This is a genomic window from Pantoea sp. X-Soil-MYKO-1785 (assembly GCF_059730675.1).
Window position 1 is genome coordinate 2,684,400 of sequence record NZ_AP036000.1, and the last position, 57,671, is coordinate 2,742,070.

53 protein-coding genes, 1 pseudogene and 1 other annotated feature (2 of these 55 cut by a window edge) are annotated in these 57,671 nt (G+C 54.8%); of the genes and pseudogenes, 26 read left to right on the plus strand and 28 right to left on the minus strand.

The annotated features are described in order from the left end of the window. The 4 genes from katG to AC6I8D_RS12945 form a co-directional block, all read right to left on the minus strand. Positions 1-180: the 5' portion of a catalase/peroxidase HPI gene (katG, locus tag AC6I8D_RS12930; RefSeq protein WP_312056080.1), read on the minus strand. Its footprint begins 2,031 nt before the window's first position; only the first 180 of its 2,211 coding nucleotides appear in the window; its start codon is at positions 178-180; the stop codon falls past the left edge of the window. Between the two features lie 202 nt (positions 181-382). Continuing rightward, complete coding sequence (locus tag AC6I8D_RS12935) at positions 383-3,445, minus strand: efflux RND transporter permease subunit (protein WP_497820305.1); 3,063 nt, start codon at positions 3,443-3,445, stop codon at positions 383-385. Next, entirely contained in the window at positions 3,442-4,539 is a 1,098-nt protein-coding gene (locus AC6I8D_RS12940) for an efflux RND transporter periplasmic adaptor subunit (protein ID WP_497820306.1), read from the minus strand. The genes AC6I8D_RS12935 and AC6I8D_RS12940 overlap by 4 nt, the downstream gene beginning before the upstream one ends. A 472-nt stretch (positions 4,540-5,011) precedes the next feature. After that, a complete protein-coding gene (locus AC6I8D_RS12945; RefSeq protein ID WP_031375219.1) occupies positions 5,012-6,034 on the minus strand; it encodes an LLM class flavin-dependent oxidoreductase in 1,023 nt (340 codons plus the stop codon). Positions 6,035-6,244: 210 nt separating this feature from the next. Here AC6I8D_RS12945 and AC6I8D_RS12950 point away from each other — a divergent pair, with 210 nt between their 5' ends. Further along, positions 6,245-7,216 carry a fatty acid desaturase gene (locus AC6I8D_RS12950; protein ID WP_312056077.1) on the plus strand — a complete coding sequence of 324 codons (972 nt, stop codon included), beginning with the start codon at positions 6,245-6,247 and terminating at the stop codon, positions 7,214-7,216. After that, the gene (locus AC6I8D_RS12955) at positions 7,209-7,982 is read left to right on the plus strand and encodes a phosphate/phosphite/phosphonate ABC transporter substrate-binding protein (RefSeq protein WP_497820307.1); all 774 of its coding nucleotides are present in this window, start codon (positions 7,209-7,211) and stop codon (positions 7,980-7,982) included. The genes AC6I8D_RS12950 and AC6I8D_RS12955 overlap by 8 nt, the downstream gene beginning before the upstream one ends. A 34-nt stretch (positions 7,983-8,016) precedes the next feature. Here AC6I8D_RS12955 and fusA read toward each other — a convergent pair whose 3' ends face one another. Then, on the minus strand, positions 8,017-10,113 hold the full coding sequence (fusA, locus tag AC6I8D_RS12960; RefSeq protein WP_497820308.1) for an elongation factor G: 2,097 nt from the start codon (positions 10,111-10,113) through the stop codon (positions 8,017-8,019). A gap of 138 nt (positions 10,114-10,251) precedes the next feature. Between fusA and AC6I8D_RS12965 the strand changes: the two genes are divergently transcribed. Further along, the gene (locus AC6I8D_RS12965) at positions 10,252-10,605 is read left to right on the plus strand and encodes an ArsR/SmtB family transcription factor (protein WP_497820309.1); all 354 of its coding nucleotides are present in this window, start codon (positions 10,252-10,254) and stop codon (positions 10,603-10,605) included. A gap of 25 nt (positions 10,606-10,630) precedes the next feature. Then, a complete protein-coding gene (locus tag AC6I8D_RS12970; RefSeq protein ID WP_312760211.1) occupies positions 10,631-11,545 on the plus strand; it encodes a ketopantoate reductase family protein in 915 nt (304 codons plus the stop codon). Positions 11,546-11,581: 36 nt separating this feature from the next. On the opposite strand, the gene AC6I8D_RS12975 is transcribed toward AC6I8D_RS12970, so the two are convergent. Continuing rightward, positions 11,582-12,454 (minus strand): YdcF family protein, encoded by an 873-nt coding sequence (locus tag AC6I8D_RS12975; RefSeq protein WP_497820310.1) that lies wholly within the window; start codon positions 12,452-12,454, stop codon positions 11,582-11,584. Here AC6I8D_RS12975 and AC6I8D_RS12980 point away from each other — a divergent pair. After that, positions 12,454-13,515, plus strand: coding sequence for a LacI family DNA-binding transcriptional regulator (locus AC6I8D_RS12980; RefSeq protein WP_497820311.1), 1,062 nt, complete (start codon positions 12,454-12,456; stop codon positions 13,513-13,515). The two genes, AC6I8D_RS12975 and AC6I8D_RS12980, sit on opposite strands and share 1 nt — an antisense overlap. Positions 13,516-13,635: 120 nt before the next feature. Here AC6I8D_RS12980 and tmaR read toward each other — a convergent pair whose 3' ends face one another. Together tmaR and AC6I8D_RS12990 are read right to left on the minus strand one after the other, a co-directional pair. Further along, positions 13,636-13,962 (minus strand): PTS system regulator TmaR, encoded by a 327-nt coding sequence (gene tmaR / locus AC6I8D_RS12985; protein ID WP_004571340.1) that lies wholly within the window; start codon positions 13,960-13,962, stop codon positions 13,636-13,638. Positions 13,963-14,122: 160 nt separating this feature from the next. Continuing rightward, complete coding sequence (locus AC6I8D_RS12990; protein WP_312056070.1) at positions 14,123-15,181, minus strand: FUSC family protein; 1,059 nt, start codon at positions 15,179-15,181, stop codon at positions 14,123-14,125. Positions 15,182-15,390: 209 nt separating this feature from the next. Between AC6I8D_RS12990 and AC6I8D_RS12995 the strand changes: the two genes are divergently transcribed. Genes AC6I8D_RS12995 through AC6I8D_RS13005 form a run of 3 tightly spaced genes read left to right on the plus strand, consistent with a single transcriptional unit; the run spans position 15,391 to position 19,117 of the window. Next, positions 15,391-16,137: a gluconate 2-dehydrogenase subunit 3 family protein gene (locus tag AC6I8D_RS12995; RefSeq protein ID WP_312056069.1), complete on the plus strand. Its 747-nt coding sequence runs from the start codon at positions 15,391-15,393 to the stop codon at positions 16,135-16,137. Continuing rightward, positions 16,137-17,903 carry a GMC family oxidoreductase gene (locus AC6I8D_RS13000; protein WP_312760318.1) on the plus strand — a complete coding sequence of 589 codons (1,767 nt, stop codon included), beginning with the start codon at positions 16,137-16,139 and terminating at the stop codon, positions 17,901-17,903. Before AC6I8D_RS12995 ends, AC6I8D_RS13000 begins: the two co-directional genes overlap by 1 nt. Beyond that, on the plus strand, positions 17,900-19,117 hold the full coding sequence (locus AC6I8D_RS13005; RefSeq protein ID WP_312056068.1) for a cytochrome c: 1,218 nt from the start codon (positions 17,900-17,902) through the stop codon (positions 19,115-19,117). The genes AC6I8D_RS13000 and AC6I8D_RS13005 overlap by 4 nt, the downstream gene beginning before the upstream one ends. Positions 19,118-19,171: 54 nt before the next feature. Here AC6I8D_RS13005 and dacD read toward each other — a convergent pair whose 3' ends face one another. The 3 genes and pseudogenes from dacD to AC6I8D_RS13020 all read right to left on the minus strand — a co-directional run bounded on the left by dacD (position 19,172) and on the right by AC6I8D_RS13020 (position 22,477). Continuing rightward, entirely contained in the window at positions 19,172-20,335 is a 1,164-nt protein-coding gene (gene dacD / locus AC6I8D_RS13010; RefSeq protein WP_497820312.1) for a serine-type D-Ala-D-Ala carboxypeptidase DacD, read from the minus strand. Positions 20,336-21,109: 774 nt separating this feature from the next. Beyond that, positions 21,110-21,346 (minus strand): hypothetical protein, encoded by a 237-nt coding sequence (locus tag AC6I8D_RS13015; RefSeq protein ID WP_497820313.1) that lies wholly within the window; start codon positions 21,344-21,346, stop codon positions 21,110-21,112. A 298-nt stretch (positions 21,347-21,644) separates the two neighbouring features. Further along, a pseudogene (locus tag AC6I8D_RS13020) lies at positions 21,645-22,477 on the minus strand (integrase arm-type DNA-binding domain-containing protein). Between the two features lie 181 nt (positions 22,478-22,658). Here AC6I8D_RS13020 and sbcB point away from each other — a divergent pair. Next, positions 22,659-24,086, plus strand: a complete 1,428-nt coding sequence (gene sbcB, locus AC6I8D_RS13025) for an exodeoxyribonuclease I (protein WP_497820314.1) — start codon at positions 22,659-22,661, stop codon at positions 24,084-24,086. Positions 24,087-24,164: 78 nt separating this feature from the next. Here sbcB and AC6I8D_RS13030 read toward each other — a convergent pair whose 3' ends face one another. The 5 genes from AC6I8D_RS13030 to ltnD form a co-directional block, all read right to left on the minus strand. Then, positions 24,165-25,523: a GntP family transporter gene (locus AC6I8D_RS13030; protein ID WP_497820315.1), complete on the minus strand. Its 1,359-nt coding sequence runs from the start codon at positions 25,521-25,523 to the stop codon at positions 24,165-24,167. Between the two features lie 128 nt (positions 25,524-25,651). Continuing rightward, on the minus strand, positions 25,652-26,437 hold the full coding sequence (locus AC6I8D_RS13035) for an HPr family phosphocarrier protein (protein WP_497820316.1): 786 nt from the start codon (positions 26,435-26,437) through the stop codon (positions 25,652-25,654). Next, positions 26,437-27,081 (minus strand): 3-oxo-tetronate 4-phosphate decarboxylase, encoded by a 645-nt coding sequence (otnC, locus tag AC6I8D_RS13040; RefSeq protein WP_069729547.1) that lies wholly within the window; start codon positions 27,079-27,081, stop codon positions 26,437-26,439. The genes AC6I8D_RS13035 and otnC overlap by 1 nt, the downstream gene beginning before the upstream one ends. Further along, positions 27,074-28,339 carry a 3-oxo-tetronate kinase gene (gene otnK / locus AC6I8D_RS13045; RefSeq protein WP_497820317.1) on the minus strand — a complete coding sequence of 422 codons (1,266 nt, stop codon included), beginning with the start codon at positions 28,337-28,339 and terminating at the stop codon, positions 27,074-27,076. The genes otnC and otnK overlap by 8 nt, the downstream gene beginning before the upstream one ends. Then, positions 28,339-29,244, minus strand: a complete 906-nt coding sequence (ltnD, locus tag AC6I8D_RS13050) for an L-threonate dehydrogenase (protein WP_497820318.1) — start codon at positions 29,242-29,244, stop codon at positions 28,339-28,341. Before ltnD ends, otnK begins: the two co-directional genes overlap by 1 nt. A 268-nt stretch (positions 29,245-29,512) precedes the next feature. Here ltnD and ygbI point away from each other — a divergent pair, with 268 nt between their 5' ends. Then, on the plus strand, positions 29,513-30,274 hold the full coding sequence (gene ygbI / locus AC6I8D_RS13055; protein ID WP_312056059.1) for a DNA-binding transcriptional repressor YgbI: 762 nt from the start codon (positions 29,513-29,515) through the stop codon (positions 30,272-30,274). Positions 30,275-30,328: 54 nt separating this feature from the next. On the opposite strand, the gene AC6I8D_RS13060 is transcribed toward ygbI, so the two are convergent. Together AC6I8D_RS13060 and AC6I8D_RS13065 are read right to left on the minus strand one after the other, a co-directional pair. Next, a complete protein-coding gene (locus AC6I8D_RS13060; RefSeq protein WP_312056058.1) occupies positions 30,329-31,687 on the minus strand; it encodes an APC family permease in 1,359 nt (452 codons plus the stop codon). 380 nt (positions 31,688-32,067) lie between these two features. Continuing rightward, positions 32,068-33,483 carry a glutamine synthetase family protein gene (locus tag AC6I8D_RS13065; protein ID WP_497820319.1) on the minus strand — a complete coding sequence of 472 codons (1,416 nt, stop codon included), beginning with the start codon at positions 33,481-33,483 and terminating at the stop codon, positions 32,068-32,070. Positions 33,484-33,687: 204 nt separating this feature from the next. Here AC6I8D_RS13065 and puuD point away from each other — a divergent pair, with 204 nt between their 5' ends. The 3 genes from puuD to AC6I8D_RS13080 are packed head-to-tail and all read left to right on the plus strand — an operon-like array spanning position 33,688 to position 36,302. After that, a complete protein-coding gene (gene puuD, locus AC6I8D_RS13070; RefSeq protein ID WP_497820320.1) occupies positions 33,688-34,455 on the plus strand; it encodes a gamma-glutamyl-gamma-aminobutyrate hydrolase in 768 nt (255 codons plus the stop codon). Beyond that, positions 34,448-35,005, plus strand: coding sequence for an HTH-type transcriptional regulator PuuR (puuR, locus tag AC6I8D_RS13075; protein ID WP_031375362.1), 558 nt, complete (start codon positions 34,448-34,450; stop codon positions 35,003-35,005). The genes puuD and puuR overlap by 8 nt, the downstream gene beginning before the upstream one ends. A 19-nt stretch (positions 35,006-35,024) precedes the next feature. Beyond that, entirely contained in the window at positions 35,025-36,302 is a 1,278-nt protein-coding gene (locus tag AC6I8D_RS13080; protein WP_312760236.1) for an NAD(P)/FAD-dependent oxidoreductase, read from the plus strand. 182 nt (positions 36,303-36,484) lie between these two features. Here AC6I8D_RS13080 and AC6I8D_RS13085 read toward each other — a convergent pair whose 3' ends face one another. Then, positions 36,485-37,312 carry an SDR family oxidoreductase gene (locus tag AC6I8D_RS13085; protein WP_312056054.1) on the minus strand — a complete coding sequence of 276 codons (828 nt, stop codon included), beginning with the start codon at positions 37,310-37,312 and terminating at the stop codon, positions 36,485-36,487. Between the two features lie 180 nt (positions 37,313-37,492). Here AC6I8D_RS13085 and hisL point away from each other — a divergent pair, with 180 nt between their 5' ends. The 13 genes from hisL (at position 37,493) to AC6I8D_RS13150 (ending at position 47,919) form a co-directional block, all read left to right on the plus strand. Beyond that, positions 37,493-37,540: a his operon leader peptide gene (gene hisL, locus AC6I8D_RS13090; protein WP_100396937.1), complete on the plus strand. Its 48-nt coding sequence runs from the start codon at positions 37,493-37,495 to the stop codon at positions 37,538-37,540. Next, positions 37,516-37,636: a sequence feature (His leader region), on the plus strand. It overlaps the preceding gene by 25 nt. A gap of 196 nt (positions 37,637-37,832) precedes the next feature. Continuing rightward, positions 37,833-38,732: an ATP phosphoribosyltransferase gene (hisG, locus tag AC6I8D_RS13095; protein ID WP_031375359.1), complete on the plus strand. Its 900-nt coding sequence runs from the start codon at positions 37,833-37,835 to the stop codon at positions 38,730-38,732. A gap of 3 nt (positions 38,733-38,735) precedes the next feature. Continuing rightward, positions 38,736-40,040, plus strand: coding sequence for a histidinol dehydrogenase (hisD, locus tag AC6I8D_RS13100; RefSeq protein ID WP_497820321.1), 1,305 nt, complete (start codon positions 38,736-38,738; stop codon positions 40,038-40,040). Beyond that, entirely contained in the window at positions 40,037-41,113 is a 1,077-nt protein-coding gene (gene hisC, locus AC6I8D_RS13105; protein ID WP_497820322.1) for a histidinol-phosphate transaminase, read from the plus strand. The genes hisD and hisC overlap by 4 nt, the downstream gene beginning before the upstream one ends. Then, positions 41,110-42,177 (plus strand): bifunctional histidinol-phosphatase/imidazoleglycerol-phosphate dehydratase HisB, encoded by a 1,068-nt coding sequence (gene hisB, locus AC6I8D_RS13110; RefSeq protein WP_312056051.1) that lies wholly within the window; start codon positions 41,110-41,112, stop codon positions 42,175-42,177. The genes hisC and hisB overlap by 4 nt, the downstream gene beginning before the upstream one ends. Beyond that, positions 42,177-42,767: an imidazole glycerol phosphate synthase subunit HisH gene (hisH, locus tag AC6I8D_RS13115; protein WP_497820323.1), complete on the plus strand. Its 591-nt coding sequence runs from the start codon at positions 42,177-42,179 to the stop codon at positions 42,765-42,767. Before hisB ends, hisH begins: the two co-directional genes overlap by 1 nt. Continuing rightward, on the plus strand, positions 42,767-43,504 hold the full coding sequence (gene hisA, locus AC6I8D_RS13120; RefSeq protein WP_312056050.1) for a 1-(5-phosphoribosyl)-5-[(5-phosphoribosylamino)methylideneamino]imidazole-4-carboxamide isomerase: 738 nt from the start codon (positions 42,767-42,769) through the stop codon (positions 43,502-43,504). The genes hisH and hisA overlap by 1 nt, the downstream gene beginning before the upstream one ends. Beyond that, entirely contained in the window at positions 43,486-44,262 is a 777-nt protein-coding gene (hisF, locus tag AC6I8D_RS13125; RefSeq protein WP_312056049.1) for an imidazole glycerol phosphate synthase subunit HisF, read from the plus strand. Before hisA ends, hisF begins: the two co-directional genes overlap by 19 nt. Next, positions 44,256-44,867: a bifunctional phosphoribosyl-AMP cyclohydrolase/phosphoribosyl-ATP diphosphatase HisIE gene (gene hisIE, locus AC6I8D_RS13130; protein ID WP_312056048.1), complete on the plus strand. Its 612-nt coding sequence runs from the start codon at positions 44,256-44,258 to the stop codon at positions 44,865-44,867. The genes hisF and hisIE overlap by 7 nt, the downstream gene beginning before the upstream one ends. Before the next feature lie 77 nt (positions 44,868-44,944). Continuing rightward, complete coding sequence (locus AC6I8D_RS13135; RefSeq protein ID WP_497820324.1) at positions 44,945-45,187, plus strand: helix-turn-helix domain-containing protein; 243 nt, start codon at positions 44,945-44,947, stop codon at positions 45,185-45,187. Next, entirely contained in the window at positions 45,174-45,650 is a 477-nt protein-coding gene (locus AC6I8D_RS13140; protein ID WP_312056046.1) for a YbaK/prolyl-tRNA synthetase associated domain-containing protein, read from the plus strand. The genes AC6I8D_RS13135 and AC6I8D_RS13140 overlap by 14 nt, the downstream gene beginning before the upstream one ends. A gap of 71 nt (positions 45,651-45,721) precedes the next feature. Beyond that, positions 45,722-46,513: an ABC transporter substrate-binding protein gene (locus AC6I8D_RS13145; protein ID WP_497820682.1), complete on the plus strand. Its 792-nt coding sequence runs from the start codon at positions 45,722-45,724 to the stop codon at positions 46,511-46,513. A 107-nt stretch (positions 46,514-46,620) separates the two neighbouring features. Further along, entirely contained in the window at positions 46,621-47,919 is a 1,299-nt protein-coding gene (locus tag AC6I8D_RS13150; protein WP_497820325.1) for a succinylglutamate desuccinylase/aspartoacylase family protein, read from the plus strand. A gap of 97 nt (positions 47,920-48,016) precedes the next feature. Here the strand turns inward: AC6I8D_RS13150 and AC6I8D_RS13155 are convergent, their stop codons facing one another. From AC6I8D_RS13155 to AC6I8D_RS13195, 9 genes are all read right to left on the minus strand, one after another. Continuing rightward, entirely contained in the window at positions 48,017-51,832 is a 3,816-nt protein-coding gene (locus tag AC6I8D_RS13155) for a glycosyltransferase (RefSeq protein WP_312055505.1), read from the minus strand. Positions 51,833-52,392: 560 nt separating this feature from the next. Beyond that, positions 52,393-53,139, minus strand: a complete 747-nt coding sequence (locus AC6I8D_RS13160) for an ABC transporter ATP-binding protein (protein ID WP_312055504.1) — start codon at positions 53,137-53,139, stop codon at positions 52,393-52,395. 11 nt (positions 53,140-53,150) lie between these two features. Beyond that, positions 53,151-53,951 (minus strand): ABC transporter permease, encoded by an 801-nt coding sequence (locus AC6I8D_RS13165; RefSeq protein ID WP_312055503.1) that lies wholly within the window; start codon positions 53,949-53,951, stop codon positions 53,151-53,153. A 133-nt stretch (positions 53,952-54,084) separates the two neighbouring features. Continuing rightward, positions 54,085-54,408, minus strand: coding sequence for a hypothetical protein (locus tag AC6I8D_RS13170; protein WP_497820326.1), 324 nt, complete (start codon positions 54,406-54,408; stop codon positions 54,085-54,087). Then, the gene (locus tag AC6I8D_RS13175; RefSeq protein ID WP_312055501.1) at positions 54,395-55,117 is read right to left on the minus strand and encodes a glycosyltransferase family 2 protein; all 723 of its coding nucleotides are present in this window, start codon (positions 55,115-55,117) and stop codon (positions 54,395-54,397) included. The genes AC6I8D_RS13170 and AC6I8D_RS13175 overlap by 14 nt, the downstream gene beginning before the upstream one ends. Further along, a complete protein-coding gene (locus AC6I8D_RS13180) occupies positions 55,114-55,743 on the minus strand; it encodes an HAD family hydrolase (protein ID WP_312055500.1) in 630 nt (209 codons plus the stop codon). Before AC6I8D_RS13180 ends, AC6I8D_RS13175 begins: the two co-directional genes overlap by 4 nt. Continuing rightward, on the minus strand, positions 55,740-56,375 hold the full coding sequence (locus AC6I8D_RS13185) for a PI-PLC domain-containing protein (protein ID WP_312055499.1): 636 nt from the start codon (positions 56,373-56,375) through the stop codon (positions 55,740-55,742). Before AC6I8D_RS13185 ends, AC6I8D_RS13180 begins: the two co-directional genes overlap by 4 nt. Beyond that, positions 56,362-57,132 carry a glycosyltransferase family 2 protein gene (locus AC6I8D_RS13190; RefSeq protein WP_312055498.1) on the minus strand — a complete coding sequence of 257 codons (771 nt, stop codon included), beginning with the start codon at positions 57,130-57,132 and terminating at the stop codon, positions 56,362-56,364. The genes AC6I8D_RS13185 and AC6I8D_RS13190 overlap by 14 nt, the downstream gene beginning before the upstream one ends. Before the next feature lie 82 nt (positions 57,133-57,214). Beyond that, a protein-coding gene (locus AC6I8D_RS13195) for a hypothetical protein (protein ID WP_497820327.1) crosses the window boundary here: on the minus strand, positions 57,215-57,671 show its final stretch. The gene runs 746 nt beyond the window's last position; the window shows 457 of its 1,203 coding nt (coding positions 747-1,203); its start codon lies off the right edge, out of view; the stop codon is at positions 57,215-57,217.

Sequence of the window (57,671 nt, forward strand, 5' to 3'; positions counted from 1 at the left end):
GTGCTGGTTCAGCAGGTCGACACGCAGCTGGTTAGGCCACCAGTCACGGTTGGACGTGCCGCCGCCTGATGTCTGATTGGCCTTGCCTGCGTGGAAAGGGCATTTACCCGCCGCCGCTTCGCGATCGGCTTCGACAATAGGCTTTGCATCTTTTGCATCTTCATCAACAGAATTGCTCATGGTCACACCTCTTTTATGTATTCTCAGCGCTACTCTATAGTGGCTTTTGAAAAAGGCACACCTGTCTCATCCTATACCTTTGATAGCCTGCTCCTTTGAATATGCTTAGCTGAAAAGGTTTTAACGATGAAAAGAACCGCGCCTGCAAACAGGCACGGCGTAGCGCAGGATCGTCAGAGGGGCAGTTTTCACTGCCCGCCGGTTACTCCGCCGCTGGACGGATGCGGAACCAGATGGCATACATCGCTGGCAGGAAGACCAGAGTGATAATGGTACCGCCCAGCGTACCGCCAATCAGGGTGTAGGCCAGCGTGCCCCAGAACACCGAATGCGTCAGCGGGATAAACGCCAGAATGGCCGCCATCGCGGTGAGCAGCACCGGCCGGGCGCGCTGCACGGTCGCTTCAACCACCGCATCAAACGGTGCCAGCCCCTGCTGTTCATTATGGTGAATCTGACCAATCAGGATCAGGGTGTTACGCATCAAAATGCCCGACAGCGCAATCAGCCCGACCAGCGCATTGATACCGAACGGCTGATTAAACAGCAGCAGCGTCGGCACCACGCCGACCAGTCCAAGCGGAGCGGTTAAAAATACCATTACCATTGCCGCCAGGGATCGTACCTGCAAAATAATAATCAGCAGCGTGATGGCGATCATGATTGGGAACAGCGGCGCCATCGCCTGCGTCGCTTTACCCGACTCCTCTATCGATCCTGCCAGTTCAATCCGATAGCCATCAGGCAGCGATGCGATGATCGGCTGCAGGCTTTTACCGAGGGCAGTCGAGACGTCCGGCGGCTGCAGATGTTCAGCAATATCACCGCGTACGGTGATCACCGGCGTGCGGTCGCGTCGGCGCAGCAGCGGATCTTCCATTTGCACCCCGACCTCGCCAATCTGCGACAGCGGAATACGCTGGCCCGCCGCGCCCACCAGGGTAAAATCGCCGATCCGCGCCGGATCGAGCCGGACGGTGCCCGCCGCGCGTCCGACTACCTGCACCGAGCGGATATCTTCCCGCACCGCAGTGATCGGCACGCCTGACAGCAGAAACTGCAGCTGGCGGGCCACGGCGCTGGAAGTCAGCCCCACCGCCTGCAGCCGATCCTGATTCAGGGTGAAGTGCAGGGTCGGCACCTGCGGACCCCAGTCGGTATTAACCGTTCTCATCATCGGACTGGCCTGTAGCACCGCTTCCACCTGGTCTGCGATCGCCCGCAGCCGCGCAGGATCGGGCCCCATCACCCGCCAGGCCACCGGATAAGGTGAATAAGGGCCAAACACCAGCTGGGTTACCCGCACCCGCGCCTCGGGAGCGAGACCGCTGGCCGCGGCCGCCCGCAGCCGTAACTTCAGCGCGTCACGCGCCTGCTGGCTGTCGGTCAGCACCACCAGCTTGGCAAACGAGGGATCGGGCAATTCCGGTGCCATCGCCAGATAAAAACGCGGCGGCCCCTGACCGATATAGGCGGTGACGATTTTCGCCTCCTGCTGCTTTTCCAGCCAGGTTTCAATTTTTGCGGTTGCCGCCGCGGTCTGCTCAATCGAACTGCCGTAGGGCAGCTGGACTTCGACCAGCACTTCCGGGCGATCGGAGGTCGGGAAAAACTGCTTTTTCACCAGTCCCATGCCGAGCACCGCCACCACAAACACCGCAATTACCGTGCCCGCCACCGCCCATTTCGCGGCAATCACCCGCTGCAGCAGGTGGCGAAAGCGAGTGTAGTGCCGGGTGTTGTAGATCGCCGCATGACCGCCCTCAACGGTTTTGATGGTGGGCAGCAGCTTCACGCCGAGATAAGGCGTGAAAACCACGGCCACCACCCACGAGGCGATCAGCGCAATGCCGACAATCCAGAACATGTTGCTGGTGTACTCACCGGCGGTCGACTGGGCGAATCCGTTGGGCATAAAGCCCACCGCAGTGACCAGCGTACCGGCCAGCATCGGCGCTGCGGTGTGGCTCCAGGCGTAGGCTGAGGCTTTAATCCGGTCGTAGCCCTCTTCCATTTTGACCACCATCATTTCGATGGCGATAATCGCATCATCCACCAGCAGACCAAGCGCCAGTATCAGCGAGCCCAGCGTGATCCGGTCAAAGTTTTTCCCCGAGGCCTCCATCACCACAAACACCACCGCCAGGGTTAACGGCACGGCAGCGGCTACCACCACCCCGACGCGCCAGCCCATGCTGACGAAACAGACCACCATCACCACCAGCAGCGCCACGAAAAACTTCACCATAAACTCATCGACTGCGGAGCGGATATTCACCGACTGATCAGTCACCTGGGTCAGCGACATGCCGAGCGGCATCGCCTGGTTAATTTTAACGGTTTCCGCCGCCAGCGCCTTGCCGAGATCCAGCCCGTTCCAGCCGTCACGCATCACGATACCAAGCAACAGGGCCGGTTCGCCCTGGTTGCGCACCAGAAAGGTGGCGGGATCGTCATAACCGCGCGTGACCGACGCCACATCGGCCAGCTTCAGGCTTCTGCCCTGCACCACTATCGGTGTGTCTCGGATCTTTTCCAGCTTATCGAAAGCCCCCTCCAGCCGGATAAACACCTGTGGCCCGGCGGTCTCAATGGAGCCGGCTGGCGTCAGGGCGTTCTGGTCATTCAGGGCGGCGAAAATGTCCTGCGGTGAGATGCCAAGCGTCGCCAGTCGATCGTGGGAGAACGAGACGTAAATGCGCTCGGCCTGTTCGCCAATAATATTGACCTTTTTCACCCCGGGCAGATGCAGCAGGCGCTGACGCAGCGCTTCGGCATCACGCACCAGCAAACGCTGCGGCTCGCCTCTGGCCTTCAGGGCCAGCAGCGCAAACGTCACATCGGAGAACTCGTCATTGATCATCGGTCCGATCACCCCGGCAGGCAGGTTTCTGCTCTCATCGCCGAGTTTTTTACGCGCCTGGTAGAACTGTTCCTGCACCTGCGACGGTGGCGTTTTGTCCTGCAGCGACAGCAGGGTATAGGCCATGCCGGGGCGGGTATAGGTTTCGCTGCGGTCATACCATTTCAGCTCCTGCAGCCGTTTCTCCAGCGGTTCCGCCACCTGATCCTGCATTTCCTGCGCGGTTGCGCCCGGCCAGGCAGAGATAATCGTCATCTGTTTGACGGTAAACGGCGGGTCCTCTGCCCGACCCAGTTCAAAAAACGACAGCACCCCGGCGACGGTAATCAGGATGATCAGAAACAGCGTGATGGCACGCTCGCGTACCGCCAGCGCCGACAGGTTAAACCGTCCCTGGCTCATGGCTGGCTCCCGGCTGCGTCAGCCTGGCTGAGGCGCACGCGTTCGCCCTCATGGAGCAGATGCGCGCCCAGCGCCACAATCGGCTCTCCTGCCTTCAGTTCACCGCTGACGGTGGCCGACTCATCGCTGAGGCTGACCACCTCTACCGGCCGCCAGGCGACGGTGGCGGGCGGCCCGGCAATCTGCCAGACGCCGGGGCCTTTGCCGCCGTCGTACAGCGCGGCCAGCGGCACCTGCAGCAGCGGACGGGCCGATTGATTCGGGATCGTCAGATTCACCGTCGCACCGAGCGGCGCGGCGGCCAGCGCCCCCTCCAGCACATAGCGGGCTTCAAAGGTGCGGGTCAGCGGGTCGGCCGCATCCGCCAGCAGCCGCAACCGGGCCGGCACCGCTGCGCTGCTGCTGCCATACAGCGTCGCCATCGCCTTACTGCCCAGTGGCGGACGCAGCGTTTCAGGTAGCTGGACCTGTGCCTCACGCTGACCGGCCCGCGCCAACCGGATCACCGGTTCACCCGCGCTGACCACCTGACCCGGTTCGGCAAGGGTAGCCATCACCACGCCATCGGCATCTGCCAGCAGTAGCGCATAGCCGCTGGCGTTACGCGCCACGTCCGCCTGCGCTTCAGCCGCCCGCAGTTCGGCCTTTGCCGTTTCTGCTGCCGCGCGGATTTGATCGTAAGCCGAGGCGGAAACCGCTCCGCTGGCCAGCAGGCTGCGGTAACGCGCCTGGTCGGCCGCGGTCTGCCTGACGCGAGACTGCGCCGCCGCAACGGCCTGCTGCCGGGCCTGGACCTGCAACCGCAGATCGACCGGATCGAGCCGCATCAGCGGCTGCCCGCGTTTGACGCTTTGACCGCTATCCACCAGACGTTCAACAATTTTGCCCGCTACCCGGAACCCGGGATCGCTCTGGACCCGGGCCACCACTACCCCGCTGAAGGCGCGTGTGGCGTCAGTCGCGCTGATCACCTTCGCCACCCTGACCTGTGGCGGCTGGTTGCGCGGATCGTCATCGTTAGCGGTGTCATGACAGGCAGCCAGTGCCAGCGGCAATAGGCAAACAGCAAAAGTGGCAGGGGTAAACCTGAACATAGGTGACCTTAATCAGTGAACGGGAGTTCGCGCCATTCTCTTATCAAGTGACCAATATTGTCAATGGTCACAAACGGCGACCGATGACTGCCTGCGTGACTTGCATGCTGCTCATTGCAGGTCATCATTGAGCGGCGACAGGTCTATGTCAGCGGAGGCGGATCAGCAAAGGAATCGTTAACAGGCAGAGTGGTGACCAATGGCATTTTAGGTCACGAGACGAGAGTATGTAGATGCCAGGCGTCAACAAGGTGCGTCGCCTCGCTGGAGGCAAGCGGGCATGACCGGTGACGTCAACGGACGGCTGAAGAAAATTATGCCATACAGGCAGGAGCAGCCGAAAATCTGCACCGGATGCGCCTGGGCGCTCCCGCTGACGTCAGCGGAGAGTGAAGAGGTATACGATGGTGGTGGGAAGTATGCTGAAGACTGAATTCAGCGCCTTATCACTAAGGCGCTGTGTCGGGAACGGTTAACGCCAGCCGAGTTCCGGCGCGACATACTTCAGTATCGCCTCAATCACATGTGCGTTATACGCCACGCCAAGCTGGTTTGGCACGGTCAGCAGCAGCGTATCCGCTTCAGCAATCGCTTCGTCCTGCGCCAGTTGCTTAATTAACTGCTCCGGTTCGGCGGCGTAGCTGCGACCAAAGATGGCGCGGGTTTTTTCGTCGAGGAAACCCACCGAATCCTGGTCGCTACCGCTGCGGCCGAAGTAGGCGCGGTCCATGTCATTGACCAGCGCAAAAATGCTGCGGCTGACCGAAACCCGTGGCTCACGCTGATGGCCGGCGGCTTTCCACGCTTCACGGTAGGCGCGGATCTGCTTCGCCTGCTGAATATGGAACGGTTCGCCGGTTTCATCATCTTTCAGGGTCGAACTTTGCAGGTTCATGCCCATTTTTGCTGCCCACTCTGCGGTGGCGTTAGAGCCGGAGCCCCACCAGATGCGGTCACGCAGCCCTTCAGACAGCGGTTCGAGGCGCAGCAGGCCCGGCGGATTCGGGAACATCGGCTGTGGATTCGGTTTGGCAAAGCCTTCACCGCGCAGCACTTCCAGAAACTCTTCGGTGTGACGACGACCCATATCGGCGTCGGTCTCGCCCGCTTTTGGCTCAAAGCCAAAATAACGCCAGCCATCCACCACCTGCTCAGGCGAGCCACGGCTCAGGCCGAGCTGCAAACGACCGTTGGAAATCAAATCGGCGGAACCGGCATCTTCCACCATGTAGAGCGGATTTTCATAGCGCATGTCGATGACGCCGGTGCCAATTTCGATATTTTTGGTACGGGCACCGACCGCCGCCAGCAGCGGGAACGGCGAACTCAGCTGGCGGGCAAAATGGTGCACGCGGAAGTAAGCGCCGTCTGCGCCCAGCTCTTCGGCTGCAACCGCCAGGTCAATCGACTGCAGTAACACATCCTGTGCAGAACGGGTGGCTGACTGTGAAGAGGGCGTCCAGTGACCGAAGGATAAAAAGCCAATCTTTTTCATCTGTTACTTCTCCTGGCGGGCAAAGGTGGCCCGCTCATGCTAAGGCGGTTTTCGATAGGCAAAGGTTACGCCGTCGTCGTCGCCACTGATAGTCAATATCTTTCAGCGCCATATTCAGGATTTTCGACATAGCTAAGAAAAATAACGTCTTTGTCTTTGCGCAGCGTTTATTTCACTGTGGCTCTCTGTTCCTTTTCTGCCAGGTCGACCATGCAAAAAAGCCGTGCCGGTTACCTTCATCCGCAGCAGCGCGCCCTGCTGCAACAGCTCTCACGCAGCTGGTTATGGCGCACTGAACTGCCCACCTGGCTGCTGATCGTCGCGGTCTATGGCGGCTGGTTCGGCACGCTGCTCGGCTGGCAGATCCTCGGACGGCTGCCCGCTACCCTGCTGCTGACGGGCTTTACCGCCTGGTATATGTCGCTGCAGCATGAGCTGATCCACGGCCATCCAACACGCTGGCCGCGGGTTAATCAGCTGTTTGGCACCCTGCCGCTGGCGGTGTGGTTTCCGTTTGGCCTCTACCGTGATTCTCATCTGGCCCATCACCGCAACCACACCCTGACCGAACCGGATGACGATCCGGAAAGTTACTACCTGTCCGCCGCACGCTGGGCGCAGCTGTCGCCGTGGCAGCAGCAGCTGATCCACCTGCGGAATACCTTTTTTGGCCGCCTGCTGCTGGCTCCGCTGCTGGATATCTGCGGCACTTTCCGGGCGATGTGGCAGGCGTTTCGTCACGGTGAGCGGGCCGCTATCGGCATGTGGCTGCTGCACTGGAGCCTGCTGGCGCTGCTGTTTTACGCCATGGCGCAGTGCGGCTTCTCCCCGCTGTGGTATCTGCTGGCGGTCAGCTATCCGGCGCTGGCGCTGACCAAAGTGCGCTCCTTTTATGAACATCGCGCGGCTGACGATCCGCTGGCGCGTTCGGTCAATAATGAGGCGGCGCTGCCCTGGCGGATCCTGTTTCTGAATCTGAACTACCATTCAGTGCATCACGATCTGCCCGGCGTGCCCTGGTACGGCCTGCGTCGCCTCTATCTGCGCGACCGCGAGCACTATTACCAGCGCAACCACGGTTTTCGCGTCGCGGGCTACCGGGTCTGGCTGCGTCAGTTCTGGGCACGGCCGGTCGGGGTCAATGCCCATCCTGGGCGTTCTGAAGAGGCTCGCCATGACTGACCTGCTGGCATTACCGATGTACGACATTGCTCGCCCCGCCACTGAGGCGCTCAGCCAGGCGATAGTAACGTTACTGGCGCAGCACGGCACGGCGGCGCAGCCAGTCTGGCCCGTCGATCTGCTTGCCCACTGGCAGGATGATCGGCTGCTGCTAAGCCAGACCTGCGGCTATCCGCTGGTGACGCGACTGCCTGCGGTGCAGCTGGTCGGTGCGTTTCACTACAGCGCGCCAGGCTGCAGCGGACCCGATTATCGTAGCTGGCTGGTGGCGCGGGATAAGGACGCGACGCTGAGCGATTTTCACGCGCGGCGGGCGGTGGCCAACAGCCTCGATTCACACTCCGGCTATAATGCGCTGCGCCTGGTGGCGGCCCTGTCGGGCGTGGTGTTTTCACGACTGGTGCTGAGCGGCGGGCACCGTCAGTCACTGGCGGCGGTGCGTCAGCATCAGGCGGATATTGCCGCCATTGATTGTGTCAGCTGGGCCCTGATCGCCCGGTACGCGCCAGAGGAACTACAGGGATTGCATATTATCGGCGAAACACCGCCTGCGCCGGGGCTGCCACTCATAACCTCGGCCTCAACCTGCGCGCAGCAGCGCCAGACGCTGCAGTCGGTGCTGGGGGAACTGGTGACGAGTCCGGCGTGGCGTGAAGTCTGTGCGGCCAGCCTGATTAGTGGATTCAGCCCGCTGCGGCGCCAGGATTATCAGACGATAATCCGCTTTGAACAGCAGGCAGCAGCGCATGGGGTAACCCGGCTTTAAGCTGAAGGAAAAGCGGCTTCCCTGCCGCATCGCCCTATTTACGGGCAGCAATGATCTCATCGGCCACGTTACGCGGTGCCTGCGCGTAGTGGCTGAACTCCATGCTGTAGGTGGCGCGCCCCTGAGTCAGCGAACGCAGGCTGGTGGAGTAGCCGAACATCTCTGACAGCGGCACTTCGGCACGAATAATCCGGCCGCCAAAATGTTCATCCATGCCCTGCACCGCGCCGCGACGTGACGACAGATCGCCCATGATGCCGCCGGCATACTCTTCCGGCGTCTCCACTTCCACCTTCATTACCGGCTCCAGAATCGCCGGATCGGCCAGCTTTGCCGCGGCACGGAAACCGAGAATCGCTGCCATGCGAAACGCCATCTCCGAGGAATCGACCTCATGATAAGAGCCAAACGTCAGGGTCGCTTTGATATCGACAATCGGATAGCCCGCCAGCACGCCGCTGTTCAGCGCTTCGCGGACGCCTTTCTCCACTGACGGGATATATTCGCGCGGCACCACCCCGCCTTTGGTGGCATCTTCAAAGACAAACCCGCTGCCCGCCTCACCTGGTTGCAGGCTCAGCACCACATGGCCGTACTGCCCTTTGCCGCCCGACTGGCGCACAAACTTGCCTTCAACATCCTGCACCGCCTTGCGCAGCGTCTCACGGTAGGTGACCTGCGGCCGCCCGATATTGGCCTCTACGCCAAATTCACGTTTCAGGCGATCGACGATAATCTCCAGATGCAGTTCGCCCATGCCGGAGATAATTGACTGGCCCGACTCCTCGTCGGTGTGCAGCCGGAACGACGGATCTTCTGCCGCCAGCCGCTGTAACGCCAGCCCCATCTTCTCCTGGTCCGCTTTGGTCTTCGGTTCGATCGACAGCGAAATCACCGGTTCAGGAAACTCCATCCGCTCCAGAGTAATAATGGCGTGCGGATCGCACAGTGTTTCGCCGGTCGTCGCCTCTTTCAGCCCGACACAGGCGGCAATATCCCCGGCGCGGATTTCGTCGATTTCATGGCGGGCGTTGGCGTGCATCTGGACGATACGACCAATGCGCTCCTTTTTGCCTTTGACCGCGTTAAAGACGCTGTCGCCCTTGCGTAACACCCCCGAGTAGACCCGCACAAAAGTCAGCTGCCCGACAAAAGGATCGCTCATCAGCTTAAACGCCAGCGCCGAGAACGGTTCGTCATCATCAGCGTGCCGTTCGGCGTGGTTTCCGGCCTCATCCACGCCGCTGATCGCCGGCACATCGGCCGGTGACGGCATCAGTTCGATCACCGCATCCAGCATCCGCTGTACCCCTTTATTTTTAAACGCGCTGCCACACAGCATCGGCTGGATCTGGTTGACCAGCGTACGCTGGCGTAAACCGGCAATCACCTGCTGTTCGCTGAGATCGCCCTGCTCCAGCCAGGCTTCGGTCAGGGTTTCGTTGGCTTCTGCCGCCGCCGCGACCATTTTTTCGCGCCAGCTCTGCGCTTCGGCCAGCTGATCAGACGGAATTTCACCATAGCTGAAGGTCATCCCCTGGCTCTCTTCATCCCAGTAGATAGCCTGCATGCGGATCAGATCGATCACCCCGACGAAATGCTCTTCGCGGCCGATTGGAATGACAATCGGCACCGGATTGGCTTTCAGCCGTGACTGCATCATGGTGACGACGCGGAAAAAATCAGCGCCCTGACGATCCATTTTGTTGACGAACGCCAGCCGCGGCACATGATATTTATTCGCCTGCCGCCACACCGTCTCCGACTGCGGCTGTACGCCGCCCACCGCGTCATACACCATTACCGCGCCATCCAGCACCCGCATTGAGCGCTCGACCTCAATGGTGAAATCAACGTGGCCTGGGGTGTCGATAATATTGATGCGGTGCGGCTCAAAGCGCTTATCCATGCCCGGCCAGAAGCAGCTGACCGCGGCAGAGGTGATGGTTATGCCGCGCTCCTGCTCCTGCGCCATCCAGTCGGTTGTTGCAGCGCCATCGTGCACTTCCCCCAGCTTGTGACTCATTCCGGTATAAAACAGAATGCGCTCGGTAGTGGTGGTTTTACCGGCATCGATGTGCGCGGAGATGCCGATGTTGCGGTAACGTTCGATCGGAAGGGATCGGGGCATGATGTATCCTTAGTCAGTTTGACGGAAATGGGTGCACAGTTTTTCGGCACCCGTGTCAGCAAGCTTAGACCAATGGTACGACTCTATACGAACAGATTGAGCTATAATTAACCGGCTCATTCCCCTGACAGGAACGTTATGCTGAGTAATCACCCTGATACTGAACAGTTACGATTAGAAAATGTGTTATTTGCGCTGGGCAATCCGCTGCGGCTGGCTATTGTTGATGCGCTGGCGCGTGAAGGTGAACAGCCTTGCGGCCTGTTGCGTGGTGAGGTGGCGAAATCGACCATGACCCACCACTGGCGAGTCCTGCGTGACAGTGGTGTGATCTGGCAGCGGCCGCTGGGGCGGGAAAATCTGATTTCGCTACGCCGTGAAGATCTTGAACATCGCTTTCCTGGCTTACTCACCAGCGTGCTGACGGCTATCAGTCAGGACACCTTACCGCACGGATCGGCTGACAAGCCCGGCGATGACGTTTTAAGGTAACGGTTTTCACTTAAAGGGAAATTCTATGCGCATTCTGATAGCAGGTGCCGGCGCGACCGGTGGATATTTTGGCGCACGGCTGGCCCAGGCCGGCCAGGACGTGACCTTTCTGGTGCGCGAACGGCGTTACCGCCAGTTGCAGCAGCAGGGACTGGTGTTGCAGACCCCCAATGGCACCGAAACGCTGCAGCCGCAGCTGGTGCAGGCGGCTTCCCTGCACGGCCACTATGACCTGATTATCCTGACGGTAAAAAGCTTTGCCCTTGAGCAGGTGATGGAAGATATTGCGCCCGCCGTCGGCCCACAGACGCTGATTATGCCGATCCTTAACGGCATGCGGCACATTGAGACGCTGCAACAGCGCTTTGGCCGCGACGCGGTAATCGGTGGCCTGTGTAAAATCAACGCCACGCTGGGCGACAACGGCGAAGTGATCCAGATGACGCCACTGCATCAGCTCTATTATGGCGCGCTCGACGGTAATAACGATGCGCGCCTGCAGCGGGTCGATGCCGCGCTGCGCGACAGTCAGGTTGATACCCGCTTCAGCGACAACATCATGGATGAACTGTGGGAGAAATGGCTGCTGCTCAGCACGCTCGGCGCGGTGTGTTGTCTGGCTCGCGGCGACACCCAGCAGGTGCTGCGATCCCGTGGCGGTGAAGCGCTGTTACAGGGGATTTTTAGCGAGATCCTGACGGTCATCAGCGCGGCGGGTTACCAACCGCGCCCGGCGGTAACCGCTAAAATTTTCGAGCTGCTGAACAATCCAGCCACACCGATGACCTCCTCTATGTACCGCGATTTATGCCAGGGATTTGATATTGAAGCCGACCAGATCATCGGCGATCTGCTGCTGCGTGCCAGTCACTCCGGCCTGAGCACGCCCTTGCTGAATGCGGTATATGTCAATCTGCAGGTCTATCTGCAGAGCCGTTAAGCGTCAGCGGGCCGCATCCGCGCGGCCCGCCACTTTTCAGCGCCCCTGAATCCGCTGCTGCACGCCGGAAAGGCGCATCAGGCGCTGCCACGCCGCATCAATCTGATCAGGCAGTATGACTTCCGCGAAGAATCCTTTACCGCGCGGCCCGTAGCCCTGCTCATCGTTTCGCAGCCGCTGCACCTCTCCCATCAGCAGCGAAATAAAGCGCTCCAGCGTCCACAAACCCTGCGGCGCGGCGCCGGTGATAAGTGGCTGGCCCGCCTTCAGCCTCAGTTGCGGAATGAAAACCGGCCAGCTGATAAAGCGGGGAGCCGCCGGCCGATCGCGCCACTGCCAGCGGAAGGTGGCGTCAGTGCGCCGCTGCAGTAACGGGTCCTGAATCAGAATGACCCGCTGCGGCCGTATGCCACGGCTATCCAGTAACCGCTGACTGAACGCCGCATTTTCGCCGCAGTTGCGCGATTCTCCTTCCAGCAGCAGCTGCTGAGGCGGCAGCTCGGCCAGCCGATGCGCGATAGCCGCCAGCATCTGCGCCTCGCTCTTTCCCTGCGTATCAAGCTGGTGAAAGCGCGGATCTGCCGCCATCGCCTGGGCTAACAGCGGCGTAGCGTGGCCGACGCCACCGCTGATCAGCAGCGGCAGACCGGAGGTTTTCGCCAGCGCCACCGCGCCCTCAATATTTGGCAGCACCGCATGGCCGGCCAGAATCAGCAGATCGGCGTCGGGGTGCTGCGGATCTGTCAGCTGATCAAGCGCCAGCCAGGCGGCGATCAGGTTGATGTCATCAATATCATGGTCAGTCAGCTGCATATTTTTCTCCTTATTGCTGAGCAGTGTAGCGCGCAGCAGCAGCGCTGCAGCCGGAAAATTTGCTACAATCGCCGCTTCATCTACTGGAGAGATCAATGACTTCCCGCTCTGTGACCCTTGATGATGTCGCTCAACTGGCTGGCGTCTCTTACCAAACCGTTTCACGGGTGCTTAATCGTTCTGAACAGGTCTCGGTCCGCACCCGGCAACGGGTCGAAGCGGCGATGCAGCAGCTCAATTATGTGCCGAACCGGGTAGCACAACAGCTGGCGGGTAAAGCGACCCGCACCCTGGGTCTCGCCACCAGCGATCTGGCGCTGATGGCACCGGCACAGATTGCCTCGGCGATTCAGCGGCGCGCGGCGGCGGCAGGCTATCATCTGGTGATCGCCATGGAGAGCGGCAATGACGCTGCGGCGACCATCAATGAACTGCTGGCGCAGCGGGTGGATGGTTTACTGATCAACCTGCCGCTGCAGGCCGGGCAGGCACAGCAGATCCAGGCGCTGTGCGCTGCGAAACCGGTGCTGTTTTTAGACGTCGAGCCGCAGGCGGCCGTGGCGCAGTGTCAGTATCCGAATCATCACGGCGCGCGGGCGGCGGTAGAGCACCTGGTGGCGCTGGGACACCGGCATATCGGCTTGCTGAACGGCCCGGAGCGATCGGTGTCGGCGCGTCAGCGTGAAGCCGCCTGGCGTCAGGCGCTGGCCGATCATCAATTGACGCCGCATTGCTCACTGCGCGGCGACTGGAGTGCCCAGTCGGGTTATCAGGCGTTGCTGGCGCAGTTACCGAATGCCTTACCGCAGGCGCTGCTGGTGGCGAACGATCAGATGGCGCTGGGCGCGATGCGGGCGCTGCATCAGCACGGCGTGGCGATTCCGCGGCAGATTTCGGTGATTGGCTATGACGATACCGCCGAGAGTGCGTGGTATCAGCCGCCGCTGACCACGGTGCGACAGGATTTACAGCAGCTGGGCGTGCTCAGCGTTGAGCGACTGCTGGCGCGGTTGCAGGGCGAATCAGTCAGTGATGAAGCGCTGGAAACTGCGCTGGTGATCAGAGAAACCACCGCGCCACCCGCCGATTCACACCTCGATCTCTCCGCGCTGGCGCAGCAGCTTCAGGCGATTGCCCGCCAGCTGATAGCAAAATAATCCCCGCCCTGCCGCCAGGCAAATGCTGCGGAGCCGATCCCGGCGATAAAAAAACCCGCCCTCCTGACGGGGAGCGGGTCTTTGTTAACCGAGCGGAGCAGTCACGCTCAGTTATCAGCCTCAGGCTTTCGGGTGTTCGCCGACGCCCATAGCTTTGATCTTTTTCGACAGCTCACGACGCTCTTTCGACAGATCGGCGTTTTTGATGATGTACTCATCAACGCGGTCTTCATAATCCACCCGCATGCTGGCGATAATTTCCTGAATCGCCTCGACGCTCATGCCGGGTTTGATGTACTCGCTCAGGTTGTCTAACAGCAGGACGCGCTTCTGGTTGTCACGAATTTTCTTCTCGTTATCGACAATTTCACGCTGCAGTTTGTTTTTGCGGCGGAACATACGCACGAACTCCAGGACGTCCTGAAATGATTGCTTGGCATTTTCCATGATGGCACCTTTCTTTGAGCCTGCTGACGCAGGCAGAGAGACAAAACGATCAGCTTAGCGGCTAGCCAGCCTTATACGCAATTTTCACAGCTAATTTCGGACTGGCCCTTATCTTAGCGCAAAGAAACCCGGTTTCACATTAAGTCATTGTCTGAGGTGATTATTTGCGCAGCGCCATTCGCATCAAATCGGTCATCCGTTCCAGCTGTTTTGCCAGCTCAAGGCTTAACCAGACGTAACCGTAAATCGGCGTCTCCTCCAGTCCTTCACTGCCCGCTTCGGCAATCAGCCGCCGCAGCTCGCCGCTGATTTCGGTCAGCTCATGGCTGTTAGCCAGCACCTCGTCGGTTTCGCCTTCTATCGCCATCACCGACAGCGCACGCAGGGTGTTTTCGGTCATCTGCTGGGTCCGGCGTAACGCCGGGGCGTTGAGCAGGATCAGGTGGCTCTGACGTGAAGCCCACCACGCATCAATTTGCATCTCAATGGTGTACACCATATTACGGTTTATGGTCTGAATGGCTTCAAGCACCGATTTCGGGATGCGCGTCTCTTTACTTGACGGTTCCAGCAGCGCCCGCATTTTGATCACGCTGGTCAGCAATTTGCCCAGCGGCTTGTTAAGGCGCGGCTTCTCCACCAGGTTGGGCGAGAAACCGGCGTGGTAGATTTTCGCCATCTCCCCCAGCGTATCCGAGAGCTGAATACGCCAGTGAATATAGGCGCGCTGCGCCCAGATGGCGGTAAACAGCAGCGCCATCAGCGAACCCAGGATCACATCGCCGCCGCGCCACAGCGCTATGGCGAAATCGCCGGTCGGCGCGCCGACGACGACGCTGAGGGTGATGCCGATCAGCAGCGCCATATAGGGATGTTTACCGAGCGTCAGGTAGCCGCTGATAAACATCGCGACACCGCACCAGGCCAGCATCATCGGCATGGAGATCAGCTCCAGCTTCAGGGCAATCAGTCCTGAGATCGATCCCGCCACCGTGCCGCAAATGCGCTGCAGCGCGCGCGGAAACACATTCCCCCAGGTGGAGATCGGCCCCATCACCACCACCAGCGTAATCAGCGGCCAGGTGCCCTCAGGAATGTCCGTCGCCCGGACGAAAATAAAACAGAGCAAAAAGGCGATAGCGATGCGTACACCGTGAACGGTGCGGTAATGGCGATAGAACCAAAACTCGAGTTTTGATATGGGCTTATCAGATCGCAAAATGGTTTTCCGGTTGTTGGATCATTTCGTGCGCTATTTTAACCCCTGATGTTGCTAAGGTTTAGTGCGCCATCTACATTTCAAAACAGTTTTGACGTTCCCTTACAATTATCCACATCGCCTTTACATACGGCCCCGAACTCAAACAACAAATTGCCAACATTTTTTCACCTTTAGCTTTTGTTAGTAACACTTGAGAAGGAAGCACGATGCGAAAAAGAGCAAAAACCCTGCCGGGCGTCACGCGGCGGCAGGTTCTGACATGGTCGACGCTGGGTGTCGCAGCGACTGTCAGCCAGGTCGCCGATGCCGTTTCGCTGAAAGGCAGTCCAGGCTGGACGCCATTCTCCGATAATCCTCCAGAAACTTTCCCACAACAAGGCTGGCTGTTTTTCACCGATGCTGAAGCCAGGACCATTGAGGCGATCGTTGACCGGCTGATCCCGGCCGATGATCTTAGCGTGGGCGGCAAAGAAGCAGGCTGCGCCGTGTTTATCGATCGCCAGCTGCACGGCTCCTACGGCAGTTTTGAGCGCCTCTATATGCAAGGCCCGTTTCAGCAAGGCACTACCGAGCAGGGCGATCAGTCACCGCTGGTGCCGCGTCAGCGCTACCGCCAGGGCATCGCCGCACTTAACCGCTACGTTCAGCAGACCTCGCATAAAAACTTCACTGACCTGACGCCGCAACAGCAGGACGAACTGCTGCAGGCGATGGAAGCCGGTAAGGTGCACTTCAGCGATTTCGATGCGCAGTCCTTCTTTCTCGAAGTGCTGAATAACACCATGGAAGGCTTCTTTGCCGATCCGGTGTATGGCGGCAACCGCGAAATGGTGTCGTGGAAGATGCTCGGTTTTCCAGGTGCGCGCTATGACTATCGCGATTACATCGAACGCCATAACGAAAATCTGCACTTCGAGCCGATCAGTATTGCGCAATGGAAGGCAAAGGACTAATCATGAAAAAACTTCCCAAAACCGATGTAGTGGTAATTGGACTCGGCTGGGCCGGATCGATTATTGCCAATGAGCTGGCCGATGAAGGCCTGGAAGTGGTCGGTATTGAACGGGGTCCGTGGCGCGATACCGCTCGCGATTTCAATATCGGCACCGTAACCGATGAACTGCGTTATGTGATGCGCGAAGAGCTGATGCTGCGCACCCGCCAGAACACCTGCACCATGCGTAATAATCCGTCGCAGACCGCGTTACCGATGCGGACCTGGGGCTCGTTTCACCCCGGCAACGGCACCGGCGGCGCTGGCAACCACTGGGCCGGCATCACCTTTCGCTTCCAGCCGGAAGAATTCCGCCTGAAGAGCCACCTTACCGAACGTTACGGTGCCAGCGCCCTTCCTGATGAGCTGGTGCTGCAGGACTGGGGCACCAGCTGGGAGGAGATGGAGCCGCACTATATGCAGTTTGAACGTGTGGCTGGCACCTCAGGTCGCGCCGGCAACCTCAACGGTGAAAAACGGCCGGGCGGCAATCCGTTTGAGGGCGCGCGCTCCGGCGACTATCCGACGCCGCCGCTGCGTCAGCCTTATGGTCCGACCCTGTTTGCCGATGCGGCAAAAAACCTCGGCTATCAGCCGTTCCCGGTGCCCTCTTCGCTGGTTTCGGAGGCCTATACCAATCCGTATGGCGTCACCATGGGGCCCTGCACCTTTTGCGGCTTCTGCACTAACTACGGCTGTGCCAACTACTCTAAAGCCAGCGCCATCACCACCGTACTGCCGGCGCTGATGCGCAAGCCTAACTTCACCGCCTATACCAACAGTGAAGTGTTGCAGGTACTGACTGACTCGACCGGCAAAAAAGCCACCGGTGTCACCTACATCGACTCGTCGGGTGATGAGTGGGAACAGCCGGCCGATCTGGTGATTGTCGCCGCCTTTACCTTTGAGAACGTGCGCCTGATGCTGCTGTCGGGCATTGGCGAGGCCTACGATCCGGTGACCAACACCGGCACCACCGGGCGCAACTACGCCTACCAGACCGCCAACAACGTCACGCTGTTTTTCGATAACAAAAACTTCAATCCATTTATCGGCGCTGGCGCGGTCGGCATGGGAATCGACGAATTCAATAACGATAACTTTGACCACAGCGGCCTCGGCTTTTTCGGCGGCGGCAGTATCCGCGTCACCCCGATTGGCGCAGCGCCGATTGGGTATCGTCCGTTGCCGCCCAATACGCCGAAGTGGGGTTCGAAATGGAAACAGACGCTGAAAGATAACTATCTCAGCACCATGTCGATTGGCTGTGAAGCCAGCAGCTACACCACCCGCACCAACTATCTGTCGCTGGATCCTAACTACAAAGATCCGCATGGCCGTCCGCTGTTGCGTATTACCTTTGACTTCGCGCAGAACGACCTGAAGATGGCGCAGTACTGCACTAACAAGGTGGCCGAGATTGCGAAGGTGATGAACCCGCGCGAGATGATCGTCAAGCCAATGACCGGCCACTGGAGCAGCGTGCCCTATCAGTCCTCGCACGTGGTCGGCGGCTTCATCATGGGTGCCGATCCACGCACCAGTTCGGTGAATAAACATCTGCAGGTGTGGGATGTGCCTAATCTGTTTGTGGTGGGCGCTTCCGCCTTCCCGCAGAATCCCGGCTACAACCCGACCGGCACGGTAGGCGCGCTGGCTTTCAAAGCGGCGCACGATATCCGTCGCTACTACCTGAAACGTCCGGGGGAGATGATCAGCGCATGAAAACCTTACCGCTTCTCTCCGCCGCCGCATGGCTACTGGCCTGCAGCTTCAGCAGTCAGGCGCAACCGGAATATGATCAGATCGCCCGCGGCAGTTATATCGCCACGTTGGGCGACTGTACCGCCTGTCACACCACCGATGAGAAACAGCCTTTCGCCGGTGGCGTTAAGCTTCAGACGCCGTTTGGCGCCCTGCTCGGCGCGAATATCACCCCTGACCGTGAAACCGGGATTGGCAACTGGAGTTACGATGATTTTCGCCGCGCCATGAATACCGGTGTCGGCCATAACGGCAAGCGTTTATATGGCGCGATGCCGTTTACCGCTTACACCAAAATGTCGGAAAAGGATCTGCAGGACCTGTGGGCCTGGATGCAGACGCTGCAACCGATCAATCATCCGGTAGAAACCAACCAGCTGCCCTTTCCTTTCAACATCCGTACCAGCCTGCTGGTGTGGAACTGGATTAACTTTGATAAGGGCGAATTCAAACCGCATCCGGATAAATCGGCGGAATGGAATCGCGGGGCCTATCTGGTTGAGGGTCTCGGCCACTGCGGCACCTGCCACACGCCAAAAAATCTGCTGGGCGGCGACAAAAATGGCCGCTTCCTCGGCGGCAGCGAGGTGGAGGACTGGTATGCGCCCAATCTGGACGCCAGCGATCATACCGGACTCGGTAAATGGACCCAGCAGGATATCGTGACCTACCTGCGGACCGGCGTGAACCGCTATGCCATCGCTTCCGGCCCGATGGCCGATGCGGTGCGTCATTCAACCCAGCACTGGCGCGAGGACGATCTCAACGCAGTGGCGGTTTATCTCAAGGATGGCGATAAAAAAGCTGACGAGAAGCCAAAACCGCTGGACGCTAACGATGACAGGATGAAGCTTGGGGCGACGATCTATGAAGCCAAATGCTCGGCCTGCCACAGCCCGGGTGGCCGCGGTGAGAAGAATATCTTCCCGCAGCTGGCGGATAATCCATTGATCAATCAGCCGAATGCGACATCACTGATGCATGTGGTGCTGGCGGGCAGTCGCGGCGTGGATACCGATGCGCGACCAACGGCACCGGCGATGCCAGCCTTTGCCGGTACCCTGAGTGATGACAATATTGCGGCGGTGCTCACCTACATTCGCAACAGCTGGGGCAATGCTGCCGCGCCGGTTGAGGCCAGTGAGGTGAAGAAGATGAAGGAAGAGTTGCGTTAAGCAGTCAGGGGGCAGCCTGAAGGCTGCCCCCGGTTACGCGGCCAGCAACGCCGATCAGAACTTCTGCTTGAGATAATCGGTAATGCGGGTAATGACGCCAGCAGGCTCAACTGCGCTCAGGGCCACCAGCGGATAGTGGGCAATCTGCTGATCTTTATCCATTACCTGAATTTCACCAATCACCTCATTGGCTTTCAGCGGCGCTTCCAGATCGCTGCGGTTAATAATGTATTTCGCTTTGACGTTCTGCACTTCACTGCGCGGCAGCGACAGATAGACATCATTCGCGGTACCCACTTCGACCTGATGCGGATTGCCGTACCAGACGTTCTCGCTGCCAATTTTCTTACCGGCATGGAACAGCTGCACGGTATCAAAGGTATTCTGACCCCAGACCAGCAGTTTACGTGCCTGCTCTTCGCGCCCTTTTGGACTCTTGCCGCCCATCACCACGGCAATCAGACGATGTTTGCCCACCACGTTAGAAGCGATGATATTAAAGCCTGCGGTTTCGGTGTGACCGGTTTTCAGCCCGTCCACATGCAGGTTGTTATCCCAAAGCAGGCCGTTACGGTTGTTCTGAGTGATGCCGTTCCAGGTCAGGGTTTTCTCACTGTACATGGCATAGAAGTCGGGTTCGCCATCGATAATCGCCCGCGACAGTTTCGCCATATCCAGCGCGCTGGAGAACTGGCCTGGCGCGTCCAGCCCATGCACCGTTTCGAAGTGCGTATTTTGCAGGCCGAGCTTATCGACATAGTGATTCATCATTTTGACGAAATTGTCTTCGCTGCCCGCCACGTAGTCTGCCAGCGCCACGCAGGCGTCATTACCAGAATCGATGATTACTCCCCGGCTTAAATCACGTACGCTCAGCTTGTCGCCCGGCTTAAGGAACATCAGCGATGAGCCTTTAAATACCGGATTACCGGCTGCCCAGGCATCTTTGCCGACGGTGACCATATCGTCGCGGCTGATTTTCTTTTGATCGATAGCGCGATCGACGACGTAACCGGTCATCAGCTTGGTCAGACTGGCAGGATTGCGGCGCTCATCCGGATTACCGGCGGTCAGGACCTGGCCGGTGGTGGCATCCATCAGCACCCAGGACGCCGCATCAATCGCCGGTGGCGTCACGGGAAATGGCATGTCGTCAGCCTGTGCCAGCGAAGCCCAAAAAACAGTAGCGGTAACGGTAATCAACAGACGCCTTTTCAACACTTCATCCTTACCTGCACGGGAGAAAAATTTATTTATGAAACGAAACGGAAACAGCCGCACGTTTTACGGCAAAACCGTTGTGAAGGTTTGAATAAATTGAAAAAAAGTATGAACTGGGGCGGCTAAGACGCTGACTGGCTGTTCGATGGATCACGGCGTGCGGTGAAAGCTGTTTACTTAATGAACGTTTACGCGCACCTTTTGTACGGTTAAAAAAGGAACATCGACCTGAGGGATAAGGTTACGTATTACGCTGATGAGATTATCGATTTGTCTCAACGCCGGTGCCGGTGCCGGTGCCGGTGCCGGTGCCGGTGATAGGTTCGGTCACATTGAATACTCCGGAAAAGAAAAAGCCACGCGCCAGCCATGCGCAGGGTGCGCGATAAGATGCTGGTCGTGGCTTTTGGACATGAAAAAAGCCCGTCGAAGCGAGCTTTTTATTAGTTTTTTGAAAAAAACCGAAGGATAAGATTAACCAGGTACTTGCAGATCACTAACGTACCAATAATGCTAGTAAAATAAATAGCAAACCCAGAAAACTCTTTAGATATCTCAAAATAAGTGGAATTCAACAGGCCAACGCCATGGAGAAAAGATATATTGAGCAGAAGACCTATACCTATCACCAAAAGCTGCAATGTTTTACTGAAATATTTATTTTTTTCTAATTGCATACGCCGCCTATTCCACCAGAGCAATCACTACCTCCATTAGAGGCTTGACCAGAGCCGTTATTCGAACTACCTATACATGAATTAATTCCACCAGTTACAACTCCAGGCAACGCCGCTCCGGGGCCGCCAAAAAACCGCTCATAGCCCCAAGCCCTATAGCGGTTACGCAGCCATCGGTACCGGCATAAATATCATGACTCCCATTACTGCCAGCGCTTCCACTGGATTTACCGTGTTGACTTTGACGTGCGCTAGCACCTGCACAAGAAGGATCATATGCACCGCTTGCACCAGCAATCAACATGAACTGCGCTTTATTCAAAATTTCCATATTTTATCTCCAATAGTTTTATCCTGAGTAACCATGAGCAGCGCTGTTAAGTTGTTATAACACTCGCGGTTAAAACCATCAAAAACCGCGCCTGGAGAACAATGACCAAATAAAGTAACAATATAAACAGCCACTTGCTTCAAGCTGACATATTTTTATCAGAGCAATGCGTTAAAATAATTCAGTAAAAACCAAATAAATTTTAATAACTGTGAACTCAATCTCGTTATTTTTAAAGCCCTCAATAGCTAAATTAACAGTCATTACATTTTAATAATGGCATCCGGCAACTGATGTATTATTCTTTCAATTTCCGTGGGATATCCACTGCCGTTTCAATATATTCGCGCATCTCTTCTGCTGTCTGCAGAAACCTTTCCCTCTCCAGTTCAACACCAATCGCACAGCGGCCCAGCCTCACGGCCGCTTTCAATGTTGGCCCTGACCCCATGGAAAAATCAGCAACCACATCACCCGGCCTGCTGCTGGCATTAATGATCTGCTCAAACATGACAGTGGGTTTCTCGCATGGATGCTTTCCGGGATAAAACTGAACCGGTTTATGCATCCATACGTCGGTGTATGGCACTGACGCAGACACGGCAAAATACCGCCGGAGAGACTTAAACTCAGCAAGCAGATCAGAATACTTACGATTCAGTGACTGAGATGTTGCCACCCGCTGATGATGAGGACGCGCCAGTTCGGCTCGTCGATGCTTCTCGATAGCAATGCGGGTGAACAACCCCTTTAATTTCAGGTAATCCGCCTCACCCGGCAACTGCCACTGGCTGGAACCGAACCAGTGGGAGACCATGTTCTTTTTCCCGGTATCCGCTACGGTCGGTTTAGTGGTGGCCTTGCTGTGAGCGGCGGCGGCTTTTGGATCAATACCTTTATCAAGACTCAGGCGGAGTTCGGCGACCCTGTTTCTCGCATCATGAAGAGAGACGGCTGGGTACTTACCAATGCCAATGCGATGCTGCTTGCCCTGCCACCGATATCGATACTGAAAGTTGATAATTCCGCGCGGCGTGATCCTAACCCCAGCCCGTCTGAATCGGTTATTTCCGGCGAGCCTGAATATGGTTTACCATGTATAGAGCGGAGCTTAGTGTCGCTGATAGCCATAATAATATTTTGTACTCACTGAATTATGAATTCATGTACTCATCGTGTACTCAATGTGCCATGTACTAACGAATACACCAACATTCAACCTTGTACATACCTAATCGAATGGTTCTGGCTTTTGTAATATTTATTAGTAAAAACATAAGGATAAGCAAACAAACGTGGATACTTTGATACAGTGAAAGACAATTCAGTACAGCCAACATTCCTCTTCCACGATTACGAGACCTTCGGCACCAGCCCTTCACGCGATCGGCCGGCACAGTTCGCCGGTCTGCGTACCGACAGCGATTTTAATCCGGTTGGTGAGCCACAGGTGTTTTACTGCCGTCCGCCGGATGACTATCTGCCGCAGCCGGAAGCGGTGATGATTACCGGCATCACGCCACAGGTGGCGGTGGCGCGCGGCGTGACTGAAGCGGAGTTCGCTGAACGCATTCATGCTCTGTTTACCACCGAACAAACCTGCGTGGTCGGCTATAACAACGTGCGCTTTGATGATGAAGTGACACGCAATATCTTCTACCGCAACTTCTACGATCCCTATGGCTGGAGCTGGCAGAACGGCAACTCGCGCTGGGATCTGCTCGACGTGATGCGGGCCTGCTATGCGTTACGTCCGGAAGGGATTAACTGGCCAGAAAATGAAGAAGGCTTTCCCAGCTTCCGGCTGGAACATCTGACCAAAGCCAACGGCGTAGCGCATGAAAATGCCCATGACGCGATGTCTGATGTCTATGCCACGCTGGCAATGGCCCGGCTGGTGAAAGAGAAGCAGCCTAAGCTGTTTGAGTTTTTGTTTGCCCACCGTAACAAAAACAAGCTGATGAACCTGATTGATATCCCGCAGATGAAGCCGCTGGTGCACGTGTCCGGCATGTTCGGCGCGGCACGCGGCAACACCAGCTGGGTGGTTCCGCTGGCCTGGCACCCGGATAACCGCAATGCGCTGATTGTGGTCGATCTGGCCGGTGATATCTCACCGCTGCTGCAGCTGGATGCCGATACCCTGCGCGAGCGGCTCTATACGCCGAAAAACGATCTCGGCGATCTGCCGGCAGTGCCGGTTAAGCTGGTTCATATCAACAAGTGTCCGGTGCTGGCACCGGCCAATACGCTGCGTCCGGAGGATGCCGCCCGGCTGGGTATCGATCGTCAGCACTGTCTGGCGAATCTGGCGCTGCTGCGTCAGCAGCCAGAGGTGCGCGAAAAGCTGGTGACGCTGTTTGCTGACGCCGAACCGTTTACCCCGTCGGACGATGTTGACACCCAGCTGTACGATGGCTTTTTCAGCGATGCCGATCGCGCGGGCATGAACATTATCCGCCAGACCGCACCCGCTAATTTGCCGGCGCTGGATTTAACCTTCGACAGCGCGCGCGTGGCGAAACTGCTGTTCCGTTATCGGGCGCGTAACTTCCCCGGCACGCTGGATGATGCGGAACAGCAGCGCTGGTTGCAGCATCGGCGCGAGGTGCTCAATGCTGAGCGGGTACAGACGTTTTTGCAGGAGCTGGAGTCACTGGCGAGTCTGCATGAAGCCGATCCGGAGAAGCTGGGGCAGTTAAAAGCGCTCTATCTCTATGCGCAGGAGCTGGTTTCTTAGCCCCGAAACTGCCCGGCCGTTTCTGCTGCCGGCTAAGGTCGGGACCGCAACTGTTCGCGGTCCCGCCACGTTACCGCATTACATCATTACCCATACCAGCCAGGTCAGCGCAAAACCGCACAGTCCCATCATCGTGGTCAGTATTGTCCAGCTGCGTAACCCATCAGCAACCGACAAACCAAGATAACGGGTGACCACCCAGAAGCCGGAATCATTAACGTGTGACAGGCCCAGCGCACCAAAACAGGCTGACAGGGCGACCAGCACCAGTTGCATCTCGCCAAGCCCGGTCACGGCGGTACTTAACAATCCACAGGTTGTGACAATCGCCACCGTGGCCGACCCCTGTGAAGCACGCAGCGCCAGTGAAAGAATAAACGCAGCCGGGATCAACGGCAGATGAATCGTCTGCAATGAACTGGCCAGCGCTTTGCCTACGCCCGATTCCACCAGCACTTTGCCGAACGCGCCCCCGGCACCTGAGACTAAAATCACCCCGGCAGCGGTGGATATCGCGTTGTTTGACAGCGTTTCCAGTTTCTCTTTGGTCCAGCCACGACGCAGTCCCAGTAACCATCCTGCAAGCGCCAGGGTAATCAACAATGCCACAGCTGGCGATGCCACTAACGTCAGAATCTTCAGTGGCAGGCTATCGGGGGTAAGATGCGGCGGCAATAACGTACCCAGCATGATCAGCAGAATCGGCAATAAAATTAAGCCCGAAATCAGCAAGGCGCCCGGCGCATCTTTACCGCTGGCAGATGTCGTCTGGGCGGTGGGTTCGGTAAGCTGCAGCTGCTCCAGTACCTGAACAGAAAGATGGTATTTTTTAAGATTAAGCGCCTTAGCCACGAAATAACCGGCAATGCCTGTCGGTATCGACAGTGCTATCCCGGCCATCATTAACCAGCCAGGATCGGCATTCAGCAAACCGGCGGCGGCGGCCGGTCCTGGATGGGTGGGTACCGTAACATGCACCATCAGCATCATGCCTGCCATTGGCAAACCAAACTTCAGCGGTGAGACGCGCATCACTTTGGTAAAGCCATAAATCAGCGGGACCACGATAATAAACCCGACGTCAAAAAACACCGGCAATCCCAGAATAAAGGCTACGGTGGTTAAGGCCGCGACCATGCGCTGCGGTCCGCACAGCTGCGCGAAGCGGTTTGCCAGCCGATCAGCGCCGCCGGATGCTTCAATAATCGCGCCGAGTATCGCCCCCAGTACAATTATTGCGGCAATGCTGCCGAGCAGGCTGCCCATCCCGCCCAGGATCACTTTCATAATGTTTTCAGCCGGGATACCGGTAGTAATGGCGACAAACAGGCTGGCGATCAGTAACGCAATAAAGGGATGGACTTTGGCTTTGATTACCAGCAGCAACAGCAGAATCACGCTGACCAGCGCGATGGATAACAGCAGCGTAGTGGACATCGGCAGACCTCTTATTAATTATAATTTTCAGTAATTTATATATTTATTGATTGAACACTGGTGTGATTAAGCTGCAGCAGGACTCACACCGTTTGCCTGACAATCGGTGTGAGTAGCGGTGCAGGTGATTAACGGCGTGCACGCCAGCGGGCAAACCAGCCGAGGCCAGCGGTGGTGCTGCTTCGCGGGAAGTATTCGCAGCCGACCCAGCCCTGATAGCCGACCTCATCCAGCAGGGTAAACAGCCACGGGTAGTTAATTTCCCCCTCATCCGGCTCATGGCGATCCGGTGCTGAGGCGATCTGTACGTGACGATAGCGCCCGGCGTAGTGGCGAATCAGATGGCTGAGGTTGCCATCCACTAACTGCGCGTGGAACAGGTCGAGCTGGGTAAACACATTGGGCCGATCGATCTGCTCCACCATTTCCAGCGTCTGATACTGACTGGAATAGAGATAGTTCGGCTTAGTGGTCGGGTTCAGTGCCTCAATCAGCAGGTTGATGCCGTGCGGCGCAAAGCGTTCAGCGGCATAACGCATCGCGCTGATAAAGGTCTCAGCATAGCGCTGGCGATCGGCTCCCGGCGGCACCGTGGCCGCCATGATATGCACCTGCGGGCAGTTGAGCGCCAGCGCATACTGCAGGGCGCGATCGATATCCGCTCTGGCTTCCGCTTCACGGCCGGGAATGGCGGAAACGCCCCACTCGCCCGCGGCAATGTTGCCAGGCGCGGTGTTGAACAGCACCAGCTGGAGCTGGTTCTCATCCAGCCACTGCTGCAGCTGTTCTGCGGGATAGTCATAGGGAAACAGAAATTCCACCGCCCCAAAACCGGCGGCCGCTGCGGCAGCGAAGCGTTCAGCAAACGGCAGTTCGGTAAACTGGGTCGACAGATTGGCAGCAAACTTAGGCATTATCGGCTCCTTAACTCAGCCACTTCGGCGTCGTTGAGATAACGGATGGCGCGGTCGCCAAGGGTAAAAATCAGCCGGGCCGTCTCTTCCAGCTCCTCGGTGTTATCTGCCGCTTCACGCAATGATTTTCCCACTACCACCGGCCCATGGTTGGCCAGCAAAAAGGCGCGGTAGCGCGGTGCCAGCTGCGCCAGATCTTCCGCCAGCCGCTGATCGCCCGGCTTGTAGTACGGCACCACCGGCACATCCCCGACCCGCATCACCACATACGGCGTGAACGGACGGATGCAGTTTTCCGGGTCCAGCCCCTGTAAACAAGAGAGCGCCGTCAGGTAATGACTGTGCAGATGCACCACCGCTTTGCAGTCGGGATTGTTCAGGTAGAGCGCGCGGTGAAAGGCGATCTCTTTGGACGGTTTATCGCCGGAGAGCCACTCGCCGTCCGGGGTGACTTTAGCGAGGCGGTCACCCTGCAACTCACCGAGGCAGGAGCCGGTGGGCGTCGCCAGCAGATTACCATCTTCCAGCCGCACGGACAGATTGCCGGCCGAGCCGGTGGCGTAGCCGCGCTGAAAGAAGGAGGCGCCGAGCCGGACCATTTCGTCACGCGCCTGCTGCTCGGCTAAAGAGAAAGATTCAGACATGGGGAAACTCCGTTTGCGCGCGGCGGAAAAAGTCTTCATCGCCAAAGTTACCGGACTTCAGCGCCAGCGACAGTGGCTGCTGAATATCACGCACCCACGGCACGCCAGGCGAGATGGTCGGGCCGATATGAAACGCCGTCACCCCCAGGCTCTGAGCCACCACGCCGGAGGTTTCGCCGCCCGCCACGATAAAGCGCTGCCAGCCGCGCCGCTGCAGCTCACGGGTTACGGCGGCAAACAGCTGCTCGACCGCCTCACTGCTGCGCCGGGCACCATATTGCTGCTGAATCAGCTGCAACTGCTGCGCGTCAGCGGTCGCAAACAGCAGCGGCGCCAGTGCCTGATGACTGTTGGCTGCTACCCAGTCACACAGCTGCAGGGCGTAGCCGTCAGCATCCTGCAGGCAGCGTTCGACCTGCACTTCCTGAGCGGGTGCCAGCTGGCGATAGACACTGACCTGGCGTTGGGTCATCTGCGAGCAGGAGCCGGAAAGCACCACCGCACGATCGCCCTGCGGTCGTCCTGCCTGCTCCGCCGCCGCTGCATCCGCTCCGGCCAGCGCCCACTGGCGCGCCAGCCCGATTGCCAGCCCGGAACCGCCGGTCACCAGCCGCAGATCGCGTAGCGCCTCGCCCTGGGTCAGCAGATGTTGTTCATTCAGCGTGTCGATGACCACATAGTTAATGCCCTGCTGCGCCAGTTGGCCCAGTGCCTGACGCACTGCCTCCGCGCCTTGATCGACCTGCGCGGCAGCGATCAGCCCGGCCTGACCGGTGGCCTGCGCCGTCATCAGACGCAGCAGGTTGCTGTCGTGCATCGGGGTGACCGGGTGATGGCGCATGCCGGAGTCCGACAGCAGCCGATCGCCGACAAACAGATGCCCCTGATACACCGTGCGCCCGTTCACCGGCAGCGCCGGACAGATCACCGTCAGGCTTTCGCCCAGCGCGGCCAGCAACGCATCGGTCACCGGGCCGATATTGCCCTGCGCGGTGCTGTCGAAGGTGGAGCAGTATTTAAAGTAGAAGCGCTCACAGCCCTGCTGTTGCAGCCACGCCAGCGCCGCCAGCGACTGCGCTACCGCCTGCTCTGCCGGGCAGGATCGACTCTTCAGGCTGATCACTATCGCCTGCGCCCCGACGACCCGATCGCCGGCCGGTACGCCGTTGAACTGAATGGTGGTCAGGCCGTTTTGCGCCAGAAAACTGGCGATGTCGGTCGCACCGGTAAAATCATCGGCTATCACTCCAAGACGCATCAGGTATTCTCCTTACCCTGAGGCAGGGTGATGCCGCTGAAGATTTTAATTACCGCGCTGTCATCCTCACGGCCATAACCGGCGTTGCTGGCTTCGGTAAACATATTGAGCGCGGTCGAGGCCAGCGGCAGCGGGAAATGCAGCGATTTGGCGGTATCCGCCACCAGGTTGAGATCTTTGACGAAGATATCGACCGCCGACTTCGGACTGTAGTCACCGTCCACCACGTGGCGCATGCGGTTTTCGAACATCCACGAGTTACCGGCGGCATGGGTAACCACCTGATACATGGTTTCCAGCGGGATGCCCGCCCGTGCCGCCAGCGCCATCGCTTCTGCCCCAACAGCGATGTGCACCCCGGCCAGCAGCTGATGAATGATTTTCACCGTCGAGCCGAGGCCGATGTCGCTGCCCACCCGATAGACTTTGGCCGCCACCGCATCCAGCACCGGTTGCAGCTGCGTAAAAGCCTCTTCGCTGCCGGACGCCATTACCGTCATCTCACCGCTGGCGGCTTTGGCTGCCCCACCGGAGACCGGCGCGTCGAGCATCAGCAGCTGATGTGGTGCCAGCCGCTGTTCAATCTGCTGCGCATCCTGCGCCGAGAGCGTTGATGACACCATTACCGCCGTGCCGGGCCGTAGCTTCGCGGCCAGGCCATCGTCACCAAACAGAATGGCGTTCACCTGCTGCGCATTCACCACCAGCAGCAGCACCGCGTCGAGCTGGTCAGCAAAGGCGGCGGCGGAGGATTGCGCATCGCGTGCGCCCGCCTGGCGCAGGCTCTCCAGCGCGGCGGGATTCAGATCGACGCCCCAGGTGTTAAGACCGGCGCGGATACAGGATTGCGCGGCACCCATGCCCATGGAACCTAACCCGATAACACAGATATTTTCGACTGGCACTGTCGGCCTCCACTGTTAAATTAAGTGATTATTTGTTTGTTACTGTTAATCCTGCCAGCTTTACCCCGGCAAAAACGTGTGGCAACTCACAAAAAAACATCTGTGATGTGATCGGGAACAATTCTTAACATCTCTCATCGTCCCTGAAAACGCCGCCTTGCGGGCACTTTCAGCCGGTTTAACCGCTGGCGCAGGCTGTTATTTTTTGTTCTTCACGACCGGCAGATGCTCTACAATGTGAAAAAATGATAAAACTCAGGGAGCGAAAATGATTCCGGTTGAACGTCATCAACAGATTCTGGCGCTGGTGGCCGATCGTGGCGTGGTGAGCATTGCTGAACTGACCGAGCGGCTGGGCGTGTCGCACATGACTATCCGGCGTGATGTGCAAAAGCTGGAGGAGCAAGGCGCGGTGCTGTCGGTGTCAGGTGGCGTAAGGTCGGCGGATCGGCTGGCGGCCGAACCGTCACACCTGACCAAAAGCGCCTTGTATAACGATGAGAAGCGCGCGATTGGTCGCTATGCCGCTCAGCACATTCCGCGCAATAGCTGCATCTATCTGGATGCCGGCACCACGACGCTGGCGCTGGCGCGGGAGGTGGTAGATCGGGATGATTTGCTGGTGGTGACCAATGATTTTATGGTGGCTAACCTGCTGATGGAAGCCAGTCACTGCCGGGTGATCCACACCGGCGGTACGGTCTGCCGCGAGAACCGTTCCTGCGTCGGCGAGTCGGCAGCGCGCAGCCTGCGTCATCTGGCGATCGACATCGCCTTTATTTCCGCCTCCTGTTGGGGGCCGCGCGGGCTGTTTACGCCGGATGAAGATAAGGTGACGGTGAAGCAGACGGTCAGCGAGGTGAGCAGTAAGCGGGTGCTGTTGAGCGACAGTTCGAAATACAACAAGATTGCGACCTTTCTGGCCCTGCCGCTGGAGAAGTTTGATCTGGTGGTGACCGACAGTCAGTTGAGTGAGGCGGGACGGTTGGCATTGAACACCGGGCACTGGGAGCTGGTGCTCGCCGGTTAACACTTTCGCCGCCCTCCCGTTGTTAGCGCGGGAAGGCGGCGAGGTTTAGCGCGATTAAACCTCTTCGCTGAACTGCGGCACCGGATTACGGAAGCTGCGGGTGACGAACGCCAGATAGATAATGCCAATGGTCGCCCAGATCAGGCCCAGCACCATTGAACTCTCTTCCAGGTTCACCCACAACGCACCGACCGTCAACGCACCCAGCAGCGGCAGCACCAGATACTGGAGGTGATCTTTCAGCGTACGGTTACGCTTCTCACGGATCCAGAATTGGGCAATCACCGACAGGTTAACGAAGGTGAAGGCCACCAGCGCACCGAAGTTAATCAGCGCCGTGGCGGTTACCAGATCAAAGTTAATCGCCATCAGCGCAATCGCACCCACCAGCAGCACGTTGAGCGACGGGGTACGCCACTTCGGATGAATGTAACCGAAGAAACGCTCCGGGAACACGCCATCACGGCCCATCACATACATCAGACGTGATACGCCGGCATGCGCCGCCATACCGGATGCCAGCACCGTGACCACCGAGAAGATCAGGATGCCGACCTGCAGCGCTTTACCGGCCACAAACAGCATGATTTCAGGCTGAGAGGAGTCCGGGTCCTGGAAGCGCGTGATGTCCGGGAAGTAGAGCTGCAGGAAGTAGGAGGCGATAATAAAGATCACGCCACCAATCAGCGCGGTCAGGAAAATCGCACGCGGAATGGTACGTTCTGCATCTTTGGTCTCTTCTGACAGCGAGCTGATGCCGTCAAAGCCGAGGAACGAGAAACAGAGTATCGTCGCTCCGGTGATCATCGGCACCACGTGCGCATTCTCAGACCAGAACGGTTTACTGCTGGCCAGCGTACCGGCACCAACGCCGTTCGCCACACCGTAGATCACCATCGCCGTGATCCCGACCATCACAATCACCTGCAGCACCACGATCACGCTGTTAAAGTTGGCGACAGTTTTGATGCCCTTGAGGTTGGAGAGCGTCATAAAGCCGACCAGCAGCACCACGAATATCCACGAAGGAATGCCGGGCACCAGCGATTCGAAATAGTTTTTCGCCAGCAGGATGTTGATCATCGGCATGAACAGGTAGTCCAGCAGGGATGACCAGCCAACCATAAAGCCGACGTGCGGACTGATCGCCTTCTGAGCGTAGGTATAAGCGGAGCCCGCAGAGGGGAAGCGGCGTACCAGCTTACCGTAGCTCACGGCAGTAAACAGAATCGCAATCAGCGCGAAAGCGTAAGCCGTCGCGACGTGACCGTCGGTCAGCCCGGAAACGATGCCAAAGGTATCGAACAGCGTCATAGGCTGCATGTAGGCTAAGCCCATCATGACGACCGGAAGTAACGTTAGCGTTTTTTTCAGCTGTGCACGCTGTGGTGCAGCGGAGGTGTTAAGCGACATGCTTCAGTCCCTCCTGCGCAACAACCTGACTGGGTTGGGTCACAGGGCAACTGCGCATTAAGCGACAGGGAGTAAGGTTGGTGATCAACGCGGCGCCGTAGTCATCACGAAAACGCGCACCAGCCTGGGCTGGCAGTGTGGAAAACATCCCCATCTTTGTATCCTCAATCTCACGCTAACGCGTGTTTTCAGTGTTTATCTATCCGGGTGCGTGCCCGGCCTCGGTTAAGTCAGCGAAAAACTATTTGTTAAAACAGGATGCAAAAAAAATAACCGGCGCGGTAAGCGTCGGTTATGGTCTGATTTTGCAGGCCGCGTATTCTGCCTCATCCTGGGGCAAAAATACAAGCCACCGGGGCACCGGATGCAAAAAAAAGTGATCAGGCGTTTTTCAGCATCCAGTCAATCTCGGTGGCGGTTATCAGCCGTTCGAACTGCATCAGTTCATAATTCTTGCAGCTATACCAGACGCTGGCAAAGCGCTCGCCGAGCAATTTTTGCAGCGGATAGCTGTTGTTGAACTCATACAGGGCTTCACTCTGCCGAATCGGCAGCGCCAGACCTTCGGCGTGATGACCGTTGCCGGTCACCGGCTGCGGCAACGGCAGTTGGGTATCCAGGCCGTGCAGCATCCCGGCCAGTATCGCCGATACCACCAGATAAGGATTGGCATCCGCGCCCGCAACCCGGTATTCGATGCGATGATTATCGATATCACCGCACGGCACCCGCAATGCCACAGTGCGATTGTTATGGCCCCACGACGCCTGCAACGGCACGTAAGCCTCCGGCACAAAGCGGCGATAGGCATTAACGTTAGGTGCCAGCAGCGCCATCGAGGCGGGCATCAGGTCGATCATGCCGGCCAGCGCGCGCTTCATCAGCGGCGAGTCACTGCCGTCATCACAGGCGAAGGCGTTATGATCGGCGGCATCCAGCATACTGATATGTACATGCATGCCGCTGCCCGCATACTCCTCATACGGTTTGGCCATAAAGGTGGCGGTCATGCCGTGATTTTCGGCCACCTGGCGGATCAGCCGTTTCAGCTGCACCGCGTGATCGCAGGCGCGCAGCACGTCGCCGGTGTGATGCAGGTTGATTTCGAACTGACCCGGTGACGCTTCAGCCAGCGCACCATCGGCCGGAATGCCCTGCTGACGCGCCAGATCGTCAATATCGCGCAGCACATCGGCGAAATGATCAAGATTATCGACCGAATAGACCTGGCTCTGCATATTGCGTTCATCGCTGCCCGGCGCGCACGGCGGCTGGATGAAGCCCTCGGCATCGCGCTTTTTATCCACCAGATAGAACTCCAGCTCTACCGCTACCACCGGAAACAGACCTCGGTTACGCAGCTGTTGCCACAGCCGGTTAAGGACATTTCGGGGTTCAACGTCAAAGGGAGTGCCATCTTGGTTGCACATGGTGAGCAGCAGTTGCGCAATGTGCTGAGGATCGGAAGCGGAGGGAACTAAGGTGCCCGCGACGGGCAGACAAAGGTTATCAGGTTCGCCCAGAGACTGGCCGAGTCCGGCCTCTTCTACCGTGTTGCCGAGGATATCCATGGCGAACACTGAGGCGGGGAAGTAACAGCCCTTTTCCAGCTTTGGCAGCGCTGAGACGGGAATGCGCTTACCGCGAAAGACACCGTTTAAATCGTTTAACAGAATGTCGACATACTGCGTTCCAGGATGGCGCTCCAGCCAGGCTTTAACCTCAAGCTGGAACGCGCTGGTTCGTTTCTCTTCACTGTGAAGCGTGAAGTCTTCCATTTCTACCAGGTTAGTCATGATCTCACCCGCCCCTATTCGGTTTGCGCAATGCTCAAAATAACAGCCACTCCTCTAACATAGCGCCAACATAAAAAGTGTGCAAATGCAACAAATCTGTTTGAAGAACAAACAGCAGATTGCTAGATTGACAAAATATTGCACACTTAACCGCCAGACGTGCCCTTTCGGTAGATATTTCGAACAGCGATGCGAGGACGTGAAATGGGCATTATTTTTGACAAACCTTTGATTGGCGTAGTGATGTGCCAGAGCAACATCGGTGGCCATCCGACGCAAACGGTGCACAACAAATACCCTGACGCGGTGATCCTCGCGGGCGGCGTTCCGCTTGCCCTGCCCCACAGCCTGATGAACGCTCCCCAGCTATTAGAAAACGCTATGACGGTGCTGGATGGCCTGCTGCTGACCGGCAGTCCGAGCAATATCGAACCCTGGCATTACGGTGAAGCGGGAGAAGAGTCGCATGCCGATCCGGGTCGCGATCGTCTCGCCTTCCAGCTGATTACCTGGGCCACCAGCCGAAAGATGCCGATGCTGGGTATCTGTCGTGGAATGCAGGAGCTGGTGGTGGCTAATGGCGGTGCGCTGTGGCGCGATCTCAGCCAGCAAAAACAGTTCCAGCGCCATCATGAAGATGAGACCCAGCCGCTGGATCAGCAGTACGCCCCGGCGCATCCGGTGACGATTGAAGCCGATGGGTTGCTCAGTTCCCTGCTCGACAGCTCGCAACCGCTGCAGGTTAACTCTTTGCATCATCAGGGCATCCGCGAACCGGGCCCGCAGCTGCGGGTTGAAGCACGCGCGCCGGACGGGCTGATTGAAGCGGTCAGCCTGCGCCATCATCCCTTCGCGCTGGCGGTGCAGTGGCATCCGGAATGGCAGGCGGATCGCACAACCGGCTCGCGTCAGCTGTTTGACGGTTTTATCCAGGCCGCACTTCGCTTTCATAAGGAAAAAGATCATGAATGACGCCACGCTGGCACCCGGACGCCGGCTGTCGCAGATCCGTCAGGCGCTGGGTTTGTCGCAGCGCCGCGTGGCTGAACTGGCGGGCCTGACCCACAGCGCTATCAGCACCATTGAGCAGGATAAGGTCAGTCCGGCGGTCAGTACCTTACAGAAGCTATTAAAGGTATACGGGCTCTCACTGTCGGAATTTTTCTCGGAACCGAAAGCCGACGCCACGCCTAAAGTGATTGTCCGGCCCGACGATTTGCTGGAGATCGGCAGTCAGGGTGTCTCGCTGAAGCTGGTCGAAAACGGCAATCCGCAGCGCTCGCTGGGCATGCTGCTGGAAACTTATCAGCCCGGTGCCAGCACCGGCGAAAAACTGCGTCATCCCGGAGAAGAGACCGGCACGCTGCTGGCGGGCGAGATCACCTTAGTGATTAACGGTCAGAGCTTTCACCTGTACGCCGGTGAAAGTTACGTGATTGATACCGGACTGCCACACAGTTTTACCAATACGTCTGACGAACCCTGCCGCATTGTCAGTGCCCATACGCCTGCCAATTTCTGAGCGCATCAAGGAGGTTGTTATGAATTACGTGGAGAGTTATTACGCCGCGACCGCCAATCCGCACGCGCCGTGGCCGACGTTGCAGGAGAGCATTCAGTGTGATGTCTGCATTATTGGCGGCGGCTTTACCGGCCTGTCGGCGGCGCTGCATCTGACCGAAGCGGGTTACGAGGTGGTGGTGCTGGAAGCGGCGCGCATCGGCTTTGGTGCCAGCGGGCGCAACGGCGGTCAGGTGGTCAATTCCTACAGCCGCGATGTCGACGTGATTGAGCAGCGTTACGGTAAAGAGAGCGCGCGCATGCTGGGCAGCATGATGTTTGAGGGAGCAGAGATCATCCGCGATCGTATTGATCGTTACGCCATTGCCTGCGACTACCGGCCCGGCGGCATTTTCGCGGCGCTGAATGCCCGCCAGATGGCGCACCTGCGTAAACAGAAAGCATTATGGCAGCAGTATGGCAATTATGATCTGGAGTTGCTGGATGAGCGCGGGATTCGTCGTGAAGTGGCAACCGAGCGTTACGTCGGCGGGCTGCTGGATCGACGCGGCGGCCATTTGCATCCACTCAATCTGGCGCTGGGTGAAGCGGAAGCGATTCGGCGGCACGGCGGACGCATCTATGAACAGTCCGCCGCAGTGAAAGTGGCCTACGGTTCGCCGAATCGGGTGAAAACCGCGCACGGCGAGGTCAGCGCAAAGTTCGTGATTTTCGCCGGAAATGCCTATCTGGCCACTGAAGTTGAACCCAGACTGAGCGGTAAAAGCATGCCGTGCGGCTCGCAGATTGTGGCCACCGAGCCGCTATCACCCGATCAGGCGCTGTCGCTGTTGCCGAATAATTATTGCGTGGAAGACTGTAATTATCTGCTCGACTATTTTCGTCTGACCGCCGATAACCGGCTGCTGTATGGCGGTGGCGTGGTTTACGGCGCGCGGGAGCCGGGCGATATCGAAGCGCTGATCCGGCCAAAGCTGCGCCGCACCTTTCCGCAGTTGCAGAATGTGAAGCTGGATTTCAGCTGGAGCGGTAATTTCCTGTTAACGCTGTCGCGTATGCCGCAGTTTGGCCGGCTGGAGAATAATGTCTATTTCATGCAGGGCGACAGCGGCCACGGCGTGACCAGCACTCATCTGTCCGGCAAGCTGATCAGCGAAGTGCTGCGCGGTGATGCCGAACGCTTTGATGCCTTCGCGCGCCTGCCTCACCTGCCGTTTCCGGGCGGACGACGTTTCAAGGTGCCACTGACCGCCATGGGCGCAGTGTGGTACGCCATTCGCGATCGGTTAGGCGTGTGATCAGGCGCCTGCGCGCCCTGCCCGGCGTGCTCAGCTGAAAAGCGTGGTCGGGGCAGGCGCCGGCTGGTTGTTACTGATTAAAGTATGTTGTAACTATGAGGCATCAGAAGTGGTCTGGCTTACTGGCTGTTCCGGTGACCTGCGCCCGGAACAGCAGCCTTGCCATCTTCCTCAAGTGCTTTTTACTCCAGCGGCATCTTCACCGGGTCGTCGTAACGATATTCAAAGCCCAGCTCGGTGCAGATGCGGGAGCCATCAATCAGTTTGCCGCTTTCGTTAGCGGTTTCCGGGGCGAAGTGTGGCGGTTGCAGCCCCAGCTGGCGGGAGACTGCCGGATAAAAGGTATCGCGCGACGGATGTTTTGCGGCGCACAGGTTATAGACCCGTCCCCCTTTTGGCGTTTGCAGCAGCAGCGTAATCGCCTCAACCACGTCATCCAGATGCACCAGGTTAACGCCCTGGGAGCCATTCGCCACATCCTGCTTACCGGCCAGAAACCGGCCCGGATGGCGCTTCGGTCCCACCAGCCCGGCGAGACGGACAATATCGACGCTGGTGCCCGGCAGATCGTGCAGCCAGTTCTCCAGTTTAACCAGCGTTTTACCGGCAACGGTCTCGGCCGTCAGCGGACTGGTTTCGCGCTTGATGCCCGATCCGCTGCCGTACACCGAGGTCGAGCTGGTAAAGATGATGCGCGGCACGTTATAGACCAGTGCGCTGTCCACCACGTTCTGGACCGCCTGCAGATAGGCTTCGCCCCCCTCCGCCGTGCGGCTGGCGGGTAACGTCACCACCAGCGCATCGACGTTGAACAGTGGCTCGACGTCGGCGGAATCACAGATAAGTTCCGGCGTCAGCTCCAGCTGAAAGGCTTCGATGCCGCAGCGGCGCGCCGCATCTACTCCATCCGGCGTGGTTTTGCTGCCGGTCACCTGCCAGCCTCGCGCGGTCAACGCCGTGGCCAGCGGCATGCCTAACCAACCCAGCCCCACAATTGCGACCTTCTTCATTTTGACTCCTGGCGTAAAACATCAACCCTGACTTCAACGTAGTTTGCCCCCGGATTGCAAACCAGAACAACCTGTTTCAGTGCTTTCCGAACTGCCGGGTTAAAAAAGGGTTGCCAATCGCGGCCATCTTCGCTAGGTTAAACCTCACAAATGAATACTCATTCATCAACGGAATTTTTTATGACACGCGTTCAGTTCAACCATCACCACCACCATCATCCTGACTAGTCTTTCAGGCGATGTGTGCTGGAAGACTTTTAAGATCTTCCAGTGGTGCGAACGCAAGAGAACCCCCGGAAGATCGTCTTCCGGGGGTTTTTTTATGGGCTGACGCAAATACACCAATCAGGACAGGAATAATAGCCAATCCCATCAGGCTATTTTATTTGCCACTCTGGCCTGGGCAGTGCTCACCATCCTCACGTACTGCGTGTACGTTTCGGTTGTTGCGCGCGGTCCGTGACCAGACTGACTGCAACAATATACGCCTACCGGAATAGGCTTAAAGAGGACAGGAACCATGTTAGATAACACCCGTTTACGCATAGCTATGCAGAAATCCGGCCGTTTAAGTGATGATTCACGCGAACTGCTGGCGCGCTGCGGCGTTAAAATCAACCTTCAGCAACAGCGCCTGATTGCGTTTGCGGAGAACATGCCGATCGATATCCTGCGGGTGCGTGATGACGATATTCCTGGCCTGGTGATGGATGGCGTGGTCGACCTCGGGATTATTGGCGAGAACGTGCTGGAAGAAGAGCTGCTGTCTCGCCGTGCCCAGGGTGAAGACCCGCGCTACTTCACGCTGCGTCGCCTCGACTTTGGCGGTTGCCGTCTGTCGCTGGCGATGGCGGTTGATGATGAATATACCGGTCCGCAATGCCTCGATAATGCCCGCATCGCCACCTCTTACCCGCATCTGTTAAAGCAGTACCTCGATAAAAAAGGCGTCAGTTTCAAAACCTGTATGCTGAACGGTTCGGTTGAAGTGGCAACCCGCGCCGGGCTGGCGGATGCGATCTGCGATCTGGTCTCGACCGGTGCCACGCTGGAAGCCAACGGTCTGCGCGAAGTCGAAGTCATTTACCGCTCGAAAGCGGTGCTGATTCAGCGCGACGGCGAGATGCCTGCCGCCAAACAGGAGCTGATCGACAAGATGATGACCCGTATTCAGGGCGTGATTAAAGCGCGTGAATCGAAGTACATCATGCTGCACGCGCCAAGCGAGCGGCTGGAAGAGGTCATCAGCCTGCTGCCCGGTGCCGAGCGCCCGACCGTGCTGCCGCTGGCCGGTGACGTCAGCCGCGTGGCGATGCACATGGTAAGCAGCGAAACCCTGTTCTGGGAAACGATGGAAAAACTGAAAGCGCTGGGTGCCAGTTCAATTCTGGTGCTGCCAATTGAGAAGATGATGGAGTAAGCCATGGCCTTTTCTACCCCGATTGACTGGCAGCAATGCAGCGCAGAACAGCAGCAGGCGCTGTTGTTACGTCCGGCTATTGCCGCCTCAGAGAATGTGACCCAGACGGTACGTGAGGTGCTGGAGCAGGTAAAGGCCAACGGCGATGAGGCCCTGCGCACCTTCAGCGCCCGCTTCGATAAGGCGCAGGTTGAGAATCTGCGCGTTACGCCGCAGCAGATCAGCGACGCCAGTGCCCGGCTCAGCGATACGCTGAAACAGGCGATGGCGGTGGCGGTCGCCAACATCGAAACCTTCCACAATGCGCAGATCCTGCCGCCGGTCGATGTTGAAACCCAGCCGGGCGTACGCTGCCAGCAGATTACCCGCCCGGTTCAATCGGTCGGGCTCTACATTCCTGGCGGCTCTGCGCCGCTGTTCTCTACCGTGCTGATGCTGGCAACGCCAGCGCGCATTGCCGGATGCGGGCGCGTGGTGCTCTGCTCACCGCCGCCGATTGCTGATGAGATCCTTTATGCTGCCCAATTGTGTGGCGTTGAAGAGGTGTTTCAGGTCGGCGGCGCGCAGGCGATTGCCGCCCTCGCCTTTGGCACCGAAACGGTTCCGCGGGTAGATAAAATTTTTGGTCCGGGCAACGCCTGGGTGACGGAAGCGAAACGTCAGGTCAGTCAGCGACTGGACGGGGCGGCGATTGATATGCCGGCCGGTCCATCAGAGGTGCTGGTGATTGCCGATGAGGGCGCCACGCCCGCCTTTGTCGCTTCGGATCTGCTGTCCCAGGCCGAGCACGGTCCGGATTCGCAGGTCATCCTGCTGACACCTTCGCGGGCGCTGGCCGACGCGGTCGCTGACGCAGTCGAGCAGCAGCTGGCGCAGTTGCCACGTGCCGCCACTGCCCGTCAGGCGCTGGAGAGCAGTCGTCTGATCGTGGCGCGCGACCTGCAGCAGTGTGTAGAGATTTCAAACCAGTATGGCCCGGAGCACCTGATCCTGCAGACCCGCCAGCCGCGCGAGCTGGTGGAGTCAATTACCAGTGCCGGTTCAGTATTCCTCGGCGACTGGTCGCCGGAATCGGCGGGTGACTATGCGTCGGGAACCAATCACGTGCTGCCGACCTACGGTTATACCTCGACCTGTTCCAGCCTCGGTCTGGCTGATTTCCAGAAACGCATGACGGTACAGGAGCTGACCCCGCAGGGCTTCCTCAACCTGGCCGCCACCATTGAAACACTGGCTGCCGCCGAGCAGCTGGATGCCCACAAAAACGCCGTCACCCTGCGCGTTGCCGCACTGAAGGAGCAAGCATGAGCCAGAATATCGAGCAACTGGCGCGCGCCAACGTTCGCGCGCTGACGCCCTATCAGTCGGCACGCCGGCTGGGTGGCAACGGTGATGTCTGGCTCAATGCCAACGAGTTTCCGCTGCCGGTGCCGTTTGAGCTGTCGCAGCAGACGCTGAACCGCTACCCGGAATGCCAGCCCAAACTCGTGATTGAGCGTTACGCGGCCTATGCCGGCCTGAATCCGGAGCAGGTGCTGGTCAGCCGCGGTGCCGACGAGGCGATTGAACTGATCATGCGGGCATTCTGTGAGCCGGGCCAGGACGCGATTCTGTTCTGTCCACCGACTTACGGCATGTACAGCGTCAGCGCGGAAACCATCGGCATTGAGTATCGCACGGTGCCTGCACTGGCCGACTGGCAGCTTAATCTGCCCGCCATCGCCGACCAGCTGGAAGGCGTCAAGGTGGTTTACCTCTGCAGCCCGAACAACCCGACCGGTAACCTGATCAATCAGGATGATATCCGTCAGCTGCTGGCAATGACCGCCGGCAAAGCGCTGGTGGTGGCAGACGAAGCTTATATTGAGTTCTGCCCGCAGGCGACACTGACCGGCTGGCTGAAACAGTATCCGAACCTCGTTATCCTGCGCACCCTGTCGAAAGCCTTTGCGCTGGCTGGCCTGCGCTGTGGCTTTGCGCTGGCCAACCCGCCGGTGATTGATCTGCTGATGAAGGTGATTGCCCCCTACCCGCTGGCGACGCCGGTGGCGGATGTGGCCGGTCAGGCGCTGAGCGAGCAAGGCATCGCCCTGATGCGTGAACATGTGGCACAGCTCAACGACAACCGCAGCTGGTTACTGGCGGCGCTGGCGAAGCTGGCCTGCGTCGAGCAGGTTTTCGCCAGTGAAACCAACTACGTGCTGGCGCGGTTTACCGATTCACCAGAAGTGTTTAAAACCTTATGGGATCAGGGCATTATCCTGCGTGACCAGAACAAAAATCCGGGCCTGTCGGGATGCCTGCGCATCTCCATCGGCACGCGTGAAGAGTGCGAGCGTGTGATCGCCGCGCTGCAAGCCTTATCTGTGGAGCAAGCATGAGCCAGAAGACCCTTTTTATTGACCGCGACGGCACCCTTATCTCTGAGCCGCCTGAAGATTTTCAGGTGGATCGCATGGACAAACTGGCCTTTGAGCCGGACGTGATCCCGGCGCTGCTGGCGTTGCAGGCCGCCGGTTACCGTCTGGTGATGATCACCAATCAGGATGGACTGGGCAGCCAAAGCTTCCCGCAGGCGGACTTTGACGGCCCGCATAATCTGATGATGCAGGTGCTGACCTCGCAGGGTATCGCGTTTGATCAGGTGCTGATTTGCCCGCACCTGCCGGAGGAAAACTGTGATTGCCGCAAGCCGAAAACCAAAATGGTAGAAGCCTGGCTGGCCGAAGGCGCACTGGATACCGCCAACAGCTACGTGATTGGCGATCGCCTGACCGATGTGCAGCTGGCAGAGAACATGGGCATTCAGCCGATCCGTTACGGTGCCGAAGGGGAAAACTGGCAGACCATTCAGCAGCGTCTGACCCAGCGCGATCGCCATGCGCTGGTGCAGCGTAATACCAAAGAGACCCAGGTGCGGGTCGAGCTGTGGCTGGATCGCGAAGGCGGCAGCAAAATTAACACCGGCGTCGGCTTCTTTGATCACATGCTGGACCAGATTGCGGTACACGGCGGTTTCCGCATGCATATCGAAGTGAAAGGCGATCTTTACATCGACGATCACCACACGGTAGAAGATACCGGTCTGGCGCTGGGTGAAGCATTGCTCAAAGCGCTGGGCGACAAACGCGGCATTGGCCGGTTTGGCTTTGTGCTGCCGATGGATGAGTGTCTGGCACGCTGTGCGCTGGATATCTCCGGCCGGCCGCATATCGAATTTAAAGCGGAATTCAACTATCAGCGCGTCGGTGACCTGAGCACCGAAATGGTTGAGCACTTCTTCAGTTCGCTCTCCTACGCCATGATGAGCACCCTGCATCTTAAAACCAAGGGTAAAAACGATCATCACCGCGTCGAAAGCCTGTTTAAAGCCTTTGGCCGCACCTTGCGCCAGGCGATCCGCGTTGAAGGTAATACGCTGCCGAGCTCGAAAGGAGTGCTGTGATGAACGTGGTGATCATGGATACCGGCTGCGCCAACCTCTCATCGGTAAAGTGGGCGATTGAGCGTCTGGGGTTTACCCCGGACGTCAGCCGCGATCCCGATGTGGTGCTGCGCGCCGACAAACTGTTTTTGCCGGGAGTGGGTACGGCGCAGGCGGCGATGAATCAGCTGGAAGAGCGTGACCTGATCGATCTGGTCAAAGCCTGCACCCAGCCGGTGCTGGGCATCTGTCTCGGCATGCAGTTGCTGGGACGCGGCAGTGATGAAAACGGCGGCGTGCCGACGCTGGGTATTATCGACCAGCCGGTTTCGCTGATGGAGACGCACGGTCTGCCGTTGCCGCACATGGGCTGGAACCAGATTACCGCGCAGGCGGGCAATCACCTGTTCCGTGGCATTGACGAAGGCTGCTACTTCTACTTCGTGCACAGCTACGCGATGCCGGTCAACGCCAGCACTATCGCCCAGTGTCACTACGGTGAAGCCTTCACCGCGGCGGTGCAGAAAGATAACTTCTTCGGCGTACAGTTCCACCCGGAACGCTCGGGCAAAGCGGGCGCACAGTTGCTGAAAAACTTCCTGGAGATGTAATGATTATCCCCGCGTTAGATTTAATCGACGGCAAAGTGGTCCGTCTGCATCAGGGCGATTATGGCCAGCAGCGCGATTATGGCAGCGATCCGCTGCCGCGCCTGCAGCAGTATGCGCAGGAAGGCGCCACGGTGCTGCATCTGGTGGACTTAACCGGCGCGAAAGATCCGGCGAAGCGGCAGATTGCGCTGCTGAAAACCCTGCTCGACGGTGTCGACGTGATTGTGCAGGTCGGCGGCGGCATTCGTCATCGTGACGATGTGAAGGCGCTGCTGGACGCCGGTGCCAGCCGCGTAGTGGTCGGTTCGACCGCGGTAAAACAGCCTGACGAGGTAAAACGGTGGTTTGCCGAGTTTGGCGCAGAGGCGATTGTGCTGGCGCTGGACGTGCGTATTGATGCTGACAACCGCAAAGAAGTGGCGATCAGCGGCTGGCAGGAAGCGGCGGGCGTCACGCTGGAGCAGGTGATCGCTGATTTTCAGCCGGTCGGCCTGAAACATGTGCTGTGCACCGATATATCCCGCGACGGCACCCTGAGCGGCTCAAACGTTGCACTTTATCAGGAAGTGACCGCTCGCTTCCCGGATATTGCCTTCCAGTCGTCGGGCGGCATTGGTGAACTTAATGATATCGCGGCCCTGCGCGGCAGTGGCGTCCAGGGCGTAATCGTCGGACGTGCGCTGCTGGAAGGTAAATTCACAGTTTCGGAGGCTATCTCATGCTGGCAAAACGGATAATTCCCTGTCTTGATGTACGTGACGGCCAGGTGGTGAAAGGCGTGCAGTTTCGCAATCACGAGATCATCGGCGACATCGTGCCACTGGCGCAGCGTTATGCCGCCGAAGGGGCTGATGAGCTGGTGTTTTATGATATCACCGCCTCATCTGATGGCCGGGTGGTCGATAAAAGCTGGGTGTCGCGGGTGGCGGAAGTGATCGATATTCCATTCTGCGTGGCGGGCGGTATCAAAACCCCGGAAGACGCGGCGCGCATTCTGGAGTTCGGTGCCGACAAGATTTCGGTTAACTCACCGGCGCTGGCCGATCCCACGCTGATTACCCGACTGGCTGACCGCTTTGGCGTACAGTGCATTGTGGTCGGCATTGATACCTGGTTCGATGAAGCCAGCGGCAAGTATCAGGTCAATCAGTACACCGGCGACGAAGCCCGTACCCGGGTGACGCAGTGGGAAACGCTGGATTGGGTGCAGGAAGTGCAGAAGCTGGGTGCTGGCGAAATCGTGCTGAACATGATGAACCAGGATGGCGTGCGTAACGGTTATGACCTGGTACAGCTGAAAAAAGTGCGTGAAGTCTGTCATGTACCGCTGATCGCCTCCGGCGGCGCAGGCACTATGCCGCATTTTCTTGAGGCATTTACCGACGCCAACGTCGATGGTGCGCTGGCGGCCTCGGTGTTCCATAAGCAGATTATCAATATTGGTGAGCTGAAAAGCTTCCTGATCGACAACGGAGTGGAGATTCGCGCGTGTTAACCGAACAACAACTGGCCCAGCTCGACTGGGACAAAACGCAGGGCATGATGCCGGTAATTGTGCAGCATAACGTCTCTGGCGAAGTGCTGATGCACGGTTATATGAATCAGCCGGCGCTGGAAAAAACCCTGACCGAGGGCAACGTGACTTTTTTCTCGCGTACCAAAAACCGGTTATGGACTAAAGGCGAGACCTCCGGCAACTTTCTGCGGGTAGTCAGCATCACGCCAGACTGTGATAACGACACGCTGCTGGTGCTGGCGAACCCCATCGGTCCGACCTGCCATCTCGGCACCTCCAGCTGCTTCTCGCCGGCCGCCGCAGAGTGGACCTTTTTGTATCAGCTGGAGCAGCTGCTGGCGTCACGTAAGAGCGCCGATCCGGAAAGCTCCTACACCGCCCGGCTCTACGCCAGCGGCACCAAGCGCATCGCGCAAAAAGTGGGTGAGGAAGGGGTTGAAACCGCACTGGCTGCCACGGTTAACGATCGCCATGAGCTGACCAATGAAGCCTCCGATCTGATCTATCACCTGATGGTGCTGCTGCAGGACCAGGAGTTAGACTTCAGCGCGGTAATCAATAACCTGCGCGCCCGTCATCAGTAAAATGTGCAATAAACTGCTCAAAATCAGGCTGAATTGGTGATTTTGAGCAGTATCCTTCTCATACGCAGGGCGAGCTATTGAAGCTGCTTCGTAAAAAAGCGTTGGGGTTTTCTCAACAACGCTACGCGCTGCTGGCAGGAATTAGCCGACGGACGCTGCCCGATATTGAGCAGGATAAGGACAACACCACCTTAACTATGCTGAATCGTGCCTTTAAACCGTTCGGTCTCAGGGCAGAACTATTACCGCGTAAGCCGCATCTGCTGCAAACCCTGATCCAGCAACTCACTGCGTCCGGAGAGCACAATGACCACCCATGAAAAACTGATCGCCCTGCTCGACCAGCACCAGGCGCGCTATCGGCTGATGGAACATCAGGCCACCGGTAAGTGTGAGGCGGTGGCGGCGATCCGCGGCACCGAAGTTGGTCAGGGTGCCAAAGCGCTGGTCTGCCACGTCAAAGGCAATGGTGTTAAGCAACATGTACTGGCGGTGCTGCCCGCCGATCGGCAGGCTGACCTGAGTAAAGTGGCCGCCGCAGTCGGTGGACGCCGCGCCTCGCTGGCCAGTCCGGCAGAAACTGATGCCCTGACCGGCTGTGCGTTTGGCGCTATCCCGCCGTTTAGCTTTCATCCCGATTTAAGCCTGATGGTTGATCCACTGCTGTTTGAACGCTATCCGGAGATCGCTTTTAACGCCGGTCGGCTGGATCGCTCGGTGATCCTTAACACCGAAGATTATCGGGCGCTGTGCCGTGCTAACGTCGTGAAAATAATCCAGTAATTGCCATCAATCCGGGTCAACGTTACTCTGCGTTAACCCTCATCACGACAAAAGAAGACCTTACTATGGCAATGAACCGCTTTTCTACCCGTCTGCGTCAGACGTTAATCATGGCTGTTATGACTGGCTCCGCCTTTAGCGCACAGGCAAAAATCGACCAGGTACGCTTCGCCGTTGATCCCACCTATCCTCCGTTTGAATCCAAAACCCCGCAGGGCAAACTGGTCGGTTTCGATATCGATCTGGGCAATGCGCTTTGTGCTCAGATGCAGGCGAAATGTGTCTGGGTTGAGAGCCAGTTTGACGGCATGATCCCGGCGCTGAAGGCGCGTAAGTTCGATGCCATCCTGTCAGATATGGGCATCACGGAAGAGCGCCTGAAGCAGATCGATTTCACCGTGCCGCTGTACGACACCCACACCCAACTGATTGCCCGTAAAGGCGCTGGTGTGCTGCCGACGGCTGAATCCCTGAAAGGCAAAACGGTGGGCGTTGAGCAGGGAACGGTACAGGAGCGCTATGCGCTGGCGAAATGGCAACCGCATGGCGTCAACGTGGTGCCGTATGGCGATCAGGCACAGGTCGAGAGTGATTTAGTTGCCGGTCGTCTGGATGCGGTGTTTACCGATGCGGCGCAGGCGGCAATTGGCTTCCTCAAACATCCGCAGGGGAAAGATTTCGAGCTGGCAGGCCCGATTGTTCAGGATCCGATTATCGGTCCCGGCACCGCTATTGGCCTGCGTAAAGACGACGCGGAACTGAAAACCGCGCTGGATAATGCCTTTGCTGAAATCAAAAAGAATGGCACCTTCGACCAGATCCAGCAGCGCTATTTCGCCACCGATATCTCTATTCAGCCGTAACGGCGCGAGCCGGCTTTTCCGTCACTGACTGCGATCCGGCACTATACTCTAACCTTTTCGGGACGGCGCGCTGTCGTCCTTCGCCGACTACAGGACATTAACACGGTATGCATCAACAACATCATCCTCTGTTAAGCGCCTCTTTAGGCACCCAACGTGAAATCATCAGTTTCCATTTTGCTGAAAACCACTCGCGTCAGGTTTATATCCAGGCTGCGCTGCATGGCGACGAGTTGCCGGGCATGGCGGTGGCGTGGTTTTTAAAACAGCGGCTGCAGGCGCTGGAGTCAGCCGGCCAGCTGAGAGCCGCTTTCACGCTGGTGCCGGTCGCCAATCCGCTGGCGCTGGGCCAGCACTGGCACGGCACTCATCTTGGTCGTTTTCATACCTTATCGGGACAGGATTTTAATCGCCGCTTCCCCTCGCTGGGCGAGACGCTGGCAACCGGGCTGGCCGACAGTCTGACCCAGAGCGAAGCGCAGAATAAAACGCTGATCCGTGAGGCGATCGATCGTCACTACCGCGATACGGTGCCAAAAACCGAGCTGGATGCGCAGCGTTTTACCCTGATGCGCATGGCCAGCCAGGCGGATCTGATGATTGATCTGCACTGTGACTGGGAAGCGGTGCCGCACCTTTACACCACGCCGCACGCCTGGCCGGATATCGAGCCGCTGGCGCGCTGGTTAGGCAGTGAAGTACAACTGCTGGCGCAGATTTCAGGCGGCGAACCGTTTGATGAAGCCTGCTGTGAGCCGTGGCTGACGCTGGCCGAACGTTATGGCAAAGATTTCCCGATGCCACGCGGCTTACTGCCGGTCACGCTCGAACTGCGGGGTGTCCGTGACGTCTCACCGGAGCAGGCTGAGAAAGATGCTGATGCGATTATTTCGGCGTTACAGGAAGGCGGCTATATCGGCTACAGCGAACCGGCGGTGTCGGTGGAAGTGGCGGCTCCGGTGATTGGCGGCGATGAACTGGTATCGGTGACCACCGGCGGCGAAGATGTGGTGGCAATTGGTGAAAACGGTACCGGCCTGAGCGCGCCTGAGGTGGTCGAAGCAGCCGATGAGCAAAGCATGATTAAAGAGCGCTACAGTGAAGGTTGCGCTATGCCCTCACCTGCCCTGAAGAATCCACCGACGCCATTGGCGGCCTGTGAATACATTCATTCGCCGGTTTCAGGTTTAATTTTGCATCGCAAGCCACTGGGCGCGCGGATTCGCGCTGGCGAAGTGGTGGCAGAAATTGTTGATCCGGTCACCGATCAGATCACGCCATTAATGGCTGAGCACGGCGGCATTCTGTATGCGAGGCACTGGGTACGGTTTGCAACGGCAGGCATGCTGGTGGTGAGACTGGCGGGCGAGAGTGAGATTCGGAGCGGGGATCTGCTGGTAGGATAAAATAATTACAGAGACATAATGGAAAAGACCGGGTCAAAACCCGGTCCTGAAATGACTTATTCTAAGTCTATTAAAGAAATTTAAAGCTGATGAGTAATTAAACTCTATTAACTAGACTTGCAATATACCTCAGTCTGTTCTTAATTTTTCGGGTAAGAGTAGGCTCGGGTAAATCGATTTTGACTGAACGAGTACTATCATTTTGGTTCAAAGTTGGGACGGAAGATATCATGCTGGAATCAAGAGCAACCAGAGTTACGCGTTGCACATAAAGCCCAAGGATGCGCATATCCCCCGATCCAAAATGATAAGGAGATTTAGCGTTATCAATTTTCATACGGATAATAACGTTTTTGGATGAATCGATAGCATTTCGAGGAATTGGAAATGATAATTCCACAACCTTTCCGCCAATTGACCATTGAGCCACTCTTACAGAATTGATAAATATAGAAACTTTAACCGCTTCTCCATCGGGTGAATAACCGAAAGCCGAAAGATTAATCGCCAAATCATCAGGGGCCTCTTCATCTAATTGAAACCCAAACACAGACTCATGTCCACAGGTCCACGTTCCCATTGACTCATTATTGGACCATCCAGATAAAGTATAAGCATCACTACGAAGAGTACCCGGTTGAGGAGCGGCAGAAAAGCTAATCGTGTTACCAAATGCCAGAGAAGCGATACGCTCAGTAGATTTTACATTCTCAATAGAATCTATAACCTGGTTAACAGTTTCAATCCATGTTGTTGGTACATATTTTTTGGCTTGTTCAGTTTTTTCAGCTAACTGTTTTTCATCAAAACAATATTTTGAAATTGCATTGTACCAAGCAATGCTATCCATGGGATCAATATATTCGGCGCACCCAGGTGCCACTTCCGGTAGAGAGCCAGCATCAGAAGCCAGACAGAATTTACCGTAACAACAGCTTTCTGCAACAGGAAGACCCCATCCCTCATAACGGGAAGGATAAACAGTGAACATGCATTGCTTATATAGCCATGCTAGTGTCATGTCATCGACATCATGCAATAATAACACTTTCTCCTGCAGGTCATGATTATTTTCAATAATATGAATAGCTTCTTCACCCCCCCAGCCAACACTACCAACTAAAACAAGCTTAGGAACTGCATTGCCGTACTCCTTAATAAGACTGCGCCACAACATAAGTAATTGCGAATGATTCTTTCTTATATTAATAGTACTAACATATAAAACAAATTTTTCAGAGGGCAAAACAACATTATCAGAATTCTCACTAATCAATTCATCTTTTGCAAGTGAGATATTGTTAATTTCCTCATCACCTAGCCGGAATATAGATATAGGCCGTAGAGAGATATTATTTTCCAGGCAAAACTCAACAACATCTTTCTGAGTTTGCATTGAACATGTTATCAACTTATCAGAGATATTAATTATTTCTCGGCAGTTCCTAGAGAATTGGTTACGGCGATCCTCAGGAAACATGAACTTTAATTTATATTCTATTACATCATAAATAGCAGTAACTATTGAAACTCCAAAAACAAGCTTAAGGGTTTTAAGGCTCTTAATATAATTTAGATTTCTAATCCATGCACTGCCAAAAACTAATAAAACATCATTTTTCCTGAAGTTACATTCAAGTTCTGACTTACCACTTTTGAATTCAGATCTTTCAAATTCTGAAAGAAACTTAATACTATTATCCTCTACCATTGAGTAGTCAATGCAGAGAAATTTACGGTGATGTGAATTCCAAACGATATAATGGATTTCATCACCATATTGCTTATGCAATGCCTCGGCCATGCAAAGCTCAACGCGGGTAATCCCAGTTGGGGGCCCTTTATGGTGAGCTACAGTTGTTAAATCAACATATATGTTTTTTTTATGTTTTGTAAACTCCAATTCCTGGCTTTTCAATTGCTCGCGACTCTTAATAGCCATCTTGTAAGCATGATAAGTCTGCATGGCATAGTTTTCCCAACTATGTTCCGTTTGCATTTTTTTTCTTAGGATTTGAGCGCGCTCATCCTTTTCTGTTTCTGAATCATTCCATGCAGAAATAACTTTATTACGTATATCATCAATATCAGCAGGATCCACATATCGAGCAAGATTACCAAAATACTCTTCTTCTGAAGACCTATTGCTTAAAACCATATTACAGCCAGCAGCAGCGGCTTCAAGTGCAACTAACGGTGCACCTTCACTCCAAGAAGCAAGGCAAAAAACTTTTGCTCCAGCAAATGCTGAGGCAAGCATTGCACTATTTGAGTCAACACGGCCTGCAAAATAAACATTATCTCCCCCCCACTTTCTAATTAGATCAGCATATTCACTATCCGCTTCATGGCCAATGAAAACTAATGGGAGTTGAGTATCTTTAAGTGAGAGAGCCAGAAGGGCTTGGTTTTTTCTCGGCTCAATTCGTCCTACGCACAAAACATATTGTTCGAGACCGATTTTATCACGGAACAATTGAGGATTAGCGGAATTAAAAACCGTAGTGTCTACAGGATTTTTTACAATCGAGGTTGAGGAATGTGCGACACCAATCTGCTTAAGTAAATCTCTTTCTAATTCACTCAATAAAATTAAATGGCTCGCAAAAGATGTTAAACGACGGACTTTTGAAAAATAGCCGGGCATAGGCTCGCGTTCAATCATCGGCTTATTTCGATGTGCTAGGATTTCACTTCTTAAAGTTGAAAGTGCTTCTTTTACATCATCGATATAATCATACATTGATAAAATTAGTTTCACACGGTTATTAAAGAAATCCAACTCAGAGAGATCCAAAAATATTGGTGAAAGCACTGAAGGTCGATCATTTTTTTCAATTTGTTGTAGTAAAATTTCACATTGAGTAGGATGCCAAACATTGAGAGCATGTATAACATCATAATTATGTGCACAAAAATTGCGATCAGAGGCAAACTGAGCGTTAACGCCTAATTTTTTAAGCGCAGAAACTGTTTTAGGAGCGCGGACTGAAGGCCCACCAAGAGACTTGGTCATCTCCTGGCCATGAACAGCTACAAGGGCATTAATTCTACTTGGCATTTGTTCATCTTGAGAATCTACTTTAATAAAGTTAAATTTTACGAGTGGGTCATAGCCAAGTAATTGACAGAACAGTATATGATGTTGGTCAGCCCAGGACTGCCATGTGTAATTTTCAACACTCCTCCGTAAAGCTTGTTTCTTCTCCACAACCTCCAAAAGTACTCGTCTTAAATCATTAACATCACCAAGATTAAATTCAATATGTGGAAACTGCGGGACCCACCCCACTGGTGAAGCTATAACTTGACAGCCACTTGCCAATGCCTCAAGCACACACATCGGTCCGCCTTCAATTAAAGCTGGGACGAGAATATAATCTAGGGAGCGATAAAATTCTGGAAGAGATTCTTCTGGTATATGTTGAGCTGGACCAGGCCAGCCCTCTCCAGTAAAGTGCCATTGAATACCAGGGATATCCATAACCTGCGCAACTAGATTTTCGCCTTTCCTTCCAGTATGATAAGTTCTGCCTACTACTCCTATCCGTACATCTGCAGAATAGCGTTCAAGATCCACTCCTGGAGAAATAGTTATGACATTTTTAATGCCAATTTCGGTAAGTATTTCTTCCGTTTTCAAAGATTGTGCAACGCAAAAATCGACATCTGCCGCCACAGAATCAAATTTCTCTGCGGCTGACTGAACTTCTTCTTTATGAGTGAACAGAGCTATCTCAACAGGGGATATTCTTTCATTGCGACAACCATAAGTCATGTAATACTGTATGTCAGCAGAAGCGTCGGCAGTCAGATTGTAACTAACATAGGGTAATCGGGTAGTAATTTCCCGGGCTAGTTTTTCGAGGATCCAGCCTTGATCAGAAACTTTTATATGTACAATCTTTTTCATGTCATCCCAAGTATTTTTCCAATTATAAAAAACAAATCTTAACATTTAGTTGCAAATTAATGAAGCGTTTGTTCATTACTGCCCTATTGAAGCCTTAGCGCATCAGCCACAAAAAAAATATTAAAAACAATGTGTTATAGTTTTTCTAGGTGATTGTTACGGCCTATGCTAATCCGGAGCCACCGCTTAGGCAGCATTGATTGAATTTTCTGGGTAAAAAATAGACATTAGATAATCAGTGCAACAACCAGTGTGTAACATAAAGCTTTTAATTTTTTTAAATAAAAGAAACATCTTTTAAAGTATAAAAATGTCATGACCGCCTTATAAATAGTTTCACTTTTCATGTTTTTTGAATTAATCACAAAACATGCAAAAAAACCAAATATATGCAGTATATCCTTACGTCAATTTGGTAATACCATAGAAGAAAAATTTTTCAAAAAACCAGCCAAGCCAAATACCTACTAAGATAGTATAAGCATGAGCAAAGCTTCCCCACACTAATAACTTATGGGAAAGCTCTCATGACTACATATAAAATCCCGAAATAATTATAATTATTCTTTCCCGAAGTATTTTTCACAAATTTCTTTAACATCACCATCCATCTTTATTCTGCCATGCTCAAGCCATATAGCTCTATTACACGATTTAAGAAGCATGGTTTTAGAATGTGAAGCAATAACTAAGATATTTGTTGCCTGTACCATCTCCGATAGTCGAGTCTCTGCTTTCTTTTTGAAAGCCTCATCGCCAACAGATAACCATTCATCCATTAATAAAATTTCAGGACGGACTATTGTCGAAACAGCAAAGGCTAATCTTAAATGCATACCTGAAGAGTAAGTACGAACAGGCATATCAACAAAATCACCTAACTCAGAAAACTCAATAATTTCATCAAGCTTTTCACTAATTTCTTGTCGAGTGCGGCCTAACAGCCCTCCTCGTAAAAAAATGTTATCTCTACCGGTGGCTTCCACATCTATACCAAGTGAGATATCAATTAGCGAACCCACTTCTCCAATGCTAACAGCAGTACCGGATGAAGGCTCATATGCCCCGCTTAATAGGCGCAATAACGTACTTTTGCCTGCACCATTATGTCCAAGTAACCCCACACGATCGCCGTCTTTCAATGTAAAAGAAAGATGATCTATTGCTCGAACAACCACACGTCCCTGCGGATCAGAACCTAACTGTCCCCCTGTGGCTACTTGCATCAATCTTTTTTTGAGTGACCGACCATTAGCATTATAAATAGGAAAATCAACACATACATCTTTAAATTCGACTAACGCCATAATAAATCTTCTTATAACCAGTAAGCAATACGACGCTTATAGCGCCCATAAACCAAAATAGTTACACCCCAACCACATACTGCGATTACTATGCAAGTAATCCAGCTTGAGGTCGCTGGAATCTGGCCCAATATAGGAGCTCGGACAATTTGCATTAAATGATAAACAGGATTCAACCCTAAGATAAATTCACCTGCTCGCTGAGGTACTAAATGAGGCATCCACATAATGGGTGTAAAGTAAAAAATCACATTTATTAAGCTTGTAATAATTTGAGGTAGATCTCTATAGCGTGCACAAAGCACCCCCAATAACAGCGCAATCCATGAAAGATTGATTGTTACGAGTACGAAGCCTGGTATTGCAAGTAAAATGATAAGCGAGAGTGGCTTTCCAACAGCTAAAAACACAAGAGGCAAAATGACCATGTTATGTATCAATATAATAATATTTCGCCAGATTATTCTCATTATGTGGACAAAAAGCGGGATTGGAAGTTGCTTAATGATACGTTCTGCATTTATGAAACCTGCACAACCTTCATTGGTAACCGTGGTGAAAAAAGACCATAGAATCAACCCAGAAGCAAGGAAAGGTAAAAACTCTTCCATTGTAGTTTGAAAGATTGAACCAAATACTATACCAATTGTACCTATCATTACACCCATGCTGATTGTTAACCAGAATGGGCCTAGAGCTGAGCGACGGTAGCGTTGCTTAACGTCCTGCCAGCCCAACATACCAACTAATGAATAACGATTTATTGCCCCGAAAATATCTTTTAAGGCAACTTTAGCTGAACTACCTTGCATTATTTTATTCCATCATTGAAATTCAGACATTCTAGAGCCAAAGAGCGCACAGTCAAGCCCAACTCCAGCTTGTGGCCATCCAAAAGAGTTAAATTCAGACTAGTATGATAATAATGATCCATCATCAGCCTTTTCATTTAACATTATACTTATCGTTCAATGCGCCCGGTAGTTTGACGACGGTTGTAACGGCATCAGTCAGGGCTTCAAACGAAGTAATATCGCCAGGTGATAACACAATAATGTCGCCAGCAGTCCAGCGTTTTTCACACATAATGACTTCACCAGAAACAATACAAGTTATTTCAGTAGCAATTTTATGAAAATGCGCACCCTCTCGGTCCCCTACTTTATAATGCTTAACGGCAACTTCACAATCTTGTGTACTAAAGGCAGTCGGGTCAAATCCGCCGACAATCCAGCCCCTTTTCATATTAGATAGTTTATAGCTTTTCATTATTGCCTTTCCGGGTTTCAAATTGTGAAGCAGATTTCAGTGGGTGATACTGAGAGATGTCAATTTTTTGGACAGAAATTTTCATACCGGACAATATAAGTTCATTAAATGAAGGACAAATATAGAACATATCATCAATACGCGCATCCTTCCTGATCATTTGTTTCACCGCCTCGGTGAAAAAAGAGGTTTTCTTGAACCAGTAAACCCCAGCAGTCGCATTACGGCTAATAGGATTTTTTTCAGAAGCTTCTACAACGAGTTCATTTTCTAAAACTACATAGGAGTATCGGGGATGTACAGAATCAAAAATGATTGTGCCAGCATCATGCCCTGAGTTCTGCATATGTGAAGTAAATACCGCGTAGTCTATATCGACATACTGATTTGCACTAACTATCAGTAGCGGCTCATCCTGATTCAGACTAACCACACCGAGCAAAGCGGTACAGGCAGCACCAGCAGTGTTTTCAGGTACAGAAATAGAACTAAAGTTGCCATTCGAGAGCAGACGAACAATATTATCAAGACGATATTTTTTTATATGTTTATCCTGAAAAAGAAAGACGGAATGCCCTTTATTAAAAGCTATTTGCTCAGAAATAAGTTGAATTAAAGGCTTGCCTAAAAACTCAGAGAGACAGAAAGGATAATTTTTATCGTCGCTATCAATGTAATTTTCACCTGCAGCAAGTACTAAAATATTCATGCTTTAGTTTCCTCTACAGATTGAATGAAAGTCTTGATGTTGCGATAAATGACATCATGAACTTCACTAACCGCCAGTACATGCGTACCTGCAGCCTTAGCAGCACGAATACCATTTTCATTATCTTCGACAACTACACACTCTTCCGGTTTTAACCCTAACAGTCCGATAGTTTTTATATACATTTCTGGATCGGGCTTACCTTTTTTTACGTCCTCATTTGAAATCATCAGATCAAGGTAGGGAGTCAGAGCAGCTTTTTCCATCATAGTCGTAACAGTATTTTTGACAGAGTTTGAAGCAACTGCCAACTTGTAACCTTCCATCTTTAATCTGGATAAAGCAAATTCATGAATAAAAAGTGGCTTACATTTCGTATGTACAATTTCCATTGTATAGCTTTGCTTCATTTCATTGATAAATGAATGCAGTTCATAAGGTAAATTGTACTCAGTCGATAAGATATTAAGTTTATCTTTTGTAGGCAGACCATCAAACTTTGTTAGATGATCAAAGCGGCTGATGTTATATCCAAATAAATTTAGTGATTTATTTAAAGCTTCATAGTGCCAGTCTTTTGCTTCAATCAAAACTCCATCCATATCGAAAATGACGGCCTTTATCATTTTTTATCCTCGAAATATCTTTGCGCTTCTTCAGGAAGATCGGTGCACAAAATAAGATTTTCAGATGTTGTTAAATCAGAGTTTTTAAGCATAGCCCAAAGAGAATGGTAATCCCCACGCTTGTGAAGTTCTGAAGAAACGATACAGACTTTTTTGCCTGCCTGAAGGATATTTTTGATATATTCGGCATCGTACCAGGTTGACTCAAAAGCGTCCAACCAGACGCCATGGCACGATTCATAAAGCGAAATGACGGGTTCATATTCGCTCGCACGAGAGAAAAAATGAACACGACCATCTCGAGAGAATGTTATCTGATCCGGAACAGACATATCGAAAACAAAAGCTTTTTTTATATTAAATTTAGCAAGTTGCTCGGCAAGAAGTTTGACTAACCCATCTGATTTGATATTAAGCGCAAGCGAGAAATCTTTACCTTCAGCTAAGGAGAGCAAATCATGCAGGGTCATTTCATGACCAGAAGGAATATCATGAGATATCACTAATTTGCCATTGTAATCTCTAACATCAGTTTCTGTTCCGAAGCCGAGGTCAAACGATCTTTTAAAAGCAACAGCACTGTTTTTTTCTTCTACTGTATGCCAATAACCACGATGACTAATTATTTCCATTTTGCATTCCTTGCGTAGCGTGTTTAGAGAGCTCAAGGTTTAAGAAAATCTCTAAATCAGCAGGAATACCTAAGCCATACATTCCATTAGCTTCAGATCCTATGTTGTAAATGCCGATTTTCGCACCTGATGCGATAAGATAGTTATAGGCAGGTGCGACATAAAACTCGTTATTAACCCTGTCGTTCTTTTCCAGCATCTCTTCAGCTGCGTGTACAAAATCTGAGCCTTTAGCAAAATTATAAATACCAACCGTGGCCTCATCAGAAATGACTTTTTTTTCAACAACCCGGTTGACATTACCATCGTCATCAAAGCCGACAAATGACCACTTAGGATCGTTTGCCTTCATAGTCATGATAATGCCCTGGTAGTTATTGTCTTGCATTGTTGCAAGATAGTCATCGATTTGACAATCGACATACTGGTCACTATTTGCAATCATCAGCGGTTCATCATTATCAATTAAATCTTTAGCTAATAGAACGGTACAGGCTGCACCCTCGGTTAGTCCATCTGCATAGACGACTTCACAGGACGGCTCCCATTCTTTAAGCAATGAAGTTAAACCATACGTTTCATCATGAGCGCGTTGGATAATGAATATAAACCTGTGAGGCTGAGTTGGTTTTAAATTATTTATAACCAGTTTGACCATGGTGACGCCATGAACTTTTATAAGAGGCTTAGGATCAGCATACCCTGCTTTAGCGAAGCGGCTTCCAGCCCCGGCCATGGGAATTACGATATTCATCATTTAAAACCTCATTAATAACACTTACAGCCTAAACATCAGGAAACTTAATTCAAAATATTGCATTAATCCTGTCCGTAACGTCCTATCCTGCCCTATTTTTCAATCGATTTTTTATCGTCGAATAAAGTGACAATGGATCTGACAGGAGCAATTTTACATTGCGTTTTAAGAAAGCCCGGTATCTATCAACACGAGCATGTGGTCCCTGGAAAAGATCAATATGATGATAAAAGTTGTTAAGGTCTGGTTTTTTAAAGTCAGCGATAATTTCTTTTCTTAACTGGAGAACTCTGGCGATGGTTTTTGTGTTCAGCCGGGGAAGGTAATCAGCTGACATCAACCGTTGAGAAAGCTCGACATCCTCCGCCATATTCCATGTTCCCAGATCATTAAAGGGGAACGCAGTCAAAACATGCTTCTTGCCGATGACAAGCCCTCCGGGAACATAGAGATAAGGAGAATATTCGCCATAATTCAGCAAATAATTCGCAGTAAGACGCTGATCAGAGGCTTGCGAAACCCAGTCGGGAACTCGCTCG

Excerpts from the sequence above, each read along its gene's own strand:
- AC6I8D_RS12935 (WP_497820305.1), bottom strand. The coding sequence starts at position 3,445 with ATGAGCCAGGGACGGTTTAACCTGTCGGCGCTGGCGGTACGCGAGCGT.
- AC6I8D_RS12940 (WP_497820306.1), bottom strand. The coding sequence starts at position 4,539 with ATGTTCAGGTTTACCCCTGCCACTTTTGCTGTTTGCCTATTGCCGCTG.
- AC6I8D_RS12945 (WP_031375219.1), bottom strand. The coding sequence starts at position 6,034 with ATGAAAAAGATTGGCTTTTTATCCTTCGGTCACTGGACGCCCTCTTCA.
- AC6I8D_RS12950 (WP_312056077.1), top strand. The coding sequence starts at position 6,245 with ATGCAAAAAAGCCGTGCCGGTTACCTTCATCCGCAGCAGCGCGCCCTG.
- AC6I8D_RS12955 (WP_497820307.1), top strand. The coding sequence starts at position 7,209 with ATGACTGACCTGCTGGCATTACCGATGTACGACATTGCTCGCCCCGCC.
- fusA (WP_497820308.1), bottom strand. The coding sequence starts at position 10,113 with ATGCCCCGATCCCTTCCGATCGAACGTTACCGCAACATCGGCATCTCC.
- AC6I8D_RS12965 (WP_497820309.1), top strand. The coding sequence starts at position 10,252 with ATGCTGAGTAATCACCCTGATACTGAACAGTTACGATTAGAAAATGTG.
- AC6I8D_RS12970 (WP_312760211.1), top strand. The coding sequence starts at position 10,631 with ATGCGCATTCTGATAGCAGGTGCCGGCGCGACCGGTGGATATTTTGGC.
- AC6I8D_RS12980 (WP_497820311.1), top strand. The coding sequence starts at position 12,454 with ATGACTTCCCGCTCTGTGACCCTTGATGATGTCGCTCAACTGGCTGGC.
- tmaR (WP_004571340.1), bottom strand. The coding sequence starts at position 13,962 with ATGGAAAATGCCAAGCAATCATTTCAGGACGTCCTGGAGTTCGTGCGT.
- AC6I8D_RS12995 (WP_312056069.1), top strand. The coding sequence starts at position 15,391 with ATGCGAAAAAGAGCAAAAACCCTGCCGGGCGTCACGCGGCGGCAGGTT.
- AC6I8D_RS13005 (WP_312056068.1), top strand. The coding sequence starts at position 17,900 with ATGAAAACCTTACCGCTTCTCTCCGCCGCCGCATGGCTACTGGCCTGC.
- AC6I8D_RS13015 (WP_497820313.1), bottom strand. The coding sequence starts at position 21,346 with ATGGAAATTTTGAATAAAGCGCAGTTCATGTTGATTGCTGGTGCAAGC.
- AC6I8D_RS13030 (WP_497820315.1), bottom strand. The coding sequence starts at position 25,523 with ATGTCCACTACGCTGCTGTTATCCATCGCGCTGGTCAGCGTGATTCTG.
- AC6I8D_RS13035 (WP_497820316.1), bottom strand. The coding sequence starts at position 26,437 with ATGCCTAAGTTTGCTGCCAATCTGTCGACCCAGTTTACCGAACTGCCG.
- otnC (WP_069729547.1), bottom strand. The coding sequence starts at position 27,081 with ATGTCTGAATCTTTCTCTTTAGCCGAGCAGCAGGCGCGTGACGAAATG.
- otnK (WP_497820317.1), bottom strand. The coding sequence starts at position 28,339 with ATGCGTCTTGGAGTGATAGCCGATGATTTTACCGGTGCGACCGACATC.
- ygbI (WP_312056059.1), top strand. The coding sequence starts at position 29,513 with ATGATTCCGGTTGAACGTCATCAACAGATTCTGGCGCTGGTGGCCGAT.
- AC6I8D_RS13060 (WP_312056058.1), bottom strand. The coding sequence starts at position 31,687 with ATGTCGCTTAACACCTCCGCTGCACCACAGCGTGCACAGCTGAAAAAA.
- AC6I8D_RS13065 (WP_497820319.1), bottom strand. The coding sequence starts at position 33,483 with ATGACTAACCTGGTAGAAATGGAAGACTTCACGCTTCACAGTGAAGAG.
- puuD (WP_497820320.1), top strand. The coding sequence starts at position 33,688 with ATGGGCATTATTTTTGACAAACCTTTGATTGGCGTAGTGATGTGCCAG.
- puuR (WP_031375362.1), top strand. The coding sequence starts at position 34,448 with ATGAATGACGCCACGCTGGCACCCGGACGCCGGCTGTCGCAGATCCGT.
- AC6I8D_RS13080 (WP_312760236.1), top strand. The coding sequence starts at position 35,025 with ATGAATTACGTGGAGAGTTATTACGCCGCGACCGCCAATCCGCACGCG.
- AC6I8D_RS13085 (WP_312056054.1), bottom strand. The coding sequence starts at position 37,312 with ATGAAGAAGGTCGCAATTGTGGGGCTGGGTTGGTTAGGCATGCCGCTG.
- hisG (WP_031375359.1), top strand. The coding sequence starts at position 37,833 with ATGTTAGATAACACCCGTTTACGCATAGCTATGCAGAAATCCGGCCGT.
- hisD (WP_497820321.1), top strand. The coding sequence starts at position 38,736 with ATGGCCTTTTCTACCCCGATTGACTGGCAGCAATGCAGCGCAGAACAG.
- hisC (WP_497820322.1), top strand. The coding sequence starts at position 40,037 with ATGAGCCAGAATATCGAGCAACTGGCGCGCGCCAACGTTCGCGCGCTG.
- hisB (WP_312056051.1), top strand. The coding sequence starts at position 41,110 with ATGAGCCAGAAGACCCTTTTTATTGACCGCGACGGCACCCTTATCTCT.
- hisH (WP_497820323.1), top strand. The coding sequence starts at position 42,177 with ATGAACGTGGTGATCATGGATACCGGCTGCGCCAACCTCTCATCGGTA.
- hisA (WP_312056050.1), top strand. The coding sequence starts at position 42,767 with ATGATTATCCCCGCGTTAGATTTAATCGACGGCAAAGTGGTCCGTCTG.
- hisF (WP_312056049.1), top strand. The coding sequence starts at position 43,486 with ATGCTGGCAAAACGGATAATTCCCTGTCTTGATGTACGTGACGGCCAG.
- AC6I8D_RS13140 (WP_312056046.1), top strand. The coding sequence starts at position 45,174 with ATGACCACCCATGAAAAACTGATCGCCCTGCTCGACCAGCACCAGGCG.
- AC6I8D_RS13145 (WP_497820682.1), top strand. The coding sequence starts at position 45,722 with ATGAACCGCTTTTCTACCCGTCTGCGTCAGACGTTAATCATGGCTGTT.
- AC6I8D_RS13150 (WP_497820325.1), top strand. The coding sequence starts at position 46,621 with ATGCATCAACAACATCATCCTCTGTTAAGCGCCTCTTTAGGCACCCAA.
- AC6I8D_RS13155 (WP_312055505.1), bottom strand. The coding sequence starts at position 51,832 with ATGAAAAAGATTGTACATATAAAAGTTTCTGATCAAGGCTGGATCCTC.
- AC6I8D_RS13160 (WP_312055504.1), bottom strand. The coding sequence starts at position 53,139 with ATGGCGTTAGTCGAATTTAAAGATGTATGTGTTGATTTTCCTATTTAT.
- AC6I8D_RS13165 (WP_312055503.1), bottom strand. The coding sequence starts at position 53,951 with ATGCAAGGTAGTTCAGCTAAAGTTGCCTTAAAAGATATTTTCGGGGCA.
- AC6I8D_RS13170 (WP_497820326.1), bottom strand. The coding sequence starts at position 54,408 with ATGAAAAGCTATAAACTATCTAATATGAAAAGGGGCTGGATTGTCGGC.
- AC6I8D_RS13175 (WP_312055501.1), bottom strand. The coding sequence starts at position 55,117 with ATGAATATTTTAGTACTTGCTGCAGGTGAAAATTACATTGATAGCGAC.
- AC6I8D_RS13180 (WP_312055500.1), bottom strand. The coding sequence starts at position 55,743 with ATGATAAAGGCCGTCATTTTCGATATGGATGGAGTTTTGATTGAAGCA.
- AC6I8D_RS13185 (WP_312055499.1), bottom strand. The coding sequence starts at position 56,375 with ATGGAAATAATTAGTCATCGTGGTTATTGGCATACAGTAGAAGAAAAA.
- AC6I8D_RS13190 (WP_312055498.1), bottom strand. The coding sequence starts at position 57,132 with ATGATGAATATCGTAATTCCCATGGCCGGGGCTGGAAGCCGCTTCGCT.